We start from the raw sequence: 57,202 nt of genomic DNA, 5'->3' as shown, positions 1-57,202 counted from the left end.
ATGCGGGATCCCAAGAAGGGCCTGTACCTCGCCTACATCTTCAGCGCTGACCTGAAGAACGTGACGCTGACCTTGCAACAGGGGATCACCTGGCTGGAAGAGCGCTTGGGTAGAGGTCGCACCCGAGAGGACCACCTCCGTCATCACGCGGCGCGACTTCGCCGAGCCGTGCGACGGCAAGAATGCCTTGATTGGGTGGACGAGCCGCAGCTCAGGGACAAGGCGGCTCGCCCGAAGGCGTACGAGGCGGCCAGCGTGATCGCGAAGGTGTACGACACCGCCGCGCTTCCGAGCGATGCCATGCTGTTGGGAGACCTCTACGTGGGCGTCGAAGCCCTGAGGAGGGCCGAGGAATTTGACCGCGTGTGGTGGATGAGCAATGACGTGGACGCGATCCCATGGGCCTACGAGCTCAGCGGCCACGCTCCGCGCGCCGCCGTGTCACCGGCTGACTTCGACCCGCTCGCTGACTTCCATCCGAAGGACAGCGGTGAGTACAAGGTGCAGATCAGCGCTCGGCAGCAGATCAAACAGCGAACCCACGAGGATCTCGTCAAGGACTTCGGTCTTCACGTCGTGAAGCGTGGATACGTTCCGGTCACGCTGGGGCAGCACCCCAGGGACTTGGTTCTCAGGCGGGAAGAGGCCGTGGGAGGGCGAGACCCCGAGTGGATTGTCGAAGCGAAGATCGTTCGCAATGGAAACGCGACGATAGCGGTCCGTGAAGCACTTGGGCAGCTCTACGAGTACCGCCACTTCCTCTACCAGCGGCGGCCGAGACCCTTCCTCGTAGGCCTCTTCTCAGAAGAGATCGGCGTGTACGCCCCGTACCTGGAAGAGCAGGGGATCACCTCGGTCTGGCGGGACGAGGGCGGATGGGACGGATCCCCCCAGGCGCGAGACTGGGGGCTGACGACGAAGTAGTGCCGACTCAGGTCGTGCCGCCCCCGTGACACTTCCCGTACGTCTCTCCCGACCCGCACCAGCACTCCACCCCTCGCGCCGGCGGCCAGGCCGTCGCTCGGCCTCGGGCGGCCAGGGTGGTGGCGTACTGGGGGAGGAGGTCCGCGTTCGAGGGGTGGGTGGATTCCGAGGCGGCGAAGGCCTCGTAGGAGGGGACCGTGGCGCGGACGATGCCCAGGTTGGGGGTGCCGGCGGTCGCCAGTTCGCGCAGGGACGCCTCGATGTCCGTCAGGTGTGCCTCGTACGTCGGGTACTCGGTCTCCAGCTCCGGGTACGACGTGAGGAGCTCATCCAGTTCCCGCTGCGGCCAGTGGAGGACCGCGACCGGGAAGGGGCGGGAGAGGGCCGTGCGGTAGGTGCCCAGTTCCGAGCGGAGGCGGGCGATCTCGGCCTGGAGCTCCGCCGGGTCCTCCGAGCCCAGGGACCAGAGGCGCTTCGGGTCGTGGAGCTCGTCCAGCGGGACCGACCCCGTGTGCAGCCGGTCCGCCAGGGCGTCCCAGTCGTCGTGCGGCAGCGCCAGCATGCGGCGGACCCGGTGCCGGGTCGTGATCAGGGAGCGGGTCGCGTGGGGGAGGTCGTCCGGTGAGACCAGCAGGAGTCTCGCCGCTTCCGTCAGGGTCGACTCCGCCTCCTCCAGCTCGTCGTGGGCCTCCAGCGTCTCCGCCGCGATCTCCCACGGCGCCGCGTCCGACGGCCGGGCGCCCCGGAGCCCCTCGATGATCGCCCGGGCCTCGGCCTCGTGCCCGTACTCCCACAGGTTCGCCGCTTTCAGCGCCCTGATCAGGTGCGGGTTCGCCGGCTCGGACGACAGGAGGTCGTCGTAGAGGGCCGTCGCGCCCGGGCGGTCGCCCGCCAGCTCCAGGTGGGCCGCCGCCCGGAGGCAGAGGGGCTCCCGGTCGCCCGGGTACTGCGCGGCGGTGCGCAGCAGGCGCTCGGCTTCGGTGGTGTGGGCTGCAGGCGTGTCGGGGCGCATGCGTCCCACCGTACTGCTGTACCGCCCCGGAGAGTTGGTGCGGCCGTGCTTGTCGTGTCCCGGGCGGGAAAGGGCGTGCCGCCTCCTTCCGCTTCACCTGCGGGGTCTTTCCCCTCGCCCCGCTATCCCTTCCGGGGGAGTGGTCGATCTCTCTTTCCGGGGCCCTGTCTCCTCGCCAGTACGAGCGTCAGCCCCGCCCCCGTCAAGGCCAGCGCCGCCGACGCCGTCAGGGCCGCGTCCGGGCCCGCCGTCGTCAGGGCGAGCGTCAGGGCCACTCCGGCCGAGGAGCCGATGTAGCGGGCGGTGTTGTTGGCGCCCGAGCCCATCGCCGCCCGTTCCGGCGGCACGGAGTCGACCGCGAGACGGGGGAGCGCCGCGTTCAGGAGGCCGCTGCCCGTGCCCGCCACCAGCAGGCCCGGGAGGAGGCGCCACGCGCCCGCGTGGTTCTCCAGGGCCCCCAGGAACGTCAGTACGCCCGCCGCCGACAGGACGAACCCCAGGGTCAGTTGGTGCGCGGCCGAGAGCCGGGTCGCCAGGCGGCGGGTCTGGAGGGCCGCCACGAAGGCCGTTCCCGACCAGAGGAGGAACAGCCAGGCCGTGCCCAGGGGTGACATCCCCGTGCCGGTCTGGAGCAGTGCGGGGACCACGCTGAACAGGCCGATCACCGCCAGGCCCGTGAAGAGCGCCCCCAGCGTCGACGCCAGGAACGCGGGCCGCCGCAGCAGCGCCAGGTCGACCATGGGGTTCCTCCGCCGGGTCTCCACCACCGCGAACAGGGCCGTCAGGGTGGCCGACGCCAGGAGCAGGAGGCCCACCCGGGGGCGCAGCCAGCTGTCCCTGCCCAGGGTGAGCGCCGTGAGCAGGGCCGCCAGGGCCAGGCCGAGGGTCAGTGCCCCCGCCATGTCCGGACGGGGTGTTCCGCCGACGTCCGGGCGGGGTGTTCCGGCCATGTCCGGGCCCGGCGTCCCGGTTCCGCCCCGGGCCGTCGTCGACCCCGGCAGCCACCGCGCTCCCGCCGCCGGGCCCGGCAGCCATCGCGCTCCCGCCCCCGCCGTCACCAGCGCCCCCGCCCCGAGCGCCCCGTACGCCAGCCGCCAGTCCGCCAGGCTCAGCGCGCCCGCGAGGAGGGGGCCCAGGGCGATGCCGCCGCTCACCGACGCGCCCCAGATTCCCGTCGCCCTGATCCGGTCCCGGCCCGCCGGGTACGCGTGGGCGAGTAGGCCCAGGCTGCCCGCGAGGACGGCCGCGCTCGCTGCGCCCTGGGCGATCCGGGCCGCCGTGAAGGTGGCCGTGGAGTCCGCGAGTGCGCCGAGCGCGGTGGTGAGGCCGAGGGCGAGCGTGCCGAGGAGGAAGACCCGGCGCCGCCCGTACGCGTCGGCCAGACCGCCGGCCAGGAGGAGGAGGGCGGCGAGGCCGAGCGGGGTGCCGTTGAGCAGCCAGGCCTGGGCGGAGGGCGGCGTTCCGAAGGCGGCCGCCACGGCGGGCAGGGTCGGCATCGGGGCCGTGTAGTTCATCAGCGCGACGGCGGTCGCGGTCGCCGTCACGGCGAGGACGGCCCCCGGGCGCCCCTCCCGGGACGGGGCGGGGGAGGGGGCCTGGGGCAGGGGCAAGGGTGCTCGGCGTGGCACGGGGCGTCCTCCACCCGTCGACGGCTCGGTCAGTTCAATGAACGAACTCAACCTAGCAGCTCGGTTCGTTCAATGAACCCCCTTCGGTACGATGGATCCCATGGCCCTCGGCAAGGACTACGCCCAGCAGCAGTGCTCCATCGCCCGCGCCCTCGAGGTGGTCGGCGAGCGCTGGACCCTCCTCCTCGTGCGCGACGCCTTCTACGGAGTCCGGCGCTACAGCGACTTCCTCGCCCACCTCGGCGCCCCCCGCGCCGTCCTCGCCGCCCGCCTCCAGGCCCTCGTCGAGATCGGCGTCCTCGAACGGCGGCGCTATCAGGAGTCGCCCCCGCGCGACGAGTACGTCCTCACCGAGCGCGGCCTCGCCCTCTGGCCCGTCCTGTGGTCGCTCGGCTCCTGGGCCCGGACCGAACTCCCCGGCACCCTGCCGATGCGCCACTTCCACCACGCCGACTGCGGCACCGAACTCGGCCCCGGCGGCGCGTGCCCCGCCTGCGGCCTCCCCGTCCCGCCCGCCGACGTCGAGATGCGGCCCGGCGCCGGACTCGACCCGGACCCCGCCGATCCCGTCGGCCGCGCCCTCCTGCGACCCCGGCGCCTCCTCGTACCCCTGGAGACCGCCTGGACCGACCGCCTGGATCGAGGGGCGGGGCCGCGGGAACTTTCCCCTTCCGCCGTGCGTCTTCAAGGCGGAGAGACCGGCGGTACGGAGGAGGTGACGGGATGACGGGCAGGACCCCCGCCCCGCGGCTCCTCGCGCCGCTGCTCTTCCTGCTCGCGCTCGCCGGGCTGCTCCTGTCCGACGGGGTCGGCGGGCTCGCCGGGGCCGGTGTCTCCGCCGCCGTCGCCCTCGCCGCGGCGACCCTCGTCCACGCCCTGTCCGGCGCCCGTACGGCTCCGGCCGTGCCGCCCACCGCCGTCCGCACCGCCATACGCGACCGCGAGCGGCGCACCGCCTTCCTGCCGCAGCGCGACCCCGACGCCGCGGGCCGCCGCAGACCCCGGGCTCCCGGCCGTCCCCTCCCGACGGCCGTGTAGGGAGCTCCCCACCCCCTTTTCCGGGACCCCGCGCGGATCCGTCATGCCGAGAAACACCTCTCCCCGGCACGACGAGACCCCACGGAGGGCTCCTCCATGTCCACTCTCACGTCCCTGTTCGCCGCCCTGGTCGAGCGGCTCGCCGAGCTGCTCCAGCCGCTCTTCGCCACCACCGCCACCGCCGCCGCGATCGTCCTCTTCACCGCGCTCGTACGGCTCGCCGTCCACCCGCTCTCCCGGGCCGCCGCCCGCGGCCAGAAGGCCCGCACCCGCCTCGCCCCGCAGCTCGCCGCGCTCCGGAAGAAGCACGCCAAGAACCCCGAGCGGCTCAAGAAGGCGATCCTCGACCTGCACGCCAAGGAGAAGGTCTCGCCCTTCGCCGACATCATGCCCAGCCTGCTCCAGGCCCCCGCCTTCCTCCTCATGTACCACCTGTTCGCCGGCGACCGGATGGCCGGGCACGCCCTCTTCGCCGCCCCGCTCGGCGACCGCTGGGCCGACGCCCTCTCCCACGGCGGACCGTTCGGCCCGGCCGGGCAGGTCTACCTCGTCCTGTTCGCGATCGTCGCCGCCGTCGCCGCCTTCGGCTACCGCCACGGCAAGCGGCAGCTCGCCGCCCAGCCGCTCGACCTCGGGCAGCCCACCCCCGGCGCCGGCGCGATCACCAAGGTGATGCCGCTGCTCTCCTTCGCCACCCTGATCACGGTCGCCGTCGTCCCGCTCGCCGCCGCCCTCTACGTCGTCACCAGCACCGCCTGGACCGTCGTGGAGCGGGCCTTCCTCTTCCGTACGCCGGAGGAAGGGGCGTCCGGCGGCGCCGTCGCTACTCGCGCGTAAGGGTCCACTGCGTGGGCGGGGTCTTGCAGAGCGGCCCGTTCTCTTGGAGGATCGACCAATCCTCCGATGGCCGCACTCCATCGGCCGGGGCACCCCAGGGCCCTCCCGGGCCCACCTCGACCACAGGGAGAAGACCATGAAGCTGCTGCGTGTCGGCCCGCCCGGAGCCGAGCGTCCCGCCCTCCTCGACCAGGGCGGCACCCTCCGCGACCTCTCCGCCCTCGTCGACGACGTCGACGGCGGCCTGCTCGCCGACGCCGCGGCCCTCGACCGGATCCGCGCCGCCGCCGGTGCCGGGGTGCTGCCCCCGCTCGACGCCACCGGGCTGCGCGTCGGCCCGCCCGTCGGCCGGATCGGCAAGGTCGTGTGCATCGGCCTCAACTACCACGGGCACGCCGCCGAGACCGGCCAGGCCATCCCGGCCGAGCCCGTCGTCTTCCTCAAAGCCGCCGACACCGTCGTCGGCCCGGACGACACCGTGCTCGTACCGCGCGGCTCGGTGAAGACCGACTGGGAGGTGGAGCTGGCCGTCGTCATCGGCCGCACCGCCCGCTACCTGGAGACCGACGAGCAGGCCCTCGCGCACGTCGCCGGGTACGCGGTCGCCCACGACGTCTCCGAGCGCGAGTTCCAGATCGAGCGCGGCGGCACCTGGGACAAGGGCAAGAACTGCGAGACCTTCAACCCGCTCGGGCCCTGGCTCGTCACCGCCGACGAGGTGCCCGACCCGCAGGCGCTCTCCCTCCGCCTCTGGGTCAACGGCGAGCTCAGGCAGGACGGGCACACCTCCGACCAGATCTTCCCGGTCGCGGAAGTCGTCCGGTACGTCAGCCGGTTCATGACCCTGTACCCGGGCGACGTCATCAACACCGGCACGCCCGCCGGCGTCGCCATGGGACAGCCGGACCCCAAGCCGTACCTGCGTCCCGGCGACGTGGTCGAGCTGGAGGTCGAAGGGCTCGGCCGGCAGCGGCAGGAGCTCAAGGGCGCCTGAGGCCGGGGAGGGCGGGCCGCTCCCGGCCCGCCCGCTCTCCCCGGAAGGCTGCTCCCGGCCCGCCCGCTCTCCTCGGACGGCTGCTCCCGGCCCGCCCGCTCTCCTCGGACGGCTGCTCCCGGCCCGCCCGCTCTCTCCGGACGGCTGCTCCCGGCCCGCCCGCCCGCCCTCCCCGAACGGCCGCTCCTGACCCGCCGTCAGGGGACGGGCCTGGGCCCTTCCGTTGTGAAAACGGCGACGTCCCGCGTGGGGCGTCGCCATTTCCATGCGCATTTTGCATATTGCCCGATATGGAACGAATTGTGCACGCGCAGAGGCGGGACCGGCGCCGCCTCGCCCTCATCGCCGCGTCCACCGTCGCGGCCACCGCCCTCGTCGGCACCCTGGCCGTCAGCGGTCACGCCGACCCGCTTCCGGGCGGCCTCGGGCCCTGCCTGCCGGGCAACTGCCCGGCCACGTACCCCGACCTCAACAGCGGCCCCGTCCAGTACCGCGACAACAACATCAACATCTTCGTCGGCGGTGACTTCCTCGTCCGCGAGGCGGCGGCCGAGGCCGAGGGCAAGGTCGTGGTCCTGGGCGGCTTCGACATGAACAAGCGCGTGGGCGCCTCCGCCGTCTACAACGTCGGCATCGTGGGCGGCGGGTCCCGCGTCCCGCCCGACAACGGCACCGACTTCCTCACCGTCGGCGAGGACGTGACCGTCGCCGCCGGGCAGCGCCTGCTCACCGAGGAGGGCACGGTCAGCGGCGTCACGCGGTACGGGGGCGCCCTTTCCGGCACGGTGATCCCGGCCCCGGTGCAGGACGACGACGCGGCCGCCCCGTACCTCTCGCTCCGAGACCAGCTCACCGACGCGAGCCAGTGCTACGCCTACGTCGACGGCGCCCACCGCGCCACGACCGGCACCGCCGTCAACAGCGGCTCGGAGACCCTCTTCACGGGCGACGGCGCCTCGACGCTCCAGGTCTTCGACGTCGACTTCGACATGGAGTCCACGAGCGGCGGGCAGCAGAACATCCGCTTCCAGGGCGTTCCGGCCGGGGCGACGGTCCTCGTCAACGTCTACGGCGCCGACCGCACCGTCGACACGTACATCAACCAACTGCCGGACGGTCTCCGCGAGCGGGTCCTGTGGAACTTCCCGGACGCCACGGCGGTGACGTTCGAGGGGACGGCCCAGTTCGCGGGCAGCGTCCTGATCGGCAACCAGGCCAGCACGGCGACCGTGACCATGCCGGGCACGAACGGCCGCTTCTTCACCACCGGCAACCTGACGCACGCGTCGGAGACGACCGGGGGCGGCGGGCAGGAGATGCACGCCTACCCGTTCAACGGGGACCTGCCGTCCTGCACGGACCCGACGCCCACGCCCACCCCGACCGAGCCGACGCCGACTCCCACGGACCCGACGCCGACTCCCACGGAGCCCACCCCGACCCCCACGGAGCCGACTCCCACACCCACGGAGCCCACCCCTACGCCCACGGACCCGACGCCGACTCCGACCGAGCCGACGCCGACTCCGACCGAGCCCACGCCGACCCCCACGGAGCCGACTCCCACACCCACGGACCCCACTCCCACACCCACGGAGCCCACGCCGACCCCGACGGAACCCACTCCTACGCCTACGGAGCCCACCCCGACCCCGACCGAGCCGACCCCGACCCCGACCGAGCCGACGCCGACCCCGACCGAGCCCACCCCGACTCCCACCGATCACACGGACGGCGGTTCGACGGACGGCGGTGGTGACGGTGGCTACGGTGACGACACCGGCGGTACGGGAGACTCCGGCGGCACCGGTGGGCCCGGCGGTCCCGGTGGACACGGTGACTCCGGCGGGACGGGAGGCCCCGGCGGGCACGGCGACTCCGGTGGTTCCAACGGAGCCGGTGGCCACGGAAACACCGGCGGTCACAGCAGCACCGGCGGCCACGGGAGTTCCGGCGGCACCGGTGGTTACGGCGACTCCGGCGGCGACCACGGCCCCCACGGTTCGAACGGCGAGCTCTCCGAGACCGGTGCCGGCACCGGGAAGATCGTCATGGGCGCCCTGGCGGTCGTCCTCGCCCTCGGCGGCGGCGTCCTCGTGATGATCAGCCGGCGTCGGAGCCGTACGAGCTGAGCAGTCGCTCCAGTGCCTCGACGACCAGGGCGTGATCCTCGGCCTGCGGCAGCCCCGAGACCGTGACCGAGCCGATCACTCCCGCGCCCTCGACCCCGATCGGGAACGACCCGCCATGGGCGGCGTACCGGTCGGGGTCGAGGCGCGAGGACGCCTCGAACGTCGTCCCCTTGGCCCGGAACCGGGCCCCGACCAGGAACGAGCTCTCCCCGTACCGCTCCACGACCCGCCGCTTGCGGTCGATCCAGGCGTCGTTGTCCGCGCTGGACCCCGGCAGCGCGCAGTGGAACAGCTGCTGCGCCCCGCGCCGTACGTCGATCGCCACGGGCGCCCGCCGCTCCCGGGCCAGCGAGACCAGGAGCGTGCCGAGCGTCCAGGCGTCCTCGTACGTGAAGCGGGGCAGGGTCAGCCGGGCCTCCTGGGCCTCCAGTTCCCCGACCTCGGAGCTGCTCACAGCGCCACCGTGATCCCCTCGCGGGCCGACCGCCGCGCCGCCTCCAGGACGTCGAGCGCGTCGGCGGCCTCGTGCGCGGTGACCGGGTTCGGGCCGGTGCCGCGCAGGGCGGCGGCGACGGCCGCGTAGTACGCCGGGTAGTCGCCGGGCAGCGACTCGACCGACGTCCCGCCGCCGGTCAGCGGCGACTCGCCGGCACCGAGCCGGCCCCACAGCTCCTCCGGCTCCGCGCCCCAGACCGCGCCGCCGGCCCCGGGCCGCAGCCCGTCGCGCAGGGCGGCCTCCTGGGGGTCGAGTCCGTGCTTCACGAAGCCCGCGCGCTGCCCGAGCACCCGGAACCGGGGGCCGAGCTGGGCGGTGGTGGCGCTCACGTACAGGTGGGAGCGGACCCCGTTCGCGTGGGTGAGCGCGAGGAAGGTGTCGTCGTCGGCCTCGGCGCCCGGCCGGCGCACGTCCGACTCGGCGTACACCGAGACCACCGGACCGAAGAGGACGAGGGCCTGGTCCACGACGTGGCTGCCCAGGTCGTACAGGAGACCGCCGATCTCCTCCGGCGCCCCCGACTCGCGCCAGCCGCCCTTGGGCTTCGGCCGCCACCGCTCGAAGCGGGACTCGAAGCGCTGGACCCCGCCGAGCGCGTCCTCGTCCAGGAGGCGGCGCAGGGTGCGGAAGTCGCTGTCCCAGCGGCGGTTCTGGAAGACCGAGAGCAGCAGGCCCCGCTCCTCGGCGAGGGCGGCGAGTCCGCGCGCCTCGGCGGCGGTCCCGGCGAGCGGCTTGTCCACGACGACCGGGAGGCCCGCCTCCAGGGCGGCCGTGGCGACCTCGACGTGCGTCTTGTTGGGGGAGGCGACGACGACCAGGTCCAGCTCCTCCGCGCCCGGCGCCCACAGCTCCTCGGGCTTCGCCGCCACCCGTACGCCCGGGTGGGCGGCGCGCGCCTCGGCGGCCCGTTCGGGGTTGCCGGTGGTGACGGCGGCGAGGGCGAGGTCCTCGGAGGCGGCGATCAGGGGGGCGTGGAAGACGGAGCCGGCCAGGCCGTAGCCGACGAGTCCGACGCGGAGGGGGATGCGGGGGGTGTCGGTGCCAGTCATGTTCCTCACTTAAGCAACGCTGTTGCCAAAGTGCAAGCGGCGGCGACAATGGGGGCGTGAGGAAAGACCAGGGCGGAGTGAACGTACCGGCGCTGCGCAGCCACAACACCGCGCTCGTGCTCGACCTGCTGCGCGGGGCGGGGGAGGGCGGGATCAGCCGGCTGGAGCTGGCCGAGGGGACCAGGCTCACCCCGCAGGCCGTCAGCAAGATCACCGCGCGGCTGCGCGCGGACGGCCTCGCGGCGGAGGCGGGCCACCGGGCCTCGACCGGCGGCAAGCCCCGTACGGTCCTGCGCCTGGTGCCCTCCGCCGCGCACGCCGTCGGCGTCCACCTCGACCGGGACGAGCTGACGGTCCTCCTGACCGACCTCGCGGGCACGGCCGTCGCCCTCCGCCGCCGCCCGGTGGACCTGGGCGCGGGGGCGGGGCCGGTCCTGGACGCGGTGACGGAGGAGGTACGGGGGCTGCTGGGGGAGGGTGGCGGGAGCGGGAGCCGGGGCGGAGGCGGCCGGGACGAGGATGGCGAGGGCGGCCAGGGCGGGGGTGGCGAGGGCGGCCAGGGCGAGGGCGGCGGGTACGGAGGCGGGAGCGGTCGGTACGGCGCCGGGGGCCGGGCCGTCCTCGGCGTCGGGGTCGCCATGCCCGGGCCCCTGGACCACCGGGCCGGGGTGCCCGGCCGGGTCACGGGCTTCCCCGAGTGGGCCGGCCATCCGGTCCGCGACGAGCTGGCCCGGCGCCTCGACCTCCCCGTCGTGCTCGACAAGGACACCAACGCCGCCGCCCTCGGCCTCGCCCTGCGGCCCGGCGCGCCCGGCTCCTTCGCCTACGTCCACCTCGGTACGGGCCTCGGCGCCGGCCTCGTCCTCGGCGGCGCGCCGCTGCGGGGGGACAGGACCGGGGCGGGCGAGCTGGGCCACCAGACCGTCCAGCTCGACGGGCCGCCGTGCGGCTGCGGCGGGCGCGGCTGCCTGGAGGTCCTGTGCCTGGCGGCGGTGGCGCGCGGCGAATCCGCCGGGGCCGCGCGGATTCTGGGCGCGGGCGCCGCCAATCTCGTACGGCTCCTCGACATCGACCAGGTCCTCCTGGGCGGCCGGGTGGTGCTCGCCGCGCCGGAGGTCTTCGCGGACGGGGTGCGGGCGGTCCTCGCCGGCCTCGGTCTGACGACCCCGGTGGGCGTCGTCGCGGAACGGGACGCGGTGGCGGAGGGCGCGGCGTGGCTGACCCTGGCGCCGGTCTTCGGGAAGGAGCCGGGGCGTTTTTACGGGGGCGAGCCGGTGGGGACGACCTGATCCGGTGGGCCTGATCGGCCTGATCGGCCTGGTGGGCCTGGTGGGACCGTTCGGCCTGGTGGGCCTGGTGGGCCTGGTGGGACCGTTCGGCCCGGTGGGCCCGTTCGGCCTGGTGGGCCTGGTGGGACCGTTCGGCCCGGTGGGCCCGTTCGGCCTGGTGGGCCTGGTGGGCCTGGTGGGCCTGGTGGGCCCGGTGGGGCCGTTCAAACCGGTGGGCCCGGTGGGCTCGGTGGGCCCGGTGGGACTGTTCGGCCCGGTGGGACTGTTCGGCCTGGTGGGACTGTTCGGCCTGGTGGGACTGTTCGGCCTGGTGGGCCTGGTGGGCCTGGTGGGCCTGGTGGGCCTGGTGGGACCGGTGGGCCCGTTCGGCCCGTTCGGCCCGTTCGAACCGGTCGGCCCGTCCGGTCCGATCATCGGAAAGTAGGCTGATCGGGCGGATTCCTGGCCCTCCCGGAGCAGCCCCCGGTGTCGCCGCCCGCCCCGCCCCCTCCCGCGTGGCAGCGTCGCGGCCGTCCCCCTGCCCGCGAACAGCAAAGGCACCGGCACCATGGCATCCGCACCCCTGCGACTGCGCAGCGTCCGCGCCGTGACCGTGGCGACCGCCGTGGCGGCCCCCTTCGCGCTCGCGGCCCCCTCCCCGGCGACGGAGACGGCAGCCCCCGCTCCGGCGGCGACCGCCCCGGGACCGGGAGCCCCCGCCCCCGAACCCCCCGGCGCCCCGCGTCCCCCCGGCGCGCCCGTCATCCCCGCCCCCGACCCGCCCACCCCCAGCTGTGGCACCCCGGACGACGACGCCTTCCCGCTCGACACCCGCATCCACCCCGGCCCGGCCGGCTACGCGGCGGGCGGCCCCTTCCAGGACTGGCGCCTCGACCTCACGAACACCACCGGCTCGCCCTGCTCCGGCATCCACCCGGTGCTCGTCCTCACCGACCGCGACCGGGTCCTCCGGCCGGAGCAGATCCGCTTCGAGTTCTACGACGCCGGGGCCGCGCGCTGGCACCCCGTGGCCTTCGAAGGGACCTCGGAGGCCGAGAACGTGGGCGTGTTCACCGACTTCGGCGGCTTCGCCGTCCCCGCGGGCGAGACCCTCACCGTTCCCGTACGCCTCGCCTTCCGCGCGGGGACGGCCCCCGGCGAGGTCGTGGTCAACGCGGCGATCGTCCAGCGCCGGGGCACGGACGGGGACTGGATCGGGGACTCCGGCGACCACCGCCTGACCGTCGGGCCCGCCGACCCGGACGCCCCGGTCGAGCCGCCCGGCTCCACCGCCCCGCCCGCGACCACCGCCCCGGCCGACCCCGCCGAACCGTCGAAGACCGCGAGGCCCCCGGAGCCATCGGGGCCGCCGACCTCGCAGAAGCCGCAGAAGCCCGCGGAGCCGTCGAAGTCGCCGGAGCCTTCGGGGCCGGCGGTCCCGGTCGGGCCCGCCGCCACGGCCGGATCGGCGCCTCCCGGAAAGCCGGCCGGCTCCGCCCCGCCCGCCGTGCCCGTACCCTCCGCCCCGCCCCACGTACCCACCCGACCGTCCCCACCGGAGGAGGCGCCCGCCACCTCCGTTCCCGAACTCGCCCACACCGGACGGGCGTCGGAGGCCCGGGCCCGCGCCCTGGCCCCCTTCGCCGTCGCCCTGGTCCTCCTCGGGGCCGCCCTCGTCCGCGCGGGCCGCCGCCACCGGCGGTCCTGAACCGCGCCCCCCCCGCGAAGGCCCGCCACCCCCGCGCCACCCTCCGTACACCTCCCCGTTCACCCCCGTCTGCGACCATCCCCCGGTGAACTACCAGAGCACCCCCGGCGCCCCCGTCCGCTCCGGCGTCCCCGAGCACGGGCGCGTCCCCAAGTACTACGCCGTCAAGGCGAAACTCGCCCTGATGGTCGACGCGTTGGGGGAGGGCGGACCGCTGCCCACCGAGCGCGACCTCGCCGTCCGGTACGGGGTGTCCCGCGAGACCGTCCGGCAGGCGATCCGCGAACTCCTCCTGGAGGGGCGGCTGCGCCGCCGGGGCCGGGGCACGGTCGTCGCGGGCCCCAAACTCGAACAGCCCCTCTCCCTCGCCAGCTACACGGAGGGCGTCCGCCGCCAGGGCCGCCGCCCCGGCCGCGGCCTGATCTCGCTCGACCGCTTCCCCTGCCCCGAGGCGCTCGCCCCCGAGGTCGGCGCCGAACGCGGCGAGCCCGTCTGGCACATGGAGCGGGTGCTGCTCGCCGACGACGAGCGGGTCGGCCTGGAGAGCACGTACGTCTCCGAGGCCCGCGCCCCCCGCCTGGACGCCGACTTCGACCCGGACTCCTCCTTCTACGCCTACCTCCGCGACCGGCTCGGCATCGTGTTCGGGGACGCCGACGAGCGCATCGAGACCGTTCTCGCGACCCCACGGGAGGCCCTGCTCATCGGCACGCCGCCCGCCCTCCCGATGCTGCTGCTCCACCGCGTCTCGCGGGACGCCGACGGGCGCCCGCTGGAGCGGGTCCGCACCCTCTACCGGGGCGACCGCTTCAGCTTCACCACCCACCTGGGCCGCCAGGACTGACGGGAGAGGGCCCCGTCCCAGAAGCCCGTAACATCACGGAACGATAACGGGTCTGGTCCAAGTTTGGCGGCCCGTTCACCGTCCCGTCGTCCACCGGCCCCGCCCGGGCCACCCGCCCCCGCGACCGTCGTCGGCATGAAGGTGATCGTCGTAGGAGCCGGCGTGGTGGGAACCATGCACGCCTGGCACGCAGTGGAACGCGGCCACGAGGTCGTACACGTCGAGCGCGAGGCCGAGGCGCGCGGCGCCTCCCTCCGCAACTTCGGCCAGATCTGGGTGAGCGGCCGCGCCGGCGGGGAGGAGCTGGACACCGCCCTGCGCGCCCGCGAACTCTGGGAGGGCATCGGCGCCCGCGTCCCCGGGCTCGGCTTCCGGGCCATCGGCTCCCTCACCCCCGTGCGCAACGCGCTCGAGCGCGCCGTCGCCGAGGCGGCCCTGGCCCGCCCCGACGCCGCCGCCCGCGGCTACAAGCTGCTCACGGCCGACGAGGCCCGCGCGGTCAACCCGGCCCTGCGCGGGGAGTTCGAGGCCGCGCTCTGGTGCGAGCGGGACGCCGCCGTCGAACCCCGCACCGCCCAACTCGCCCTCCGCGAAGCCCTCCTCGCCACCGGCCGCTACACCTTCCTGCCCGACCGCGAGGTCCGCGAGGTCGTCGGCGAGCACGCCGTCCGCGACGACCGCGGCGAGGTCCACGGCGGCGACGTGGTCGTCCTGTGCACCGGCGCCTGGCTCTCCGGCCTGGTCCGCGAGGTCGCCGGTGAGGTCCCGGTCCGCCGGGTCCGCCTCCAGATGATGCAGACCGACCCGCTCGGCGAACCGCTCACCACCTCCGTCGCGGACGCCGACTCCTTCCGCTACTACCCGGCCTACGCCTCCGGCGCCCTCGACGCGCTCCACGCGGGCCAGGCCCAGGACCCCACCGCCGCCGCCCACCGGATGCAGCTCCTCATGGTCCAGCGGCTCGACGGCGGACTGACCATCGGTGACACCCACGAGTACGAGCACCCCTTCGCCTTCGACACCCTCGAAGACCCCTACGAGCACCTCGCCCGCGTCGTCGAGTCCTTCCTCGGCCGTCCGCTGCCGAGGATCCGGCGCCGCTGGGCCGGGGTGTACGCGCAGTGCGTCGACACCACCCGGGTCGTGCACCGCCAGAAGGTCCGCGACGGCGTGTGGCTGGTGACCGGACCCGGCGGCCGGGGCATGACCTGCTCGCCCGCCATCGCCGAGACGACCGCGAACGAACTGGGCTGGTGAACCCCATGAACACACACAAGAAGAACACGTACGGCCTCGTCGTCCTCGACATGGCCGGCACCACCGTCGCCGACGACGGCCTGGTCGAACAGGCCTTCACCGTCGCCGCCGAACGCCTCGGGGAGGACCCGGCCGCCATGATCGGCCACGTCCGCGCCACCATGGGCGAGTCGAAGATCTCCGTCTTCCGCCACCTCCTCGGCGGCGACGAGCGGCGCGCCCGGCAGGCCAACCTCGCCTTCGAGAAGGCGTACGGGGAACTCGTCGCCGACGGCAGGATCGCCCCGGTCCCCGGCGCCGCCGAGACGATCGCCACCCTCCAGGAGCAGGGCAGGACCGTCGTCCTCACCACCGGATTCGCCCGGGTCACCCAGGACGCCATCCTCGACGCCCTCGGCTGGCGCGACCTCGTCGGCCTCACCCTCTGTCCGGCCGACACCGGCGGCCGGGGCCGCCCGTACCCCGACATGGTCCTCGGCGCGTTCCTGCGCACCGGGGCCGTGGACGACGTGCGCCGGGTCGCGGTCGCCGGCGACACCTCGTACGACATGCTCTCCGGCGTCCGCGCCGGCGCCGGGATCGTGGCGGGCGTCCTGACCGGCGCCCACGACGAGGCCGCGCTGAAGGAGCACGGCGCCACCCGCGTCCTCGCCTCCGTCGCGGAACTCCCGGAGCTGGTACGGGAGTGCGAAGCATGACCAGCGGCATCCGCTTCGACGCCGTCTCCGTCGCCTACGGCTCCACCACCGTCCTCGACTCCCTCGACCTGACCGTGGAACCCGGCGAGGTCATGGCCCTCCTCGGGCCCTCCGGCTCCGGCAAGACGACCGCGCTGCGGGCCGTCGCCGGGTTCGTCCGGCCGGTCTCCGGGCGGGTGTTCATCGGGGACCGGGACGTCACCGACCTGCCGCCGTACCGGCGCGGGATCGGCATGGTCGTCCAGCAGTACGCCCTCTTCCCCCACCTCAGGGTGGACGCCAACGTCGCCTTCGGCCTCAAGGCCCGCAAGGTCCCCAAGGCCGAGATCCCCGGGCGGGTCGCCGAGGCCCTGGAGATGACCGGCATGGCCGACTACGCCCGCCGCCACCCCCGGGAGCTCTCCGGCGGGCAGCAGCAGCGCGTCGCCATCGCCCGCGCCCTCGCCGTACGCCCCGACGTCCTCCTCCTGGACGAGCCGCTGTCGGCGCTCGACGCCCAGCTGCGCTCCGGGATGCTGGCCGAACTGGCCCGGCTCCACCGCGAACTGCCCGACGTGTCGATCCTGTACGTCACCCACGACCAGGTCGAGGCGCTGACCCTGGCCGACCGGATCGCCGTCATGGACCGGGCCAGGCTCCGGGACTGCGGCACCCCGCAGGACCTGTACCGCAGGCCCCGCACCGAGTTCACGGCCTCCTTCGTCGGCAACGCCAACCTGCTGCCGGTGACGGTGGGCACGGACGGGGTGGTCCTGGGCGGGACGGAGCTGAAGGTGGCGACCGGGGGAGCCGCCCCCGGCTCCTCGGCCACCCTCTGCGTCCGCCCCCACCTCGTCGGCCTCGGAGACGGCCCCAACGCGCTGCGGGGCCGGATCACCGAGGTCCAGTGGCGCGGCTCCACCCACCGCCTGTACGTGGAGGTGGCGGGCCACCGGGTGAAGGCGGACGTCCGCGAGCTGCGCGAGACGCCCCCGCTGGGCGCCGGGGTCGCCCTGCACTTCGCGCCCGAGGACGCGGTGCTGCTCACGGCGGGGGTGACCGGTGACTAGCGCCCTGAGCGTCTCCGCCCCGGCCGCCCCCGAGGGACGACGGCCCCGTACCGCCCCCGGGGGACGACGGCCCCGCACCGCCCCCGCCTGGGTCTGGGCCCTGCCCCCCGTCGCCGTCCTCGGCCTCGTCTTCCTCTACCCGCTCGCCCTCGTCGTCCGCGAGTCCCTGGCCCCCGGCGCGTACGCCGACGTCCTCGGCTCCGCGTCCTTCCGCGACGCCCTCGTCACCACCGTGTGGATCGCCGTCGCGGCCACCGCCGGCTGCCTGGTCCTCGGCTTCGCCCTGGCGCTCGTGATCGCCTTCGTGCCCTTCCCCGGCGCGAAGGCGGTGGCGAAGTTCATCGACGTCTTCCTCTCCTTCCCGTCCTTCCTGATCACGCTCGCCCTGCTGTTCCTCTACGGCACGGTCGGCATGGCCAACGGCATCTGGACCGACGTCACCGGCGCCGCCACCGGGCCCTTCCGGTTCCTGACCACCCCGTGGGGCGTGCTCCTCGCGGAGATCACGTACTTCACCCCGTTCGTGATGCGCCCGCTGCTCGCCGCCTTCTCGCAGATGGAGACGGCCCAGCTGGAGGTGGCGTCCTCGCTCGGCGCCCGGCCGCTGCGGATCGTCCGGCAGGTGATCCTGCCCGAGGCGCTGCCCGCGCTCGCAGCCGGCGGCAGCCTGGTCCTCGTCCTGTGCCTCAACGAGTTCGGGATCGTCCTCTTCACCGGCGCCAAGGGCGTCACGACCCTCCCGACGCTCGTCTACGGCAAGGCGATCCTCGAATCCGACTACGCCGCCGCCTGCGTCGTCGCCGTCGTCAACGTCGTGCTCTCCACCGGCCTGTACGCCCTCTACCGGGGGGTGAGCCGCCGTGCTGGTGCATAGCCGTACGGGCAGGTGGACGGCCTGGGCCCTGTTCGCCGTCCTCTTCGTGCCGCTCTTCGCCCTGCCCCTCCTCGTCGTCCTCGCCGCCTCGTTCTCCACGAACTGGTCCGGCGCCTTCCCCTCCGGCCCCACCACCGCCCACTACGCGGCGGCCGTGCGCGGCGAATCCCTCCAGGCCCTGACCACCAGCCTGGTCACGGCCGTCACCGCCAGCCTGATCGCGCTGACCGCCGGCACCTGGGCCGCGCTCGCCTCGGCGGCCCTCGGGAAGCGGGGCCGGCGGATCGTGGACGCGCTCTTCATGCTGCCGGTCGCCGTGCCGTCCGTGGTGGTCGGCCTCGCCGTCCTCGTCGCCTTCTCGCAGCCGCCGGTGCTCCTCAACGGCACCCGCTGGATCGTGGTCCTGGCCCACACCGTGCTCGTCACCGCCTTCGCCCACCAGTCGGTGTCGGCCGCGATCCGGCGCCTGGACCCGATGTACGAGCAGGCGGCGGCCGGTCTGGGCGCCCGCCCCTCGTACGTCCTGCTCCGCGTGAAGCTCCCGCTCCTGCTGCCGTCCCTGAACGCGGCGGCCGGGCTCTGCTTCGCCCTGTCCATGGGGGAGCTGAGCGCCACGATGATGCTCTACCCGCCGGACTGGACGCCGCTGCCGGTGCTCGTCTTCACCGCCACCGACCGCGGCTCCCTCTTCACCGGCTCGGCGCTCGCCGTGGTCCTCATGGCCGCGACGCTGCTCGCCCTGCTCGCCGTCTCCCGCGTCCGCACCAAGGCCTCGTACCGCTGAGCCCGTACGGCTCGAAGCCCCGCACCGCCAAAGTCCCCGCACCGCCAAAACCCCCGTACCGCCAGGAGAGAACAACGTCATGCGTCCCCTGCCCACACACGCCAAGCCGGTCGCCGCCCTCACCGGCGCCCTCGTCCTCGCCGCCTCCCTCACCGCCTGCGGCGGCTCCTCCGCCGCCTCCGACGAGAAGGTCGTCACCGTCTACAGCGCCGACGGCCTCAAGGGCGAGGCGGGCGACGGCTGGTACGACAAGGTGTTCGAGGACTTCGAGAAGCAGACCGGCATCAAGGTCAAGTACGTCGAGGGCGGCTCCGGCGAGATGGTGCAGCGCGCCCTCCGCGAGAAGAGCAACACCCAGGCCGACGTCCTCGTCACCCTGCCGCCCTTCATCCAGCAGGCCGGCTCCAAGGGGCTGCTCCAGGCGTACGCGCCGCAGGGCTCCGACCGGGTCGACGGCGCGGACAAGGCGGCCGACGGCACCTGGACCTCGATCGTCAACAACTACTTCGGCTTCGTCCACAACAAGAAGGAACTGCCCGCCGCGCCCAGGAACTGGGAGGAGCTGCTCGACGCCAAGTACAAGGACCGGCTCCAGTACTCCACCCCCGGCGTCGCGGGCGACGGCACCGCCGTCCTCATCAAGGCCATGCACGACTTCGGCGGCCAGGCCCCGGCCATGGAGTACCTGAAGAAGCTCCAGGCCAACAACGTCGGCCCGTCCTCCTCCACCTCCAAGCTCGCCCCCAAGGTGGACAAGGGCGAACTCCTCGTCGCCAACGGCGACGTCCAGATGAACTTCGCCCAGTCCAAGTCCATGCCGAACCTGGGCATCTGGTTCCCGGCCAAGGGGGGCGGGAAGCCCACCACCTTCGCCCTGCCGTACGCCGCGGGCCTGGTGAACAAGGCCCCCCACGGCGAGAACGGCAGGAAGCTCCTCGACTTCCTGCTGAGCGAGGGCGCCCAGCGCGAGGTCAGCGCCGTCGGCGGCGGCTTCCCGGCCCGCAAGGACGTCAAGCCCACCGACGCCAACGCCCTCGCCCTCGCCGAGCTCCTCGAAGGCGTCGAGGTCTTCGAGCCGGACTGGGCCGACATCGACCGGAACCTGACGGCGTACGTCGACGCGTGGAAGTCCGCCACCGGAAGCTGAGAGTTCACCGTACGGCCCTGGAAACACCTCCGCAGATCGCGGAAGGATAACGGGTACGGACCCAACGCCCCTGAGGAATCAGGGGCGTTGAGGTCGTCCGGCCCCTTCCGCCCCTTCCACGGAGGACTCCGACATGCCGCTCACCGGCATCCCCCGCCGCACCGTGCTCACCGCCGCGGGCGCCACCGCGGCCGCCGCCGTCACCGGCCTCGCCACCGCCCCCAACGCCCTGGCCGCCACGAGCGCCGCCACGGCCGCCGCCCCGACGCTCCCGAACGGCACCAGCAAGGACAAGGTGCTCGTCGTCGGCATGGACGGCCTGCGGTACGACCGGATCGACGCCGCCCAGGCCCCCGCCCTCAAGTCCCTGATGGCGAACGGCACCTTCGGCCGCTCCCTGCTCTACGCGAACCCGATGGCCGCCACCTCCTCCGGCCCCGGCTGGTCCACGATCTCCACCGGCGTCTGGCCCGACAAGCACGGCGTCAAGGACAACACCTTCACCGGCAAGAACTACGGCGCGTACCCCGGCTTCCTCGCCCGCCTCCACCAGGTCCGCCCCGGCCTCTCCCTCTTCGCCGCCGTCGACTGGCCCGAGCTGGACACCCACGGCACCGTCACCCCCGGCGCCGACGCCAAGCTCGTCTACGACAACGACTACGCCGTCAACGACAAGGTGATCACGGACATCACCGAGGACGTCCTGCGGAACCAGAACCCCGACGTCCTCTTCGTCTACTTCGGCGAGACGGACGAGATCGGCCACAACCACGGCGCCGCGCACGCCAAGTACCTCGAAGCCATCGACGTCCAGGACGCCTACCTCGGCCGGCTCCTCGCCGCGATCCGGGCCCGTCCGTCGTACGCCACGGAGCGCTGGACCGTCATCGTCACCACCGACCACGGCCACACCGACGCCGGCGGCCACGGCGGCTCCGCCGTCGAGGAGCGGCGCACCTTCGTCCTCGCCCAGGGCCCCGGCATCGCCGCCGGCGCCCGCCCCATCGACACGCGCCTGGTGGACGTCGCCGCCACCGTCTTCCACCAGCTCGGCATCGTCCCCGACCCGTCCTGGGGCCTGGACGGCAAGCCGATCCAGGAGCGCTCCACCGACCCCTTCGACACCCTGTACGGGTCGCTGACCGGCCGCGTGGACGAGACCGGCATCCCCGCCGGGGTCCTCGGCTTCACCCGCACCCCGCCCAGCGGCTGGTCGGTCATCGACAACGCGATGGGCACCGGCGGCGTGACCGAGTGGCGCGGCTGGTCCTTCGCCACCGACGAGTTCTGGTCCCGCACCCAGCGCGACCAGTCCCGCGAGCTGAACGTGCGGGCCCGGGGCGTCTTCGCCGTCGCCGACTCCGACGAGTGGGCCGACAAGACCTTCTCGGGGACGTACGACTCCACCCTGGTCACGCCCGCACACAGCGTCTCCGGCGCGTCCTCGGTGACCCTCGGCTTCACCACCCTCTACCGCCAGGAGGGCTCCCAGGCGGCCCAGGTCCTGGCGAGCTTCAACGGCGGCACCCCGACCGTCGTCAAAAGCTACACCGCCGACGTCCTCTCCAAGGCCCAGTCCCTCACGGTCCCGGTCCCCTCCGGCGCCTCCACCGTGAGCTTCCGCTTCCGCTACACCGGCAGCAACAACTGGTACTGGACGATCGACGGGGTCAAGATCACCACTTCCTGATTACGCTGGGGGCGTCGCCACAGCGCAGTCGCGGCGCCCCAGCACCCGCACGACATGCACGGCAGGAGTCCCGCACCCATGGCAGAGCGCAAGCCGATCGAATCCTGGCTCACCGACATGGACGGCGTCCTCATCCACGAGGGCGTGCCGATCCCCGGCGCCGACGCGTTCATCAAGAAGCTGCGGGAGACCGGGAAGCCCTTCCTGGTCCTCACCAACAACTCGATCTACACCGCCCGCGACCTGCACGCCCGCCTCGCCCGGATGGGACTCGAAGTCCCCGTCGAGAACATCTGGACCTCCGCCCTCGCCACCGCCAAGTTCCTGGACGACCAGCGCCCCGGCGGCACCGCGTACGTCATCGGCGAGGCCGGCCTCACCACCGCGCTGCACGACATCGGCTACGTCCTCACCGACCACGACCCGGACTACGTGGTGCTCGGCGAGACCCGTACGTACTCCTTCGAGGCGATGACCAAGGCCGTCCGGCTCATCAACGCCGGCGCCCGCTTCATCTGCACCAACCCCGACGAGACCGGCCCGTCCCTGGAGGGCCCGCTGCCCGCCACCGGCTCGGTCGCCGCGCTCATCACCAAGGCCACCGGCAAGGAGCCGTACTTCGCGGGCAAGCCGAACCCGCTGATGATGCGCACCGGGCTCAACGCGATCGGCGCCCACTCCGAGTCCAGCGCCATGATCGGCGACCGGATGGACACCGACATCCTGGCCGGTCTGGAGGCGGGCATGCAGACCTTCCTCGTCCTGACCGGTCTGACGACCACGGCGGAGGTGGACCGCTACCCGTTCCGCCCGTCCAAGATCGTCGACTCGATCGCGGATATCGTCGACCGCGTCTGACCTGCGGGAAGGGACCCGGTCCGCACGCCCGATCGGGCCCCTCCGGATGCGGGAAGCGCCGGAACGGGTGACCCTGGCAGCACCAGGAGGTCACGATGCGTTCAGGTCCCACTGCTCTCCGTGCCGCAGGAGCGGCCTTGGTCCTCGTCCTCGCGCCCGCGGCCGGCGCGCACGCCCACGACGGGGTGAGGGTCACCGTCACCCCGTCCACCGCCTCCCCGGGTGACGACGTGGACGTCCGGGTCGAGGGCTGCAAGGGCACGGTCGGTGTCGCCAGGTCCCGGGCCTTCACCGCCGAGGCGAAGCTCGTCGGCCGGGACGGCGGGAAGCACTCGATGCACGGCGACGCCACCCTCAGGTCCGGCCTCGACGCCGGTACGTACGAGGTCGGCGTCTTCTGCGACGGCCGCGAGCACCACGACGCCGGTGCCGTCCGGGTCGAGCGCCGCGAGCCGACCCACCGGCCCACCCACCACCCGACCCACGAGCGGCCGACCCACCACGCGACCCCGGTCGCCCCGGTCCGCGCGGGCGGGGGCGGCGCCGCCGCCTTCGCCGCGCCCGCCGCCCCCGGCGTCGCCCAGGCCGCCGGCGAGGACGGCCTCGGCACCCCGTACACCGTGCTCGGCCTCGGCATGGCCGCCCTCGCCGCCGTGGCGGTCGCCCTCCGCAGCTCCCGCCGCCGCACCGACGGCTCCTCCGGCACGGGTACGGGCGCGAGCACGGGTACGGAGTGACGGTGCCGTCCGGCCCCGGCCCGGCGGGCACCGGGCGACTCGTCACAGGCACGGCCTGGGCGCTGCTCTTCCTCGGCCTCTGGCTCTGGGGCGGCGGGGCGGTCGAGGGCTCCGCGGGCAGCTCGGGGCCCACCACCGGCGACATCGCCGCCGTCGGCCGCCCGCCCGGCGCGGAGCTGCCCCCGGCCCGGGCGCCCCTCGCGCCTGCCGAGCCCCGGCGGGTCGAGGTCCCCTCGCTCGGCGTCGACGCGCCCGTGGTGGCGCGCGGTCTGGACGGCACGGGCGCCGTCGACCCGCCGCCGTTCGAGACGCCGGGCACGGTGGGCTGGTTCGGCCCCGGCACCCAGCCGGGCGCGGCCGGGGCGGCGCTCTTCGTCGGCCACGTCGACACCGAGACCCGCCCGGCCGTCTTCTACGGCCTGAGCGCGGCCCGCCCCGGCGCGAAGGTCCTCGTCACCCGGGCGGACGGCTCGGTCGCCGAGTTCACGGTCGACGACGTCCAGGTCTTCCCGCGCGAGGACTTCGACGCCACGAAGGTCTACGGCCCCCGTGAACCCGGCCGCGCCGAACTCCGCCTGATCACCTGCGGCGGCACCTTCGACCGCGCGGCGGGCGCGTACACGGCGAACGTGGTGGTGTCGGCGTACCTCACGGGAGGCTGAGCGACCCGAGGAACGACCAAGGCCCCCTCACCGTCGGTGAGGGGGCCTTGACCTTGCGTGCGCCGCCAGGGACTCGAACCCCGGACCCGCTGATTAAGAGTCAGCTGCTCTAACCAACTGAGCTAGCGGCGCCTGCTGACAGAGAGAACTCTACCCGACGCGAAGGCGTGCTCCTGACCAATAACGATCGTCCCCGGCCTGTCGGACGGTCGTATCGGTCCTTCGTTCCGTCAAAATGTGATTTATCGGAACAGTTGTGACATTGAGGCCCCAAACGACGGTCGGAAGACCGTGACGAGTGTGGAGGGGAATCGCATGAGCGTGCCGGTCTTCGAGGAGTTCGAACCAGCGGCCGACTGCGCCTGCCCGGGCTGTGCCCGGCAGCGGCGTGACCTCGCCCTCGGCCTGCCGGTCCGGTCGGGCGGCCACCCGGCGGCCCACGGCGCCCGCCGCGCCCTGGTCCTGATGACGGCGGCGGGGGTGGTCCTGGGCGGCGGCGGGGCCGGCGCCGCGGCTCCCCTCTCCCGCCCGACGGGGGCGCCGACGGACACGAAGCCGTCCGACGCGCCGCCGCCGGGCGGTACGGCGACCGGGGGGACGACGGCCGGGGTGTCGGTGGACGTGACGGTCGACGTGTCGACGGAGGTGTCGACCGGTGTGTCGGCCGAGGTGGCGGTCGGCGTGTCGGGCGACGTGTTCACGGAGACGGACCCGGCGGACCCGGCGGACCCGGAGGGAACGGCCCCGGAAGAAGAAGGGACGACGCCCCCGGACCCCACCCCCGTAACCGCGCCCGAGCCCGCCGTCGGGCCCGACACGCCGCAGGGCGGGCGGGAGCCGCTGCACGGCGCACCGGGCCCCGGCCCGACCACGGGCCAGACCGCGACCGACGCGCTGCGGCCCACGACCCGCGCCGAGATCATCGACCGCGCCAAGCTGTGGGTGGCCGCGCAGGTCCCGTACTCCATGGAGAAGTACTGGACGGACGGGTACCGCCAGGACTGCTCCGGCTACATCTCCATGGCCTGGAACCTGCGCAACAACGAGTGGACCGGCAGCCTCGACCGCTTCGGCGAGAGGATCGACCGCGCCGACCTCCAGCCCGGCGACATCCTGCTCTTCCACAACCCGGCCGCTCCGAACCGGGGCTCGCACGTCACGATCTTCGGCGGCTGGACCGATCCCGCGCACACCTCCTACACCGCGTACGAGCAGACCGAGCCGCGCGCGCGGAAGAAGACGACGCCGATGGCGTACTGGGAGAACTCCGACCGGTACGTGGCCTACCGCTACAAGGGCGTGGCGAGCGGCGACGGCACCGGCGCCGGGGGCGGGGAGACGACCGCGGTGCCGCCGTTCCCCGGCGCGGCGAAGTTCGGACCGGGCAGGAACAACGCGTACGTCACCCGGCTCGGGCAGCTGCTCGTCGCGCGCGGCGGCAAGAAGTTCTACGCCGTGGGGCCCGGCCCGCGGTGGACCGAGGCGGACCGGCGGGCGACCCGGGCGTTCCAGCAGGCGCAGGGGTGGAAGGGCAAGGAGGCGGACGGCCTGCCCGGCCCCGACACGTGGGAACTGCTCGTGACCGGCAAGGGCCGGAGCATCGGCGGTTCGAGTGGTTCGGGCGGTCCGAGCGCGCATGCGGCGCCCTTTCCCGGGCGTGGCTACTTCCGTCCGGGCCGATCCAACGCATATGTGGAGAAGCTGGGCAAGCAACTGGTGAAGCGGGGCTTCGGCAAGCACTACCTGTCGGGGCCCGATCCGCGCTGGACGGAGGCGGACCGCCGCAACGTCGAGGCGTTCCAGCGGGCACAGGGCTGGCGCGGCGGAGCGGCCGACGGCTACCCGGGCCCGGAGACCTGGCGGCGCTTGTTCCGATGACCCCGAGAGCATGAGGTGGACCCCGAATGACGGCACCGACCCCGAACCCCGCGGACTCCGGCGCGGCGGCCTCGCGCGACGCGGCCCGCACGGCGAGACGCCTGACGGACGGCACCCTTCCCCGCACGTCCCCGCCCCCGACGAACCCGCCCCGCACACCACCGCCGGGGGACCGCCCGACCCCGCAGCCGGCCGACCGGACGGCCCCGCCCCAGGCCGCCCCGCCGACCCCGTCCCCGACTGGTCCACCGGCTTCGACCCCGGCTGGTCCACCGGCTTCGACCCCGGCTGGTCCGCCGACCCCGTCTCCGGCTGGTCCGCCGACCCCGTCCCCGGCTGGTCCGCCGACCCCGTCTCCGGCTGGTCCGCCGACCCCGTCCCCGGCTGGTCCACCGGCTTCGTCCCCGGCCGCCCCGCCGACCTCGACCCCGGCCGGTCCGCCGGCTTCGACCACCCTGTCGGACCCGGCACCGGCCGACCGGACGGGCCCGGGGCCGACTGCTCCGGCTCCCTCGACGGTCGACGCTCCGGCGGCCCCGGCGACCGTTACTCCGGCGGGCCGGGCGGTCGACGCTCCGGCGGCTCCGGTGGCCGGTGCTCCGGCGGGCCGGCCGGTCGATGTCCCGGCGACCCCGGTGGCCGGTACCGAGTCGGGCCGCGCGGCCGGCGCTCCGGCGGCCCCGGTGGCCGTCACTCCGGCGGGCCGGGCGCCCGGTGCTCCGGCAGCCCCGGTGACCGACGCTTCGGCGGGCCGGGTGGCCCATGCCGCGGCGGCTCCGACGACCGGCACTCCGGCGGGCCGGGCACCTGATGCTCCGGCGTCCGATGCTCCGGCGGCCCCGGCGGCCGGTGCTTCGCCGGGCCGCGCGGCCGGTGCTCCGGCGGCCCCGGTGGCGGGCGCCCCCTCGGGCCCGAAGGCCGACGCCCCGGCCGCACAGGCTTCGGCGGCCCCGGCTCCGGCCCCGGCCCCGGCCTCGGCTCCGGCTCCGGCTCCGGCCTCGGCCCCGGCCGGGGTCTCCGTCCCTGTGGGCGGTTCGGGTGGTTCCGTTTCCGGTACGGAGCCGGGCACGGGCGCGGGTTCCGCGTCCGGTACGGCTCCGAGCGCGGCGGCGGGCTCCGTTTCCGTCCCGGTGGCCGGGCCCCCGGCCGCCACCGCCGTGCGGACGGCGGTCCGCACCTCCCCGCCGAAGGGGGCCGTGCCGGGCGCACCCGTCGAGAAGCCCGCCCGTACGTCCCCGCCGGGGGAGCCCACCGGGGCCCGCCCCGGGGGCGCGGCGCCGGCGGCGCGCGTCGAGGTGCCGACCCGTACCGCCCCGCAGAAGGCGCCGGCCCCGTCCGCACGGACGAAACCGGCCACCGGGACACAGGCCTCCGCCTCCCCCGCCCCGGCGAAGGCACCCGTGCCCCCCGTGTCCGCACCGCCGGCCCCCGCGGAGGACCGCCCCGCCCCCGGAGGGGACCCCGCCCCCGACTTCGGGCGGATCAGGGGCGCCCGCGTCGCCGCCGTCGCCCTGCCCGTCGCCGGGGTGGTGCGGGTGGCCCGGCGCAGGAACGTGATCGGGACCGAGACCACCGGCTCCATCCCCGTACACCTGCTCTTCCGGGACGAACCGGAGACCGCCGCCGCCCCCGGCGCGAAGGACGACGACGGCGGCCCCGACACCGTCGCCATGGCCGCGCCCGCCGCCCCGGGGAGGACCCGCGGGCCCGGCGTCCCCGGCCCGTCGAAGACCCCGGCCCCGGACCGGGCCGGCGCGGCGGCGAAGGGCAGGGCCCGGCACGCGGCCCCGCCGCCCTCCTCCCGCCCGGCCCCCACCGCCGACCCGGCCCTCGTCGAGCGCCCCGGGGCGGTGCTGCCCGGCTGGGTCGGGGCGGTCGCCGGGGCCCTGGCGCTCGCCTGGTGCGCGGCGATCGTGTGGTGGACGGGAGCGGTGCCCGCCGAGGCGGCGCGGATGCTGCGGCTGCCGGTCCGCCCGTACCACGGCGTCCACCTCGGCCAGTGGGCCCTGCTCGCCCTCGGCGTCGTGGCCGTCCTCTTCGCGTTCGGCGGCCTCGGCCGGGGCCGGGTCGGATACGCCTGGGTCCTGACGCTGTTCGGGGACTACCGCGGCACGGTCCGCCGCACCGGCCTGATCTGGGTCAGTCCGCTGCTGTTGCGCCGCCGGGTGGACGTACGGCTCCGGCACTGGCGCAGCGAGCCGCTGCCGGCCGTGGACGCGCGGGGCACGGCGCTCGACGTGGTCGTCCTGGTGGTCTGGCGGGTCCGGGACACGGTCCGCGCGTCGCTCGGGGTCGACGGCCACGAGGAGTACCTGCGGGAGCAGGTGGAGGCGGCGATGGCCCGGGTGCTCTCACAGCTCCCGGCGGACGCGTTCCACGAGGACGCCCCGACGCTCCGGGACGCGGAGGCGGTCGGCGAGGCCCTGACGCGGATGCTGTCGGCGGAGTGCGCGCCGGTCGGTCTGGACGTCTTCTCGGCGCAGCCGACGCGGATCGAGTACGCCCCCGAGGTCGCGACGGCGATGCGGCGCAGCCGGATCGCGGCGCTCGACGCGAAGCACCGGGACGCCGTCCTGACGTCGGTCGTGGACGCGGTGGACGACGTGGTCCACCGGCTGACCAGTCGTGGTCTGGTGGAGCTCGACGACTACGAGCGCAAGGCGCTGGTCAAGGACCTGACGGTGGCGTTCTACACGGGAAGGGCGTCTTCCGCCGAGGGTGCCTGAGGGGATGGACAGCGACAAGTTCCGTCCATACCTTGGTACTTGGTCCAGACCAAAACGCGTCATCGTCGTACGGCGAGGAGACGCGGAACGAAGCACGAGAAAACACCCGCACCACCCGCACCACCTGCACGCGTGCAGCACGGCCCGACAGAACCCCCCCCACGTTCTCTGGAGCGACAGCATGCGCAAGAAATCCATAGGCGCGACGGCGGTGGCGCTCGGCGTCGCCGGCGTCACCCTCCTCGGCACCGGCAGCGCCGGCAGCCACGGCTACACCGACTCGCCGATCAGCCGCCAGAAGCTCTGTGCCAACGGCACCGTGACCAACTGCGGCAACATCCAGTGGGAGCCGCAGTCGGTCGAGGGGCCCAAGGGCTTCCCGGCCGGCGGGCCCGCCGACGGGAAGATCTGCGCCGGCGGCAACGGTCCGTTCGCCCAGCTCGACGACCCGCGCGGCGGCACCTGGCCGGCGACGAGCGTCACGGCGGGACAGAGCTACACCTTCCGCTGGCAGTTCACGGCCCGCCACCGCACCACCGACTTCAAGTACTACATCACCAAGAACGGGTGGAACCCGAGCCAGCCCCTCACCCGGGCCGCCCTCGACCCCCAGCCGTTCCTGACCGTCCCCTACAACAGCCAGCAGCCGCCGGCGACCCTCTCGCACTCCGGGAACCTTCCGGCGGGCAAGTCGGGCCGCCACCTCATCCTGGCGGTGTGGACGGTCGCGGACACCGCGAACGCCTTCTACGCCTGCTCGGACGTGAAGTTGGGGCTTCTTCCGTCGGTGCGCCGCCAGGGACTCGAACCCCGGACCCGCTGATTAAGAGTCAGCTGCTCTAACCAACTGAGCTAGCGGCGCCTGCTGACAGAGAAAATACTACCTGGTCCTCCGGGGTGCTCGTGACCGCCCGCCCCGGCGGCCCCCCCGGGCCCCGCCGGGCACCCCGGGAGCGGGGTCAGAGGGCCAGCGAGAGGACCACCGGGGCGGCCCTGCGGTTGAGGGTGTCGGCCGCCGCGCGCAGCCGGTGGGCGTGCTCGATCGGCAGGGAGAGCGCCAGGCAGCCCACGGACGCGCCCGCCGTCAGCGGCACGGCCGCGCAGACCGTGCCCACCGCGTACTCCTGGAGGTCGAGCACGGGGACGGTGGCCGGCTGGCTGTCGAGCTTGGAGAAGAGGATCCGCTCGCTGGTGATGGTCCGGGAGGTCAGCCGGGCGATCTTGTGGCGGGAGAGGTGGTCGCGCCGACCGTTCTGGTCGAGCTGGGTGAGCAGGCACTTGCCGACGGCGCTGGCGTGCGCCGCCGAGCGGAAGTCCACCCACTCGTTGACCTTGGGCGTGCGCGGGCCGTCGGCGAACTGGGTGATCTTGACCTCGCCGTCGATGTACCGGCTGATGTAGACGGCCGCGCCGACGGAGTCGCGCAGCTCGGTCAGGGTCTCCTGGAGCTTGGCCTCCAGGGCCTCGCGGCGGGTCAGGCCGGAGCCGAGGAGGACCAGGGAGTCCCCGACGACGTAGGCGCCGTCGGCGACCTGCTCGACGTAGCCCTCGCGGCGGAGCATCAGGAGCAGTGAGGAGAGGTGGGCGACGGGGAGACCGGTCTCGCGGGCGATCTGGGCGTCGGTCACTCCGCCGCCGTGCCGTGAGACCGTCTCCAGGACGCGCAGGGCGTACTGGACCGAGTGGAACGGCGCGGTGGGCTCGGGCTTCAGCGCCACGGTTTCCCCCTACCAGGTTGTGACCGCAAGCTTTCGTACCACGATAACCGCCAAGGACCCTCCACGGGGCGGCTGTTGGCGAGAATGATGCGGAGGATCCGGACCCTCATCTGGGACGCGCCACTCTGGCATATGCCGATGTCACGCGTGGTCCGCAGACCCTCAGGTCAGGGGCGTGTGCCCCCGTGTTCGCGCGTCCGTTCGGACCGGTGCGGGCGGAAGATTTTCTGCGCGGAAGCGGACGCGTCCGACCCCCTCCCGGTGGCCGATAACGCACCGGAGGGGGGTGGCGGGAACCCGTCGCCGCTCCGAGGGCGCGCGAAAGGGGGGCGCGCGACGGGCGTGCGGAAGGCGTGCCGCAGGCGCGTGATGGGTGTGCGGGGGAGCGCGTGAAGGGGCGCGCGGAATAAACGGAGACCCCCTCCTGTTCTCGCCCTCAGTATTCGCACGTGTGCCGAGGAGGGTCCCGACGGTGACCGACACCATTCGAGGAGAGGCGCGGGGAACCGCGTCCGTACCGCTGTCCGTACTGGACCTGGTGACCGTCGGCAGCGGGCGGACCGCGTCCCAGGCCCTCGCCACCAGCGTCGAGCTGTCCCGGCTCGCCGAGCGGCGCGGCTTCCACCGGCACTGGGTGGCCGAGCACCATTCCATGCCCGGCGTCGCCTCCTCCTCCCCGGCGGTCATCCTCGCCCACCTCGCCGCCCACACCCGGCGCATCCGGCTCGGCTCGGGCGGCGTCATGCTGCCCAACCACGCCCCGCTCGTCGTCGCCGAGCAGTTCGGCACCCTGGAGGCCCTGGCCCCGGGCCGGGTCGACCTCGGCCTCGGGCGCGCCCCCGGCACCGACGGCGCCACGGCCGCCGCCCTGCGCCGCACCGAGGGCCTGAACGAGGGCGCATTGGGGTCTCCCCTGCTCGAGCGAAGTCGAGAGCTTGGGGAAGGCTTCCCCGAGCGGCTCGCGGAGCTGACCCGGTTCCTGGACGACGACTTCCCGGACGGGCACCCGTACGCCCGCATCCACGCCGTGCCCGGTCCGGTGCAGGGCCCGAAGGGGCGCCCGCCGATCTGGCTGCTCGGCTCCTCCGGCTTCAGCGCCCGGCTGGCCGGCGTGCTCGGGCTGCCCTTCGCCTTCGCCCACCACTTCTCGGCCCGGAACACGATCCCGGCGCTCGACCTCTACCGGGACTCCTTCCGCCCCTCGGAGGTGCTCGACGCCCCGTACGCCCTGATCGGCGTCTCGGCGCTGGCCGCCGACGAGGCGGCCCAGGCCTACCGCCAGGTCCTCTCCGGGGCCCTCGCCATGCTGCGGCTGCGCACCGGGCGGCCCGGTCTGGTGCCGACGCCGGAGGAGGCGGAGGCGTACTCCTTCAGCCCCGCCGAGCGGGAGTTCGTGGACGGTTGGCTCGCGAACGTGGTGTACGGCACCCCGGACGAGGTCCGCACGGGCCTGGACGACCTGCGCAAGCGCACGGGCGCCGACGAACTGATGCTCACGGCCAACGCGCACGGCGGGGAGGCGCGGCTGCGGAGCTACGAACTCGTCGCGGACGCGTACGACCTGCCGGAGCTCGCCGAGTAGTCCGCGCTTCCGTTCCGGGCCGGAGGCCGCCGGGTGGAACCCGGATTTCCTGGGCCGGCTGGTTCACGGTCGTACGACCCCCGGGGCCTTCCCTAAAGGAACCTTAAACCGCTCGTCACCGATGGTGGCGAGCGGTTCCGTTTTGTGCTGCACGCCTCTGACAAGGGCTTTCTCTCGCCAATTGGTCTAGTCCTCAATCTGGTTCAGACCATTGACTCACCGTTCACGCGGCGGATATCACTGCTCCAGCTCCTGTACGGCACCACCCAGTACCCCCTCCGGAGGCCGCACGTGCACCCCCGCAAGTCATTGATCGCCGCGCTCCTGAGTTCGGCCCTCGCCGCCGGCGCGCTCGCCGCGACCGCCGGACTCGGTTCCGCCCAGGCGGCCCCCACGCCGACCACCACCGCCACGGGCGACGTGCGCATCGCGTACTACGACCAGTGGAGCGTCTACGGCAACGCGTTCTACCCCAAGCACCTCGACACCCGGGGCATCGCGAGCCAGCTGGACGTCATCAACTACTCGTTCGGCAACATCCACCCCACCAACCTCACCTGTTTCATGGCCAACAAGGCCGCGGGTGACGACAACAACCCCAACGCGGGTGACGGTGCGGGCGACTCGTACGCCGACTACCAGAAGTCCTTCAGCGCGGCGGACAGCGTCGACGGCGTCGCCGACAAGTGGGACCAGCCGATCGTGGGCGTCTTCAACCAGTTCAAGGAGCTGAAGGCGAAGTACCCCCACCTGAAGATCAACATCTCGCTGGGCGGCTGGACCTACTCCAAGTACTTCCACGACGCGGCCAAGACGGACGCGAGCCGCAAGAAGCTCGTCTCCTCCTGCATCGACCAGTACCTCAAGGGCGACCTGCCGGTCGAGGGCGGCTTCGGCGGACCGGGCACGGCGGCCGGCATCTTCGACGGCATCGACATCGACTGGGAGTACCCGGGCTCCTCCGGCGGCCACCTGGGCAACCACTACGGCCCCGAGGACAAGCAGAACTTCACCCTCCTGCTCGCCGAGTTCCGCAAGCAGCTCGACGCCTACGGCGCGGCCAACGGCGGCAAGAAGTACCTCCTGACCGCGGCCCTCCCGGCCGGCCAGGACAAGATCAAGTACATCGAGACGGACAAGATCGGCGCGTACCTCGACTACGCGAACATCATGACGTACGACATGCACGGCGCCTGGGACGGCGACGGGCCGACGTACCACCAGTCCCCGCTGTACCCCTCCCCGAACGACCCGACCGACCCGATCGCGCCGGGCACCGAGAAGTACAGCATCGACACGGCCATCGACTCCTGGATCGACGGCAACCCGGCCTACGGCATCGCGGGCGGCTTCCCCGCGAACAAGCTGACCCTGGGCTACGAGTTCTACTACCGCGGCTGGAAGGGCGTCCCGGCCGGGACCACCAACGGCCTCGCGCAGCCCGCCACCGGCGGCTCCGGCGCCCGCCCGCTCAGCCAGCAGGCCGGCATCGCGCACTACAAGGAGCTCGGCGGCATCGTCGACAACGCGTCGAGCACCTTCTGGGACGACCAGTCGAAGTCCTCGTACTTCTACAAGAACGGCGAGTTCTTCACCGGCCTGAACCATAAGTCCATCCAGGCCCGCGTGGACTACGGCAAGCAGCGCGGCCTGGCCGGCGCGATGATGTACTCCCTGCTCGGCCTGGACGAGAACGCCACCCTGCTGAAGCAGATCAACACCGCGCTCGGCGGCACCACCACCCCGCCCACCACCCCGCCGACGACGCCTCCCACGACGCCGCCGACCACCCCGCCGACCACGGAGCCCCCGGCCGGCTGCGGCTCGCTCCCGGCGTACGTCGCCGGCACGGTCTACAACACCGGCAACCAGGTCTCCCACAACGGCCGCAAGTACAAGGCCAAGTGGTGGACCCAGAACGAGGCCCCCGGCACCACCGGCGAGTGGGGCGTCTGGCAGGACCTCGGCGCCTGCTGAGCGCCCGTCCCCCGCTGAGCCCCCCATGACCGCTGCCCCCGCCCGGAATGTCCCTCCGGCCGGGGGCAGTTCCATGCGCGGGGACGGCCCCGCCCGGGACGGCCGCCCGGGCGGGGCCGTCGCGCGTACGGCTCCGGGGCGCGCCGCTCAGGCCGGCAGCGGCTCCGCGCCGATCAGCTCCGCGATCCGCTCCGGGGCCACCGCCCGCGAGTACAGCCAGCCCTGCCCCGTGTCGCAGCCGATCCGCCGCAGCCGGCTGGCCTGCCCGGCGGTCTCCACGCACTCGGCGGTGACCGTGAGCCCCAGCCGGTGCGCGAGCTGCACGAGCGCCTCGACGATCAGCTCGTCGGCCGCGTTGGCGTGCTCCTCGTCCTGGAAGCCGCGCACGAACGAGCCGTCCAGCTTGAGCACGGAGACCGGGAGCCGGCTCAGATAGGCGAGGTTCGAGTAGCCGGTGCCGAAGTCGTCGATCGCGATCCGCACCCCCATGTCGCTCAGCGCCTGGAGCGCCTGGAGCGGCCGGCCCGCCGAGCCCATCACCGCCGACTCGGTCAGCTCCAGCTGGAGCAGGTGCGGGGCGAGCCCGGTCTCCGCGAGGATGCCGGCCACGTCCGCGACCAGGTCGGAGTCCCAGACCTGCCGGACGGCCACGTTGACGCTCACGAAGAGCGGGCGCTCGCGCGGGTGGTCCTTCTGCCACTGCCGGGCCTGACGGCAGGCGGTGCGCAGGATCCAGCGGCCCAGCTCCACGATGGAGCCGTCCTCCTCGGCGATCCCGATGAACCGATTCGGCGGGAGCGGGCCGAACTGCGGGTGGTGCCAGCGCACCAGCGCCTCCACCCCGCGCACGGCCCCGTCGGCCAGGTCCACGAGCGGCTGGTACTCCAGGGCGAACTCCCCGCCCTCCACGGCCGGCCGCAGGGTGGAGGAGAGGGCCTGCCGGGTCATCCGGTGGGCGTTGCGCTCGGGGTCGAAGAGGGTCCAGCGGGCCTTGCCGTCCGCCTTCGCCCAGTACAGCGTGGTGTCGGCGGCCTGCATCAGGGCGGTCGCCGTCGTCCCCCGGCCGGAGCGCTCGACCACGCCGATGGAGGCGGAGACCGAGAGCCGCTGCCCGGCCAGGTCGAAGGGCTCCTGGAGCGCGTCGAGCACCGAGCGCGCCAGGTCCGCCAGTTGCTCGGTGCCGGTGGAGTCCTCGACCAGGATCGCGAACTCGTCCCCGCCGAGCCGCGCCACCAGGTGGCCGCCGCCGCGGGTGTGGCCGTCGCCGGCCGCGCATTCGGTCAACCGCCTGGCGACGGCGGCCAGGAGCCGGTCCCCGACCCGATGGCCGAGGGTGTCGTTGATCGCCTTGAAGCCGTCGAGGTCGAGGTAGCAGAGGCCGATCCGCCCCGTTCCGCCATAGCCGTACGACTCGTACGACTCGTGTGACTCGTGCGGCTCCCGGGGTGCGGCGGCCTCCTCCAGGGCGGCCGCGAGGCGCTCGAAGAAGAGGGTCCGGTTGGGCAGCCGGGTCACCGGGTCGTGCATCTGGAGGTGGCGCAGGCGCGCCTGGAGCTCGCGCCGGTCGCTGATGTCCGCGATCGACAGCAGGACCCGCCGCCCGTCGGGCACGGGGGAGACGGTGACCTCGGCCCACAGCGAGCGCCCGTCGCCGTGCTTGAGGCGGCGGGTGCAGCGGAATCGGGAGCGGCGGCCGCGCAGCACCTCGCGGTACGCGTGCCAGGTGCGCCCGTCGGAGGCGAGGTCGACCAGGTCGGCGGCGGACTGCTCGCGCAGCGCCCCGGCCTCGGTGCCGAGGAGGGCGCCCAGGGAGTCGTTGGCCGCGACGACCACGCCGTCCCGGTCGACGAGGGCCATGGCGAGCCGGGCGGCCCGGAAGGCGGCGCGGTAGTCGCGGAGCTCGGCGTCCCGACGGTCGGCGCCTCCGCGCCCGACGTCCTCGCGCCCGACGTCCTCGTGCCCGGCGTCACGCTCCGTGAGGGCGGGCGCGGCCGTGTGTGTCTCCGCCGGCTCTGGGTGCACCGGTCCTTCGGGGGTTCCGCTCACCGCTCGCTCCCGTAGTGCAGTCGGGCCGGTCGCATCGGGACGGGACGGTCGGCCGAGGAAGAGTGAGCCGATCATAGGGCCAGGCCGGGCGGCCGTTCCAGCTCCGGGGTGCTCCCGGAGGCCGTCCGGCGCTGTGAGGATCCCCACCGGACCACCCTGCCCGATCGTTTCTGCCCGGCTCTGACACGGGTCGATGAAGGGGTGACCGATTGTGACTTTCCGTGAACCTTTTCTCGTCCGTGTCGCGTCGACGCGGCACCGCGCACTCACCCGACCGGGGCAATGGAAAAGTGCGAAATTAAGCAAATCATCACAAGGTGGGTGAGGTGTCCCGCATTCGTGATCCGGAGGTCCACGTGAGGGGTCAGCAGCCACCCGGAGGAGCGGAGCGGCGCCCGCGGCTGCGCGCCGGCGCGGCCGCCTTCACCTCGCTCGCCGCCCTGGCCGCCACCGGGCTCGTCGCGGGCCCCGCCGTCGGCGTGCCCGCCGCGAACCCCTGCGCCCTGCCCCGCACCCAGGCCCACCACTCGCTCGGGCTCGACACCTGGAACGGCTCGTACCCCCGCCCGGACCGGGACCTCGACGCGGTCATGGTCTTCCTGTCCTTCCCGGACTCCGAGCCGCTCACCACCCCGGCCGAACTCGCCGCCGACCACTTCCCCGGCACCAGCGAGTTCTTCGCGCGCGCCTCCTACGGGCGCTTCACCCTGACCCCGCACGCCCGCACGACGTGGACCCCGATGCCCCGCGAGTCGGGCGCGTACGACATACGGCGGGACTGGGCCGCCGGGAAGCGGGCCGAGTACCTGCGCGACGCGGTCGCCGCCGTCGACGCGGACGTGGACTTCTCGCAGTACGACATCGTCTACCTGGTCGCGGACCCGGACGCGCCGGGCGTGGACTCCGACGCGACCAAGGTCGTCAACCTGGACCGCCCGCTGGAGGTCGACGGCACCGAGATCCGGCGGGTCGTCACGGTCTTCGAGAGGCACCCGCCCGACCGCAACGTCCTGGCCCACGAGACCGGCCACGTCTTCGACCTGCCGGACCTCTACCACCGGCCGGAGGACGGCAAGGGCGACTGGGACACCCACGTGGGCGACTGGGACGTCATGGGCAGCCAGTTCGGACTCTCCCCGGACCTCTTCGGCTGGCACAAGTGGAAGCTCGGCTGGCTCTCCCGCGCACAGGTGACCTGCGTCCAGGGCGCGGAGCCCCGGGTGGTCGGCCTGGAGCCGACCGACGCCCCGGCCGGGGACGGCGGCGCGCTCGGCACCCGGCTCGCGGTCGTCCGCACCGGCCCCGACAGCGTCCTCGTGGTCGAGGCCAGGACCGACGCCGGGAACAACACCGAGACCTGCACCGAGGGCGTGCTCGTCTACCGGGTGCGGGGCACCACGGCCTCCGGGGACGGCCCGGTCGAGGTCGTGGACGCGCACCCGCGCACCGAGGCCTGCTGGGAGCGCTCGGTCTACCCGCCGCTCGCGGACGCCCCGCTGGAGGAGGGCGAGACCCTCACCGTGCCCGGGGGGGCTTCTTCCGTCGGTGCGCCGCCAGGGACTCGAACCCCGGACCCGCTGATTAAGAGTCAGCTGCTCTAACCAACTGAGCTAGCGGCGCCTGCTGACGTCGTAGACATTAGCACCCGGATCGGCGGGAGGAAAAATCGATACCCGCACGTCGGCGGCGGAGGTCGCCCGGACGGCCCGCACGCAGGCCCAGAGCACGACCTCGGGGCCGGGCAGCCACGGATGGAGGGTGTCGGGGGCGACCAGCCAGCGGGGCCCGGCGGAGCCGGAGGGCACGAGCGGCGGCACGGTCACCGCGTCGCCGAGTCCGTGGCAGAGCGGCCGGGGCACCTCCTCGCTCCACTCCTCCCAGTCGAGCAGGGCGGGCAGCCGCTGGGCCGTGCCGGGCGCGGCGAACAGCATCATCCGGCCCCGGTGGACCGCGACGGGCCCCGACCCCGGGCCCTCCGTCCACAGCTGGTCCAGCATCCGGCGCCCGAAGACCGGGTCCACGTTGACGACGTCGAAGACCGTCCCGCAGGGCAGCGCGGCGGGCGAGGTCGGCCGGGACTCCCAGCGGGCGAGCGCGGTCCCCCGTCCACCGGCGGCCGAAGCCAGCCAGGAGGCCCCGTCGGCGGTCACCCGGGCCGTCTGGTGCCGCCCCTCGTCGCCCTCCCGGAGGAACCGGAAGATGTCGTGCGGGGTCTCTTCGCGCAGCCACGTCGTCATGCGTCCAGGTGTACCGGGAGTGACGGAACGGTTTCCGAGGGTTCTCGAAATCCCGGACAGCAGGGGTGCCGGGGGAGTATCGTGCGCCCTCGGCATATGCCAGGGGTGGTTTTTCGGTCAGCACGCGCGCCTCCGGCCATGTGCGCCCCCGCCTCGCGCCCCCACGCCCCAGAACGACGGCTACGCGCCCCGCGCCCTCGCGAGCCCCGGTGCCGCCCCGCTCGCTCTGCGGCTCACTCCTCCGCCGACTCGCCCGCCCGGCGCCGTCCAGCTCGCCCGGCGGTGGCTCAGTCCTCCGTCGGCCGCCCGTCCGCCCGGATGAGGTCGCGGCCGAACTCGATCATCTTGCGGGCGTAGTCCTCGGTCCACCGGGCCCGTTCGGCGACGTCCGCCACCTCCAGCCGGTCGAACCGGCGCGGATCGGCCAGCTGCGCCGCCGCGATCGCCTGGAACTCGGTCGCCCGGTCCGCCGCGGCCCGGAACGCGAGCGTCAGCTCGGTCGCCCGGGACAGCAGCTCCCGGGGGTCCTCCAGGGACTCCAGGTCGAAGAAGTGCTCCGGATCGGCGGACGCCTCGGCAGGCTCGAAGATCAGCGGCGCCGGCCGAAGCCGCCGCTGCCCGCCCCGCTCCGCGGATTCCGCCATCGTCGTTCTCCTCTTCGCGCAGGTCTCGTACGGGTCTCGCACAGGCGCGCCCCCGCGCGGGCACCGCCGCGCACGGACACGGCCCGGAGTCCCGGGCCGTCCTCCATTGTCCCGCGCCCCGCAAGGGCGCGAACTCCGGGCCGCGCGCCCCCGCGCCCCGTGTCAGCCGTCGAGGCCGCGCAGCAGCCGCAGCCCGCCGAAGAACTCCTGGTCGCGGTCCACCCCGCGGGCGTCGCGCGCGGTCTCCGTCAGGCGGAGGCAGCGGTCCTCGGGCGGCGCGACGACCGCCCGACCGGAGCCGGAGCCGGGGCCGCGGTCCTCGGGCGGTGCGACGACCGCCCGACCGGAGCCGGGGCCCCGGTCCGCGCCCGGCGGATCACGGCGTCCAGACCACCCGGTGCTCCTCCAGGTGGGAGAGGACCGCGTGGTTCGCCTCCCAGCCGTCCGGGAACGACACCGCCGCCCCCAGCTGGACCGGATCCGTCGACGGGTGCTCGTCCAGGAGCTCCGCCACGCCCGCGCGGCACACCACCACGCACGCGTGCCGGTGCCGGGAGGCCAGGACGCACAGGCGGCCCGTCTCCAGGTGGAAGGCGGTCGCGTCCGGCCGGCCGGACAGCGGGTGCAGGACCACCGTCACGTCGTACTCGCGCCCCTGGAGCCGGTTCGCGGTGTCCACCGTCACCCCGGACACTCCCAGCTCCGCGAGCGCCGCCCGGACCGCCGCCGCCTGGTCGCGGTGGGCGGTGCCGACCGCGATCCGGTCCGGCGTCAGGGGCACGGGGGCCTCCGCGCGCTCCGAGACCGCCGCCCCGCCCCGGTCCAGGAGCCGCCGCACCACCAGGGCGATCGCGCCCACAGCCTCCGGGTCGGTGCGCGGGGTGTGCCGGGCCGGGAGCTCCAGCAGGCCCCAGCCCGACTCGGCCGCCTCGTCCAGGACCCGGTCCGGGCCCGAGCCGTCCGACGGCACCCCGAAGGACAGCTTCCGGTCCCCGTGCCCGGTGCCGCTGCGGAACGGCGTGTACGGGTAGAACGCGTCCGACACCAGCGGCGCCGCCGACGCGGGCAGCCGCCAGGAGACCGGAAGCCGGTGCTGCGGCAGCTCCGGGTTGTGCGCGAGCAGGGTCGAGACCGCGCTCGCCGACGGGTCGTACGCCAGCCCCGCCCACTGCTCCGCGCCCACCACCGAGAACGGGTCCAGCTGCCCCGGGTCGCCCACGAACAGCGCCCGCTCGAAGAGCCCCGCCACCGCGAGCAGCGCGTCCGACCGCATCTGGTACGCCTCGTCCACGATCGCGTGCGTCCACGGCTCGACGTTCTTCACGTGCCCCCACTTGGCGGCCGTCGAGAGCACCACCGGAAGCCCGGCCAGATCGCCCGCCTTCGCCGACTTCCGTACGTTCTCCAGGTCGTCCAGCGCCTTGTCGTACGGGTCGGAGTCGCTGGAGTGCAGCCGGCCCACCTCCAGGTCCGGCTCCTTCTCGGCGAGCCGCAGCACCAGATCGTCCACCTGCGCGTTCGTCTGCGCGACCACCATCAGGGGCCGCCCGGCCGCGGCCAGTTCGAGGGCGGCCCGCACGACGAGCGTCGACTTGCCCGCGCCCGGCGGGGAGTCCACGACCACGCCCCGCGAGGTGCCGTGCAGGGTGTCCGCCAGGATGGCGGCCGTCGCACGGCCGGCCTCGGCGGAGGGGTCGAACACGGTCACGGCACGTCCTCGGGCATCACGGGATCGAACACGGTCACAGGGGCGAGCACGGTCACAGGGGCGAACACGCTCACAGCACGTCCTCCGGGGTCACGGGGTCCGGCAGTTCCACGGCGTCCGCCCGGGGCGGGCCGCCGTGCGTCCAGGGCGTCTCCTCCGGGTCCGGCAGCTTCGGCCCGCCCCGCTGGTCGTGCTCGAAGAGCGTCCAGGCGATCCGCTCGCCCTTCTCCGGCACCGACCCCTCCGCCGGCTCCCTGGACCGGCCCATCCGGTCCAGGACCCGCAGCACCAGCGAGCCGTCCTCCTCGTACCGCACGAACTCCGCCGTCTGCGGCTTTCCTTCGAGCGAGCGGTACACCCTCACCCGCTCGGCCAGGTGCGGCCGGTCGTCCGTGCGGACCGTGAGCAGCGGCCGGGGCGCGGGCCGCTTCGACTCCGTCCACGCCATGGTCACCTCCACCACCTCCGCCGCGAACGCCTCGCCCGCGAGCCGCCGCCCCGCCAGGACCAGCGGGTCGTCCAGGGCCTCCTGCGCCTCCAGCTGGCCCTGCGCCTGCTCGCGGGCCGCGAGCTTCTGCGCCGCCGTCACCGCGTCGTCCCGGCGCGGCTGCGGCGGCTCGCCGGCCGCGACCCGGTCCCGGTGGGCGGTGAAGGACCAGCGGTCCCGGGTCCAGCGGTCCTCGACCCTGGCCCCCTCCGGCAGCTCCCGCAGCAGCCCGATCGCCCGCCACACCGCGTCCCACGTCGGCTTCAGCTGCGAGACGACGAGCCGGCGCACCTCCCGCTCGGCCGCGAGGAGTTCGCCGAGGGCCCGCTCGGCCGCCTCGGGGTCCTCGGCCGCGCCCGACGCCTGCCGGGCCCGGTCGTACCGCTCGATCGCGGGCGCGAGCAGCCGGTTGTCGAAGGCCGGGTCCGTGGCGGGCCCGGCCGGCGGGCAGAAGAGCTGCCCCCGCTCGTCCCGGCCCGCCTCGGCCCGCAGCGCCCCCTCCCGGCCCGGCACCCCGTCCGCCGGGTCGATCCAGGCGAGCAGCGCGCCCAGGTGCTGGTCCTCCAGGGAGGACTGGCCGGTCGCCCAGTGCCGGTTGAGCAGGTCCGTCGCCGCGAGCAGCAGCGAGGAGCCGGGCACCCGGGCCCGCTCCCCGAAGTGCGTCAGCCAGCGCCCGAGCAGCGGCACGCGCGGCGGCGCGGGGAACGGCGTCTCCGGGTCCTGCTCGGCCGTCCGCCGGAACCGCGTGGACCGCCCGAGGAGCCGTACGTACTCGATGCCCGCCCGGCTCGGCACGATCAACTGCGGCGCGTCCGCGCACAGTTCGACCTCGACCCGCACCTTCTTGCCGGTCTCGGCGTCCGTCTCGTTCCTTTCCACCAGCTCGACGACGTCCGTGAACGCGTCGACGTACGGCAGGACCTCCTCGGCCAGGTCCGCGAGGAACGTGAACCGCAGGTCCCGGTCGCGGGGCTGGGGCACCACCAGGAGCCGGGGCTCCTCGGGGTCGGTGCCGACGAGCGCGCCCAGCGGGGCGCCCGCCTCGCCGGCGGTGGTCAACGGCACCAGGACCAGCGGCCGTTCGGACACGCGCCGGTGCCGCACGGTGGCGAGCGGCTGCGCCCGCCCCGACTCGACGGCCTCCATCCGGGCCAGTGTGGAGATCAGCGACATGCGAGGCCCTCCCGGGGCGCGGTGCGGGAGAGGGGCGTCAGCAGGGGCATTCGACGTCCTCCCGGGGAGTGCGGGCGGGCGCCGAGGCCAGCGCCTCCTCGCGCAGCGCCCGTGCCCGCCGCAGGGCCGCCACCGCCGGGTCGTCCGGGTCGCCCGCCTCGCCGCGCGCCGCCGCCAGGACCGCGCCGACCGTCGTCAGGCCGCCCAGCTCACCCCGTACCGAACGGCCCAGGGTCTCCACCGCGCCCGCCTCCCGCGAGCGCGCCCGGCAGTGGAAGGCCAGCTCGCAGGCGGCCAGGCACTCCGGCGCGTACTGGTGGGGCACGGACTCCACCGACGCCGTCAGCTCCTCCGGAGAGCGCTCCGCCACGTCGAAGCTGACGCCCTCCGGCAGGGCGGCCGCGATCTCGTCGATCCGGGTGAGCCGGTCCAGCTGGCGCCGCGTCACCGACCGCTGCTTGCGCACGTCCACGACCGAGGCCGTCGGCACGTTCGAGAAGTCCTTCGGGCAGACCAGGAGCACCGAGTGCGCCACCCGCGCCCCCTCCGTCACCGCCGCCACCCGCTCCAGGGCCAGCACGTACACGGCGGCCTGACGGGCCGCCGCGCCGACCTTCGCCGCGTCGGCCGAACCGTCGATCGTCGGGAAGGACTTGATCTCGACCACCGTCCACCCGCCGTCCGGCCGCACCACCACCGCGTCCGGCTCCAGGTAGACCGGCGACCCCGCCACCTCCAGGGCGAGCAGCGGGTGGTCGAGCAGCGTCCACCCGCCGGCCCCGGTCGCCTCGCGCAGCGCGAGCGCCGTACGGGCCACCCGGCCCTCGGGCCCGGCCGCCGACAGGTCGGGCACGGACACCCCGGCGGGCTCCTCCACCCCGAGCAGCCGCAGCAGTTCGCGGCCGCCGTCCGCCTTCACCTTCGCCTCGAAGGAGTTGCCCCGCACGATCGCGAACTGCGACTGCCCGAACGGGGCCGGGGAGCCGAGCTTCGCGGCGAGGGCGGACTTGTCGACCCCCGCGCCGTCGAGCAGGGCGCGCCGCCGGCAGCCGGGGTTGGCGGCGAGCGCCGCGAGCGCCCGCGCGTCCAGCGGACGCGGTGGGACCCCCGGTCCGCGCAGCTCAGCGAGCAGGTGTCGACGTGTCGTCTGCGGCGGTCGCGACGGACCGCTGTCCGGGGATGTGCTCACCCGCGAAAGTCTCGCATCCCCCACTGACAACCGGAGGGGCTTCCCCCGTTCCTCTGCCTGCTCCCGCCCTCGCGCGCAGTCGGTCCACCACCCGCAGCGCGTGCGGCGCGAGCAGGAACCCGGCCCCCATCACGGCCGCCCCCGCGACCGCGTCGAGCAGGTAGTGGTTGGCCGTGCCCATCACCACCACCGTCGTGAGCAGCGGATACGCGACCCCGAGCGCCTTCGGGAGCGGAGTCCGCCCGTACCGCCACAGCATCACCCCGCACCACAGCGCCCACCCCACGTGCAGACTGGGCATCGCCGCGTACTGGTTGGTCATCCCGCCGAGCCCGCGCGGCGCGCTGGCCTCGCCGCCCCACCAGCCGTACGCGCTGAAGTGCGCCATCGTGTCGGTGAATCCGTGCGCCGCGTCGAGCAGCCGGGGCGGGCAGGTCGGAAGGAGCGTGAAGCCGACGAGCCCGAGCAGGGTGGCGGCCATCAGCCACGCGCGGGCCGCCCGGTAGTGCGCGGGCCGCCGCCGGAACAGCCACACCAGGACCGCCGGGGTGACCAGGTAGTGCAGCGAGGCGTACGCGAAGTCCGCCGGGATCCCGAGCGCGGGGACGTCCGTGAACAGCCGGTTCAGGGGGCGCTCGGCGTCGATCCCCAGCAGCCCCTCCAGGCGCAGGATCGCGAGCCCGTGGTCGACGGCCTCGGCCTCGTCGCCCCGCACGAGCAGCCGCCCCCCGGTGTAGGCCGCGTACACGACCCCGATCAGCGACAGCTCGGCCCACCAGCGTGGCTTGCGCATCGACAAGGTCCCCCTCCCGTCAGGCTTGCTCCCGTCGGGCGTACGGCCCGGGGGAGGGGACGCCGGGCGGCGCCCGGGGGTTGCCCGCGTGTCGCCCCGGATTCGGGTGGGTGATGATGGAAGGAGCACGTCCGCACCGCGAACCTCTGGAGAGCCTTCCCATGGCACCGCGCATCCTGCTCGCCCGGCACGGCCAGACCGAGTGGTCGCTCCTCGGCCGGCACACCGGCAGGACCGACATACCCCTGCTCGAAGAGGGGCGGCGCGGCGCGAAGCTGCTCGGCGAGCGCCTGCACCGCGACCCCTGGCGGGGCCTGCCCGGCACGGAGGTGCGCACCAGCCCCCTGGTCCGGGCGAGCGAGACCTGCGCCCTCGCCGGCTTCGGCGACCGGGCCGAGCCCTGGGACGCCCTGATGGAGTGGGACTACGGGGCGTACGAAGGGCTCACGCCGCCCCAGATCAAGGAGCGGCAGGCCGACTGGTTCATCTGGCGCGACGGCGTCCCGGACGGCGAGACCCTGGCCCAGTTGTCGGACCGCGCCGACGAGGTCGTGGAGTGGGCCCGCTCCGCCGACCGGGACGTCCTGGTCTTCGCCCACGGGCACATCCTGCGCTCCATCGGCGCCCGCTGGCTCGGCGAGGACGTGTCCTTCGCCGCCCGCATCCGCCTCGACCCGACCAGCCTCTCGGTCCTGGGCTGGGCGTACGGCGACCCGGCGATCGAGCGCTGGAACGACACCGGGCACCTGGAGCAGTAGCCCCTCGGTTCAGCGGAGGACCGCCAGCGCCCGGCCCGTCTCCGCGAGGAGTGCGCGGATGCGGGCCGAGGCGATGCCGTCGAGGGAGTCCACCACCCGCCGCGCCTCCGCCGCCGCCTCGTCCGGACGGCCCGCGTGCGCCAGGTCCCTGGCGAGCTGGGCGCGGTAGAGCGCGAGGTTCCGGGCGAAGTGCGGGTTCTGCAGGACCGTGGCCCGGTGGGCGTGGCGGACGGCCCGGCCCCGGTCGCCGAGCACCGACCAGCACTGGGCCTCCTGCGCCTCCCGCTCCGGCTCCCCGAAGAAGGACATCCACTCGGGGTCGTCGTCGGCCGGGCCCCGGTCGAAGAAGGCGTGGGCGCGGCCGAGGGCCTGTTCGCAGGCGGACCGGTCGCCGAGCGCCGCCCACCCGCACGCCTCCCGCAGCGAGAGCAGGGAGAGCAGCCGGGCCGAGCCCAGGGGCTCCGCGGCCCGCCGCCCGGCCTGCGCCGCCCGGACCGCCTCCCGGTACCGGCCGGTGTCCCGGGCCAGGAACGAGGTGTTGCAGAAGGCGTGCGCCTCCAGGGCCGCGTTCCCGGAGTTTCCGGCCACGCGCGCGGTGGCCAGGGCCTCGGCGTAGTGCGAGCGCGCGTCCTCGTGCCGGCCCGAGTCGTGCGCCAGCCAGCCGACGGAGAGGGAGAGTTCGCCCGCGCCCGCGTGCAGCCGGTCCTCGGTGGAGCGGCGGGCCGCCGTCCCGGCGTCGAGCAGCGCGTACGCGGTACGGAGCGGCTGGGCGGCCGCCTTGTAGAGCCCGTCGGCGCCGTGCCGGTCGTCGAGCAGCCGGATCCGCCGCACGGCGTCCTCGACGGCCCGCACCTCGGTCTCGCCGATCCGGTGGGTCCCGCGGGGGCTGGGGATCGCGACGGCGGGGCCGCCGAGTCCCAGCGAGGCGGCCGCCAGGGTGGCGGAGCCGCTCGTCATGAATGCGCGACGCAGCACGTCGCTCTCCTCATCGTTCCGGGTCGTGGAGGCGGCGGGGGACGAGGCCCCGGCCGGGACGGTCTGCCGCCGGCCGCGCACCGTCTCCCGCGCGGAGAAGCCCAGGTCGGAGAGGCCGAGTCCGGGGAACATGTGCAGGAAGACCCGCTCGTACGCGTAGTTGGGGCAGCGGATCTCGCCCGCCTCCACGCGCCCGATGTAGCGGGCGTCGCACGCGACCTGTTCGCCGATCTCCCGCGCCGCCCGGCGGACGGCCGCGGCGAACTCCGCCGGCGACTGCTGTCCGCGGAGCCTGCGGAAGGCGAGGTTGGGAACTGCCCGTGACATCGCCATGGCCGAGCCCTCTCCTGGTGCTGCCGGGTGGTCCGGCGGCAGAAACGTACCCGCTGTGACCGAATGACTACGCGGAGTTTGGCTACAAATCGGATATCTCGCCTGCGATCTGCCATGAACTGCCATCCTTTGCGGCGGGAAACCGCCGTAGCCGTTGACGCGCGCGGGCGTTGAACCGTAAGGAGAGACGGAACGTGTCTCCTCATGGAGCGAGGAGGGTTCCCATGTCGGAGATCGGTTCACAGTCGGCCGCCCGGCCCGCGCCCGCCCCGGGCGCCGACGCGGAGTCCGCCGCCGGAGCCTGGGACCTGGTCACCGTGCCCGTCCGCCAGGGCCTGGAGGCCGTCGACATCCTGCGCCGCACCGGCGCCCCCGCCGTCGGCCCGGTGGTCCACGACGGCACCTGCGACACCCTGGGCTTCCTGGTGCCGCCCGGCACCGCCGCCGCCTGGGACGTCCCGGGCAGCGCGTGTACGCGCACCTCGGGGCGGGGCCTGCGCCTCCCCGAGCTGCCGGAGCTGCCCGAGCTGCCGGAATCCGCCGGCGGCGCCCCCCGCCCGGCCGGCTGGCTGCTCCCCCCCGGCGACACCGACCCGGTCACCGACCCCGCCGTCCTGCGCCGGGCGCTCGGCGAGGCGGCCCGGCTCATCGAGGCGGCCGACGGCTGCCGCTGAGCCCCTGACACGCGGGTCGCGGTCCGATCGTCCGATAATGGACCGATGGCCAGGAACAAGCAGCGCGACCGGGCGGCAGCGGCCCCCGTCTCCGAGACCGTCGACGGCGGCCTCGCCGAACTCGTCCCCGACCGGGAGCGCCCGCGCGCCTGGACGCTGCTCCTCGACGGCGCCCCGCAGTCGCACGTCGACCTGGACGACCCGACGCACCTCTCCTTCGAGTACCAGCGGCGCCTCGGCCACGTCGCGGACCTCGCCGCCCCGCCGAACCGCCCGCTCCAGGCCGTGCACCTCGGCGGCGGCGCCCTCACCCTCGCCCGGTACGTCGCCGCGACCCGGCCCCGCTCCACCCAGCAGGTCGTGGAGCTGGACGAGGCCCTGGTGCGGTTCGTCCGCCGGGAACTGCCGCTCGACCCGGGCGCCCGGATACGGGTCCGCTCCACCGACGCCCGTGCCGGCCTCGCCAAGGTCCAGGACGGCTGGGCGGACCTGATCGTCGCGGACGTGTTCGGCGGAGCCCGTACCCCCGCCCATCTGACCAGCACCGAGTTCCTCGCCGAGGTGCGGCGGGCGCTGCGGCCCGGCGGCCTCTACGCGGCGAACCTGGCCGACGGCCCGCCGCTGGCCCATCTGCGCGGCCAGATCGCCACGGCCGCCGCCGTCTTCCCCGAACTGGCCCTGGCCGCCGACCCGACCGTGCTGCGCGGCCGCCGCTTCGGCAACGCGGTCCTGGTCGCCTCCGACCGGGAGCTCCCGGTCGCCGAGCTGACCCGCAGGGTCGCCACCGACCCGCACCCGGGCCGGGTCGAACACGGGCGCGCCCTCGCCGACTTCGCCGGGGGAGCGGCCCCGGTCACCGACGCGAGCGCCAAGCCGTCACCGGCCCCGCCCGCGTCCGTCTTCCGCTGAGCCGCCTCCGGCCGGGGCGTCAGACCGCCCGGTCCTCGATCTCCACGCGGGGCGCGGTGTCGTGCCACACGCAGAAGACCGACAGCTCGCGGCCGTCCCGGGTGAAGGTCACCCGGATCCAGGTCGTCTGCTTCCACACCTGCATCTGCCAGCCCGAGGCGGGCGTCGCGGAGACCAGTTCGGCCGAGGCCTCCCCGAGGTCGAAGGCGACCCGGCCGCCGTCCACGGCATAGCTCTTCACGTTCGAACCGGAACCGGAACCCGAGCCGGAGCCCGGCCCCGGGCCTCCGCCCGCGTCCGGGCCGGAGTCCGTCCGCGGCGGCGGGGCCGCCGGGGTCTCCGCCGTCCGGCTCGGGCGCCGCGACGGAGTGCCGGAGGGCGTTCCGGACGGGGTGGCCGAGGGCGTCGGGCCGGTGCTCGGCCCGGTCGCCGGCGCGGTGGACGCGGACGGCCCGCCGGGCCCGGGGTGGCGGGTCGAGGAGGTCAGCGGACCGGTGTCGGGGTCGTGCGTCCCGTCCGCGGCCCAGAGCGGCACGGGCAGCGCGCGCGGCGGGTCGTACACGGTTCCGGACAGCACCGTGTGCACTCCCCACCAGGACAGGGTGACCGCCGCGCCGGTGGCGAGTGACCAGGCCAGGGCGTGAACCAGTCCTCTTCGCACCGGCCCATACTGCACCACCCCCGGCTGTTCCGGATCAGGGGGTGAACATTGTCGGATGATCGGCCCGTATGGCGTACGGTGCCGCCCATGGCAAGTGTGCTCGTGGTCGAGGACGACCAGTTCGTGCGCTCCGCCCTCATCCGGCAGCTCTCCGAGGCGTCCCACACGGTACGGAGCGTCGGCACGGCACTTGAGGCGTTGCGCGAGGTCGCCCATTTCCGTTTCGACGTGGTCATCCTCGACCTCGGACTGCCCGATCTGGACGGGTCCGAGGCGCTCAAGATGCTGCGCGGCATCACCGACGTGCCGGTGATCATCGCGACCGCCCGCGACGACGAGGCCGAGATCGTACGGCTCCTCCACGCCGGGGCCGACGACTACCTCGTGAAGCCCTTCTCGGTCGACCACCTCTCGGCCCGGATGGCCGCCGTCCTGCGCCGCGCCCGGTCCGGCGCCGGCGAGGCCCCGCCCTCCCGGGTCATCCGGGTCGGCGGGCTCACCGTCGACCCGCTGCGCCGCCAGGCGGAGCTGGACGGCACGCCCCTGGACCTGACCCGGCGCGAGTTCGACCTGCTCGCCTTCCTCGCCGGGCGGCCCGGCGTGGTCGTCCCGCGCAAGGAGCTGCTCGCCGAGGTGTGGCAGCAGTCCTACGGCGACGACCAGACCATCGACGTCCACCTGTCGTGGCTGCGGCGCAAGCTGGGCGAGACGGCCGCCCGGCCCCGCTACCTGCACACCCTGCGCGGGGTGGGCGTGAAGCTGGAACCGCCCGGGGAGCCCCGGCCGTGAGATGGGCGCTCGTCAAGGTGTGCCTGGCCGTCACCGCCATGGTCGTGGTCGCCTTCGCCGTCCCCCTCGGGCTCGTCGTCAAGGAGATGGCCCGCGACCGGGCCATCTCCAACGCCGAGCGGCGGGCCGCCGGGCTCGCCCCCGTCCTCGCCATCACCACCGACCGCGACGAGCTCGGCAAGGCCGTCGCCACCACCGAGGACGGGGCCGCCGGCCGGCTCGCCGTCCACGTCCCCGCCGAGGTGCCGGGCGGCGCGCCCCTGAAGACCGGGACCAGCCGGGCGGGGGAGGAGGCCCTGACGGCCACCCGGGAGCTCGGCCGCGCCTCCCTCACCGAGGTGCCCGGCGGCTTCGCGCTGCTCCAGCCCACCGCGCTCAGCAGCGGCCGGGTCGCGGTCGTCGAACTCTTCGTCCCCGAGGGCGACGTGTCCAACGGCGTCGGCACCGCCTGGCTGGTCCTCGCCGGGGTCGGCGCCGCCCTGATCGTCGGCTCCGTCGCCGTCGCCGACCGCCTGGGCGTCCGCATGGTCCAGCCCGCCCAGCGGCTCGCGGGCGCCGCCCACGACCTGGGCGAGGGGCGGCTCGGCGCCCGGGTCCCCGAGGAGGGGCCGCCGGAACTCAAGTCCGCCGCCGTCGCCTTCAACTCGATGGCCGACCAGGTCGTCCAGCTCCTCGCCAACGAACGGGAGCTGGCCGCCGACCTCTCCCACCGGCTGCGCACCCCGCTGACCGTCCTGCGCCTCAACGCGGCCTCGCTCGGCTCGGGGCCGGCCGCCGAGCAGACCCGCGCGGCCGTCGAACAGCTGGAGCGCGAGGTCGACATCATCATCCGCACGGCCCGGGAGGCGAAGCCGCAGACCCAGGCGAACGGCCCCGGCGCGGGCTGCGACGCCGCCGAAGTGGTGCGCGAACGCATGGACTTCTGGTCGGCGCTCGCCGAGGACGAGGGGCGCCGGGTGCGGGTCGCGGGCGTCGAGCGCCCGGTCCGCATCCCGGTCGCCCGGCCCGAACTCGTCGCCGCGCTCGACGCCCTCCTCGGCAACGTCTTCCGGCACACCCCGGAGGGCACGGCCTTCTCCATCGACGTCCACAACGGCGAGGACGCCGTCATCGTCCTGGTCTCCGACGCGGGCCCCGGCATCGCCGACCCGGCCGCCGCCCTGGCCCGGGGCAACAGCGGCACCCGGGACGGCTCCACGGGCCTCGGCCTCGACATCGTCCGGCGCGTGGCGGAGGGCACCGGCGGCGACGTCCGCATCGGCCGCTCGGTCCTCGGCGGTACGGAGGTGCGCGTCTGGATCGGCCTCGGCGGCCGCGCCGGAGCGGGCGGCCCGACCGGCCCGCACGGCCGCCGGGGCCACCGCCCGGCCCGCCGCAGACGCGGGGGCACGGGGACGCGACGGGCGAAGGAGGCCTGACCTCCCGGCGGTTGTCCCTCCTCGGGGAGCGCACCCCGGGACCCGGGAAGCGCACCCCTCCGGGGAGCCCGGCAGAACCTTTCCTGGTTCCGATGGGCACCTTAAGCGGACCCTAAGGATCCCCGGCCCCGTCCCCGATCCCCCGCTTTGTCCGTTCCCCGCTCGCTAGCGTGCTGCCGCACCCCCACTTCCGCACGCAGAGGCAGGCACGCCATGGGCACCCGTTCGCACCGGCGCAGGGCGAGTACGAGGACCAAGGTCGTCGGAGCGGTCGTCACGGCGGCCGTCGTCGGCGGCGCCGCCTTCGCCTTCACCGGCACCGCCCAGGCCGCCTCCGTCGGCGCCGCCTACACCCGGACCAGCTCCTGGACCGGCGGCTACACCGGCCAGTACGTCGTCACCAACGAGACCTCCGCCGCCCAGTCCGACTGGACCCTGGAGTTCGACCTGCCGACCGGCACCACCATCGGCTCCCTCTGGAACGGCGAGCACACCGTCTCCGGCCGGCACGTCACGGTGAAGCCCGCGAGCTGGAACCGGCAGCTGGCCCCCGGCCAGTCCGTCACCGTCGGCTTCGTCACCTCCGCCGCCGGAGAGGCGGGCGACCCCGCGAACTGCCTGATCAACAAGGCGTCCTGTTCGGCCGGCGGCCCCGCCCCCACCCCCAGCGGCCGCCCCACCGACCGGCCCACGGCCACCGCCACCCCCACGGCGACGGCCAAGCCGACTCCGACCCCGACCGCGTCCGCCACCACGGCCCCCGCGCCGACGCGGACCCCGGCCCCGACGCCCACCCCCACGACCTCCACGCCGGCCCCCGCGACCGGCGCGAAGTTCGCCCCGTACGTCGACACCTCGCTCCACCCGGCGTACGACCTGCTCGCGACCGCCGACGCCACCGGCGTGAAGGAGTTCAACCTCGCCTTCATCACCTCCGGCGGCGCCTGCGCCCCGCTGTGGGGCGGGGTCACCGACCTGGCGAACGACAAGGTCGCCGCCCAGATCGGCGCCCTGCGCGCCAAGGGCGGTGACGTCCGCGTCTCCTTCGGCGGCGCCGCAGGCCACGAGCTGGCCCTGAACTGCTCCTCCGCCCCGGCGCTCGCCGCCGCGTACGGCGAGGTCGTCGACCGGTACGGGCTGACCAAGGTCGACTTCGACGTCGAGGGCGCGGCCCTGCCGGACACCGCCGCCAACACCCGCCGCTCGCAGGCGATCGCGCAGCTCCAGAAGGCCCACCCGGGCCTGGACGTCTCCTTCACCCTGCCGGTCATGCCCGAGGGCCTGACCCAGCCGGGCGTGGACCTGCTGGCCGACGCCAAGCGGAACGGGGTCCGCGTCGACGCCGTCAACATCATGGCGATGGACTACGGCCCGGCGTACAGCGCCGACATGGGTACGTACGCGATCCAGGCCGCGACCGCGACGCAGGCCCAGATCAAGGGCGTCCTCGGGCTCTCCGACGCGGCCGCCTGGAAGGCCGTCGCCGTCACCCCGATGATCGGCGTCAACGACGTCACCACCGAGGTCTTCACGGTGGACGACGCCACCCAGCTCGTCGACTTCGCGAAGTCCAAGGGCCTCGGTTGGCTCTCGATGTGGTCCTCGACCCGCGACAAGCAGTGCCCGGACGGCGCCGTGAACCGCGCCGACGCCACCTGCTCCTCGATCCTCCAGCAGCCGCTGGCCTTCACGAAGGCGTTCGCCGCCTACCGGTAGGCCCTCACGGACCACTGTGCCCCCCCACACCGCGCGCCCCGGTCGGCCCCCCTACCTCCGACCGGGGCGCGCCCCTCCTGCCTCTCGTCAGGCCCCCGAGGCCTGCCACTCCTCCGCGTACGCGTCGAAGATCGCCCGCAGGTGGTGGCCGATCTTCAGGTAGTCCAGGTCGTCCAGGTTGGCGAGCGACACCCGCACGGACCACTCCGGGCCGTCGAAGCCGCCGCCGTTGAGCAGGACCACGCCCGTCTGCTGGGCCAGCCGGAACAGCGGGTCCACCGGCTCGTAGTTCTTCTCCAGGAAGTCCGCGAACGGCTTGCCGTGCACCCGCTCGGCCTCCGCGAGCAGGTCCAGCTCGATGTAGTAGGCGGCCCGCTGCGGATCCTCCGAGATCTTCATGCGGGCGCCCTCCAGGAGCAGGTCGAGCCGACGGCCGACGATCCCGCGGATCCGCTCCTTGTACGCCCGCCCCTCCTCCAGCATGTCGAAGAGGGAGAAGAGCACCATCATCACCTGCTGCGGCAGCGAGAGCCCGGCCGTGTGGTTGAGCGCCACCTGGCGCGAGTCCGCCACCATCCGGTCGATGAACCGCATCTTCTCCGGTTCGAGCGTCAGCGTCCCGTACCGCTTGTTCAGCCGCTCCTTCTCCTCCTCCGGCAGCTCCGCCAGCATCGCGTCGATCACGTTGTCGTCGTTCAGGCCGATGACGCCGAGCCGCCAGCCCGTGGCGCCGTAGTGCTTGGAGTACGAGTACACGAGCAGCGTGTTGCGCGGCAGGTCGGCGGCGATCGAGCGGAAGCCGGGCACGAACGTCCCGTAGACGTCGTCCGTGACGATCAGCAGGTTCGGGTTCTTCGAGGCGACGATCTCCTTGATCTGGTCGGCGACCCGCCGGCTCAGCGCGAGGGACGGCGGATTGGACGGGTTCACCAGGCAGACCAGCTTGACGGAGGGGTCCTCCAGCTTGGCGACCTCCTCGGCCGGGTAGCGCCACTGGCGCACCCCGGTCTCGGTGAAGAGGCTCGCCTCGACCGTCACCACGTCGAAGTCGTAGGTGTCCAGCTCGGGGATCTCGATGTACGGGGTGAAGACCGGGACCATCAGGGCGATCCGGTCGCCCTTCTTCAGGATCCCGTTCTTCATCAGGGAGTCGAAGATGTAGCACATGGCGGCCGTGCCGCCCTCGGTCGCGAACAGCGAGGTGTTCCCGGCCGGCGGCTTCCCGTCGAACATCTCGTCGTCGAGGTAGCCGCGCACGATCCGCTCGGCGTGCGGCAGCATCCGGTCCGGCACCGGGTAGTTGTCGCCGACCGAACTGTCCGTCAGCTCGTGCAGGAACGAGTCCCGGTCGAAGCCGAAGCGCTCCACCGCGTACGCCACGCTCTTCTCCAGGAGCTCGATCCCCGGCAGGTCCGGGTGCTGCCGCACGAAGGCGTCGAAGCGCTCGCCGGACCCCTTCACCTCGGGCATGCCGCCCAGGTCGTCGGCGGTCCACACGCGGCGGGACTCCGCCAGGGAGAAGTAGCCGAGGGCGTGGAAGGCCTCGCGGGGCCCGGTGGCCACCCAGTTCGGGTTGCCGCGGCCCGCGTTGAGCATCTGCACCTGCGACTTGTCCTTCTGCCCGGGCTGGTCCTCCTGGGCCTGCTTGGCGAGCGAGATGAAGGTGTCCTTGAGCTCGAACGGCGAGAGCTGCGCGAAGGACCTGATCTCCTCGCGGGTGAACGTGGGCTTGGGCACGGCATGTCCTTCCGTACGGGAGGGTTCGCGTCAGTGGTGGAGGATGACGATCACGGCGCCCCAGACGGTCAGCAGGACGTTGCCCACCGCGTAGGGGATCGTGTAGCCGAGGGTCGGGATCTGCGACCGGGACTGTTCGTTGATCGCGCCGATCGCCGCGGTCGTCGTCTGGCCGCCGGCCAGGACGCCCATCAGGATCGGAAAGCGGATCTTCTGGACGTAGTGGCCGACGAGGAAGCCGACGAGCAGCGGGATCACGGTCGCCACCGCGCCCCAGAGCAGCAGCCCCCAGCCGGCCGAGGCCAGGCCGCCGGTGAAGCTCGGCCCGGCGTTGATGCCGACGACCGCGACGAACAGGCACAGGCCCAGGGTGTCCATGAACCACTGCGCGCCGGGCGGGACGTTGCCGTACGTCGGGTACTTGCCGCGGATCCAGCCGAAGACCAGGCCCATGATCAGCGCGCCGCCGGAGGTGGAGAGCGAGATCGGCACGCCGGACACGGTCAGGGCCGGGATGCCGACGCAGCCGCCGAGGAAGATGCCGAGGCCCACCCAGAGCATGTCGGTGGCGAAGGAGGTCGGCACGGGCTTGCCGATCGCCTTCCCCGCCGGGTCCACGAGCCGCTTCGGCCCGGTCAGGACCAGGGTGTCGCCGCGCTCCAGGGTGGTCGAGAGGCGGTACGGGTACTCGGCGCCCGCCCGGTAGACTTTGTCGACGTACACGCCCACCATGAAGGGCTCGCGGCGCAGGTCGGCGATGCTCCTGCCGAGCTGCGCCTTCTCCGAGGCGACCACGTGCAGGGTCTCCGTCCGGTACCCGAGCAGTTCGACGTCGTCCGCCTCCGGCCCGACGTGGGTCAGCGGGTCGAAGTCGACGAGCGAGCCGCGCAGCGCGCTGATCGCCACCGTGTCGCCCTCGCGGAGCACCGTCCGCTGGTCGTGGTCGAGGATCTTCCCGTCCCGCCGCACCCGGGTGAGGTAGACGCGGCGGCCGAGCGCCTTCTGCTGCTGCTCGAAGTCGTCGATGGTGCGGCCGGCGAGGTCGGGGCGCTCGACGCGGTACGCGCGGAGCACGACCTCGTAGTAGCCCTCGGACAGGTCGGGGTCGTCGCCGGGCGCGTCCAGCTCCTCGGCGAGCCGCGCCGACTCGGCGGCCAGGTCCCGCTTGTACAGCCTGGGCAGGACGTTGGCGAGGAGCAGCGCGCAGAGGATCGTGCCGAGCGGGTACGTGACGGCGTAGCCGATCGCGACCAGGTTCTCCTCGGTCTTCGTCTGCGCGGCGGAGAGCCCCGGCAGGTTGCCGATGGCGTCCTGGGCGACGCCGATGACGGCGGACTGGGTGAGCGCGCCGCCGAGGAGCCCGGCGGAGAGGCCGGGGCCGTACCCGAGCATCGCGGCGAAGCCCCAGGAGACGAGGAGGCCCGTCACGCAGACGACGACGGCGTTGACGACCTGCGGCAGGCCGTCCTTCTTCAGGCCCCGGAAGAACTGCGGGCCGACCTTGTAGCCGAGGGCGAAGAGGAACATGGTGAAGAAGAGGTTCTTCACCGTGGCGTCGATCGTCACCTCGAACTGCGCGCCGAGCAGCAGCCCGGCCACCAGGCAGCCGGTGACGGCGCCGAGCGCGAGGGTCCGGTAGCGGAGCCTCCCGAAGAGGAAGCCGAGCGCGACGGTGAGGAAGACGAGGAGTTCGGGGTGGGGCTGGAAGACGTTCCGGTTCAGGAAGTCGATCATCGCGCCGCCTCACGCCCCCAGGATGCCGACGAGCAGCGGGCCGGTCAGGGGGAGCAGGAAGTTGGAGAGGGTGTACGTGATCGTGTAGCCGAGCATCGGGACCGAGCTCTGGGCCACCTGGGTGATCGAGGTGATGGCCGGGGTCGAGCACTGCTGGCCCGCGATGGCGCCGATGAGCAGCGGCTTCTCGATCTTCAGCAGCTTGCGGCCGACGACGAGGGAGATCGTCGCGGGCACCAGGACCATCGCGATCCCCGCGAACGGCAGCAGCGCCCCGTACTCCTTGAGCAGCGGCCAGGCCTGCGGGCCCGACACCAGGCCCGTGCAGGCGATGAAGATCGCCAGGCCCATGTCCTTGAGGGTGGCGGCGGCCTGCGGCGGGAAGGCGCCGAAGGTCTGGGTGCGGGACCGGAACCAGCCGAAGAGCAGCCCGGAGATCAGACAGCCGCCGCCGGTGCCGAGCGACAGGGGGACGTCGCCGAACTCGACCACGACCTGGCCGAGCAGCGAGCCGCAGACGATGCCGAGGCCCAGGTAGATGAAGTCCGTGGCGTCGTTCCTCACGGTCGCGCCGATCCGGGACGCCAGCTTGCCCAGGCCCGAGCGGGCGCCGACCAGGGTGAGCACGTCACCGCGGTCGACGACGGTCTCCGGCGTGGCGGGCAGGTGCTGGTCGTTGCGCAGCACGTCCGTGACGTACACCCCGCCGGAGGAGAACTCCGGGTGCTCCTTGGAGAGGGTGTCGAGGGACTTGCCGGAGACGCCCTTGTCGGTCAGGGAGACCTGGGTGGTGGCGAGCGGGGTGTCCAGGCCGGGGACGGCCGGCGTCTCGGGGCCGATGACCCGGCCCGCCTCGATGATGTTGGCCCGCCGGCCGACGGCGAGCACCAGGTCGGAGAGGGTGAGCACGAAGCCGGGCGGGGGAGGGGTGAGCACCTTGCTGCCGCGTTTCACCGCCTCGACGGTGACCCGGCCGCCGAGCGAGCGCTCCAGGTCGGCGACCCCGGTCCCGTCCGCGTGCGTGACCAGGAACGTCCGGCCGACCAGGCCCGGGAGTGCCTCGCGCTCGTCGGACTCCAGGCCGCCGCCCTCGCCGCGCATCCGCTCCCAGAGCTCGCGCGAGGCGTCGCGGAGGTTGATCCGCATCAGCATCGGCATGATCTGGCTGGTGTAGATGACGATGGTGACGAGGCCGAACAGGTAGCAGACGGTGTACGCGGTGGCCACGTGGCCCTGGTACTGGGTGATCTGCTCCTGGGTCAGGTCGCTCAGCTTGGCGATGGACTCGGTGGCCGTGCCGACGACCGCCGACTCGGTGGCCGCGCCGGCGAGGATGCCCGCGGCGGTGCCGACGTCGAGGTCGAAGGCCTCCGCGATGCCGAGGGCGATGCCGACGACGCAGACGACCTCGATGAGGCAGAGGGCGAAGAAGCGCAGGCTCTTCCGGTTGAGGTTGGCGAAGAACTGCGGCCCCGCCATGTAGCCGAGCGAGAAGATGAAGAGCGCGAAGAAGATCGTCTTCACGTCGTCGGAGACGGTGGCCTTCGTCCAGGCGCCGAGGAGCAGCGAGACGATCAGGGTGCCGCAGATGCCGCCGAGGGTGATGGGGCCGACGCGCAGCTTGCCGACGAGGTAGCCGGCCGCGAGGGAGAGG

General features: G+C 74.1%; 47 protein-coding genes, 3 tRNA genes and 3 pseudogenes (2 of these 53 cut by a window edge). 33 read left to right on the top strand and 20 right to left on the bottom strand.

Annotation, left to right across the window (positions count from 1 at the left end):
- A protein-coding gene (locus tag OO47_RS23945) for an MrcB family domain-containing protein (protein WP_030210153.1) crosses the window boundary here: on the top strand, positions 1-924 show its 3' portion. Its footprint begins 207 nt before the window's first position; 924 of the gene's 1,131 nt are visible here — the last part of the coding sequence; its start codon lies beyond the left edge, outside the window; its stop codon occupies positions 922-924.
- Between the two features lie 7 nt (positions 925-931).
- Here the strand turns inward: OO47_RS23945 and OO47_RS23940 are convergent, their stop codons facing one another.
- Both OO47_RS23940 and OO47_RS23935 read right to left on the bottom strand, forming a co-directional pair.
- On the bottom strand, positions 932-1,936 hold the full coding sequence (locus tag OO47_RS23940) for an SEC-C domain-containing protein (RefSeq protein ID WP_030210155.1): 1,005 nt from the start codon (positions 1,934-1,936) through the stop codon (positions 932-934).
- A 122-nt stretch (positions 1,937-2,058) separates the two neighbouring features.
- Positions 2,059-3,546 carry an MFS transporter gene (locus tag OO47_RS23935; RefSeq protein WP_051715660.1) on the bottom strand — a complete coding sequence of 496 codons (1,488 nt, stop codon included), beginning with the start codon at positions 3,544-3,546 and terminating at the stop codon, positions 2,059-2,061.
- A 118-nt stretch (positions 3,547-3,664) separates the two neighbouring features.
- Between OO47_RS23935 and OO47_RS23930 the strand changes: the two are divergent.
- The 5 genes and pseudogenes from OO47_RS23930 to OO47_RS23910 all read left to right on the top strand — a co-directional run.
- Positions 3,665-4,183: pseudogene (locus OO47_RS23930) on the top strand (winged helix-turn-helix transcriptional regulator); the annotation flags it as partial.
- Positions 4,184-4,287: 104 nt separating this feature from the next.
- On the top strand, positions 4,288-4,602 hold the full coding sequence (locus tag OO47_RS23925) for a DUF6412 domain-containing protein (protein WP_030210164.1): 315 nt from the start codon (positions 4,288-4,290) through the stop codon (positions 4,600-4,602).
- 96 nt (positions 4,603-4,698) lie between these two features.
- Positions 4,699-5,439, top strand: coding sequence for a YidC/Oxa1 family membrane protein insertase (locus OO47_RS23920; protein WP_030210166.1), 741 nt, complete (start codon positions 4,699-4,701; stop codon positions 5,437-5,439).
- A gap of 136 nt (positions 5,440-5,575) precedes the next feature.
- Complete coding sequence (locus tag OO47_RS23915) at positions 5,576-6,433, top strand: fumarylacetoacetate hydrolase family protein (RefSeq protein ID WP_030210168.1); 858 nt, start codon at positions 5,576-5,578, stop codon at positions 6,431-6,433.
- A gap of 290 nt (positions 6,434-6,723) precedes the next feature.
- A complete protein-coding gene (locus OO47_RS23910) occupies positions 6,724-8,565 on the top strand; it encodes a choice-of-anchor A family protein (protein WP_199812330.1) in 1,842 nt (613 codons plus the stop codon).
- Here the strand turns inward: OO47_RS23910 and OO47_RS23905 are convergent.
- Positions 8,537-9,019, bottom strand: a complete 483-nt coding sequence (locus OO47_RS23905; RefSeq protein WP_030210174.1) for a heme-degrading domain-containing protein — start codon at positions 9,017-9,019, stop codon at positions 8,537-8,539. The genes OO47_RS23910 and OO47_RS23905 overlap by 29 nt on opposite strands.
- Positions 9,016-10,110 (bottom strand): Gfo/Idh/MocA family oxidoreductase, encoded by a 1,095-nt coding sequence (locus OO47_RS23900; protein ID WP_030210178.1) that lies wholly within the window; start codon positions 10,108-10,110, stop codon positions 9,016-9,018. The genes OO47_RS23905 and OO47_RS23900 overlap by 4 nt, the downstream gene beginning before the upstream one ends.
- A gap of 56 nt (positions 10,111-10,166) precedes the next feature.
- Here OO47_RS23900 and OO47_RS23895 point away from each other — a divergent pair, with 56 nt between their 5' ends.
- The 14 genes from OO47_RS23895 (at position 10,167) to OO47_RS23830 (ending at position 23,686) form a co-directional block, all read left to right on the top strand.
- Entirely contained in the window at positions 10,167-11,399 is a 1,233-nt protein-coding gene (locus OO47_RS23895; protein WP_078489857.1) for an ROK family protein, read from the top strand.
- Between the two features lie 4 nt (positions 11,400-11,403).
- A complete protein-coding gene (locus tag OO47_RS37380) occupies positions 11,404-11,823 on the top strand; it encodes a hypothetical protein (RefSeq protein WP_051715664.1) in 420 nt (139 codons plus the stop codon).
- Positions 11,824-11,946: 123 nt separating this feature from the next.
- Positions 11,947-13,086, top strand: coding sequence for a hypothetical protein (locus OO47_RS37375; RefSeq protein WP_030210186.1), 1,140 nt, complete (start codon positions 11,947-11,949; stop codon positions 13,084-13,086).
- An 85-nt stretch (positions 13,087-13,171) separates the two neighbouring features.
- Positions 13,172-13,930 carry a GntR family transcriptional regulator gene (locus OO47_RS23880; RefSeq protein WP_030210187.1) on the top strand — a complete coding sequence of 253 codons (759 nt, stop codon included), beginning with the start codon at positions 13,172-13,174 and terminating at the stop codon, positions 13,928-13,930.
- A 135-nt stretch (positions 13,931-14,065) separates the two neighbouring features.
- Positions 14,066-15,187 carry a TIGR03364 family FAD-dependent oxidoreductase gene (locus OO47_RS23875; RefSeq protein WP_030210190.1) on the top strand — a complete coding sequence of 374 codons (1,122 nt, stop codon included), beginning with the start codon at positions 14,066-14,068 and terminating at the stop codon, positions 15,185-15,187.
- A 5-nt stretch (positions 15,188-15,192) separates the two neighbouring features.
- Positions 15,193-15,885, top strand: a complete 693-nt coding sequence (locus tag OO47_RS23870) for a phosphonatase-like hydrolase (RefSeq protein ID WP_030210192.1) — start codon at positions 15,193-15,195, stop codon at positions 15,883-15,885.
- Entirely contained in the window at positions 15,882-16,934 is a 1,053-nt protein-coding gene (locus OO47_RS23865; RefSeq protein ID WP_030210193.1) for an ABC transporter ATP-binding protein, read from the top strand. The genes OO47_RS23870 and OO47_RS23865 overlap by 4 nt, the downstream gene beginning before the upstream one ends.
- On the top strand, positions 16,927-17,808 hold the full coding sequence (locus tag OO47_RS23860; RefSeq protein ID WP_030210195.1) for a 2-aminoethylphosphonate ABC transporter permease subunit: 882 nt from the start codon (positions 16,927-16,929) through the stop codon (positions 17,806-17,808). Before OO47_RS23865 ends, OO47_RS23860 begins: the two co-directional genes overlap by 8 nt.
- A complete protein-coding gene (locus tag OO47_RS23855; protein WP_030210197.1) occupies positions 17,795-18,592 on the top strand; it encodes an ABC transporter permease in 798 nt (265 codons plus the stop codon). The genes OO47_RS23860 and OO47_RS23855 overlap by 14 nt, the downstream gene beginning before the upstream one ends.
- 79 nt (positions 18,593-18,671) lie before the next feature.
- The gene (locus OO47_RS23850; RefSeq protein WP_030210199.1) at positions 18,672-19,739 is read left to right on the top strand and encodes a 2-aminoethylphosphonate ABC transporter substrate-binding protein; all 1,068 of its coding nucleotides are present in this window, start codon (positions 18,672-18,674) and stop codon (positions 19,737-19,739) included.
- A gap of 133 nt (positions 19,740-19,872) precedes the next feature.
- Complete coding sequence (locus tag OO47_RS23845; protein ID WP_030210202.1) at positions 19,873-21,429, top strand: alkaline phosphatase family protein; 1,557 nt, start codon at positions 19,873-19,875, stop codon at positions 21,427-21,429.
- 78 nt (positions 21,430-21,507) lie between these two features.
- Complete coding sequence (locus tag OO47_RS23840; RefSeq protein ID WP_030210204.1) at positions 21,508-22,287, top strand: HAD-IIA family hydrolase; 780 nt, start codon at positions 21,508-21,510, stop codon at positions 22,285-22,287.
- Positions 22,288-22,424: 137 nt separating this feature from the next.
- A complete protein-coding gene (locus tag OO47_RS23835; RefSeq protein ID WP_234323277.1) occupies positions 22,425-23,024 on the top strand; it encodes a hypothetical protein in 600 nt (199 codons plus the stop codon).
- A complete protein-coding gene (locus tag OO47_RS23830; RefSeq protein ID WP_106969455.1) occupies positions 23,021-23,686 on the top strand; it encodes a class F sortase in 666 nt (221 codons plus the stop codon). Before OO47_RS23835 ends, OO47_RS23830 begins: the two co-directional genes overlap by 4 nt.
- Positions 23,687-23,744: 58 nt before the next feature.
- Here OO47_RS23830 and OO47_RS23825 read toward each other — a convergent pair.
- A tRNA-Lys gene (locus OO47_RS23825) sits at positions 23,745-23,818 on the bottom strand.
- A gap of 183 nt (positions 23,819-24,001) precedes the next feature.
- On the opposite strand from OO47_RS23825, the gene OO47_RS23820 reads away from it, so the two are divergent.
- The 4 genes and pseudogenes from OO47_RS23820 (at position 24,002) to OO47_RS34085 (ending at position 29,113) form a co-directional block, all read left to right on the top strand.
- The gene (locus OO47_RS23820) at positions 24,002-25,564 is read left to right on the top strand and encodes a peptidoglycan-binding protein (protein WP_030210211.1); all 1,563 of its coding nucleotides are present in this window, start codon (positions 24,002-24,004) and stop codon (positions 25,562-25,564) included.
- Between the two features lie 10 nt (positions 25,565-25,574).
- Positions 25,575-26,375 carry a hypothetical protein gene (locus OO47_RS38040; protein ID WP_051715665.1) on the top strand — a complete coding sequence of 267 codons (801 nt, stop codon included), beginning with the start codon at positions 25,575-25,577 and terminating at the stop codon, positions 26,373-26,375.
- Positions 26,376-26,874: 499 nt separating this feature from the next.
- Positions 26,875-28,290, top strand: a pseudogene (locus OO47_RS36385) (SPFH domain-containing protein); the annotation flags it as partial.
- A 181-nt stretch (positions 28,291-28,471) separates the two neighbouring features.
- Entirely contained in the window at positions 28,472-29,113 is a 642-nt protein-coding gene (locus OO47_RS34085) for a lytic polysaccharide monooxygenase auxiliary activity family 9 protein (RefSeq protein ID WP_051736407.1), read from the top strand.
- Here OO47_RS34085 and OO47_RS23805 read toward each other — a convergent pair.
- Together OO47_RS23805 and OO47_RS23800 are read right to left on the bottom strand one after the other, a co-directional pair.
- Positions 29,079-29,152, bottom strand: a tRNA-Lys gene (locus OO47_RS23805). The two genes, OO47_RS34085 and OO47_RS23805, sit on opposite strands and share 35 nt — an antisense overlap.
- 97 nt (positions 29,153-29,249) lie before the next feature.
- Positions 29,250-30,008, bottom strand: coding sequence for an IclR family transcriptional regulator (locus OO47_RS23800; RefSeq protein ID WP_030210220.1), 759 nt, complete (start codon positions 30,006-30,008; stop codon positions 29,250-29,252).
- A gap of 472 nt (positions 30,009-30,480) precedes the next feature.
- On the opposite strand from OO47_RS23800, the gene OO47_RS23795 reads away from it, so the two are divergent.
- Together OO47_RS23795 and OO47_RS23790 are read left to right on the top strand one after the other, a co-directional pair.
- Positions 30,481-31,590: an LLM class flavin-dependent oxidoreductase gene (locus tag OO47_RS23795; RefSeq protein ID WP_030210222.1), complete on the top strand. Its 1,110-nt coding sequence runs from the start codon at positions 30,481-30,483 to the stop codon at positions 31,588-31,590.
- A gap of 291 nt (positions 31,591-31,881) precedes the next feature.
- A complete protein-coding gene (locus OO47_RS23790) occupies positions 31,882-33,567 on the top strand; it encodes a glycosyl hydrolase family 18 protein (protein ID WP_030210239.1) in 1,686 nt (561 codons plus the stop codon).
- A 147-nt stretch (positions 33,568-33,714) separates the two neighbouring features.
- Here the strand turns inward: OO47_RS23790 and OO47_RS23785 are convergent, their stop codons facing one another.
- Positions 33,715-35,613 (bottom strand): putative bifunctional diguanylate cyclase/phosphodiesterase, encoded by a 1,899-nt coding sequence (locus tag OO47_RS23785; protein ID WP_030210242.1) that lies wholly within the window; start codon positions 35,611-35,613, stop codon positions 33,715-33,717.
- 356 nt (positions 35,614-35,969) lie between these two features.
- Here OO47_RS23785 and OO47_RS34080 point away from each other — a divergent pair.
- Positions 35,970-37,184 (top strand): annotated as a pseudogene (locus tag OO47_RS34080) (M6 family metalloprotease domain-containing protein); the annotation flags it as partial.
- On the opposite strand, the gene OO47_RS23770 reads toward OO47_RS34080, so the two are convergent.
- The 7 genes from OO47_RS23770 to OO47_RS23745 all read right to left on the bottom strand — a co-directional run bounded on the left by OO47_RS23770 (position 37,160) and on the right by OO47_RS23745 (position 43,844).
- A tRNA-Lys gene (locus OO47_RS23770) sits at positions 37,160-37,233 on the bottom strand. The pseudogene OO47_RS34080 and the gene OO47_RS23770 overlap by 25 nt on opposite strands.
- Entirely contained in the window at positions 37,224-37,850 is a 627-nt protein-coding gene (locus OO47_RS34465; RefSeq protein ID WP_063831927.1) for a hypothetical protein, read from the bottom strand. The genes OO47_RS23770 and OO47_RS34465 overlap by 10 nt, the downstream gene beginning before the upstream one ends.
- A gap of 287 nt (positions 37,851-38,137) precedes the next feature.
- A complete protein-coding gene (locus OO47_RS23765) occupies positions 38,138-38,494 on the bottom strand; it encodes a hypothetical protein (RefSeq protein ID WP_030210249.1) in 357 nt (118 codons plus the stop codon).
- Positions 38,495-38,870: 376 nt separating this feature from the next.
- Complete coding sequence (locus OO47_RS23760; protein ID WP_030210252.1) at positions 38,871-40,202, bottom strand: AAA domain-containing protein; 1,332 nt, start codon at positions 40,200-40,202, stop codon at positions 38,871-38,873.
- A 70-nt stretch (positions 40,203-40,272) separates the two neighbouring features.
- Entirely contained in the window at positions 40,273-41,862 is a 1,590-nt protein-coding gene (locus tag OO47_RS23755; protein ID WP_030210254.1) for a hypothetical protein, read from the bottom strand.
- Between the two features lie 37 nt (positions 41,863-41,899).
- Entirely contained in the window at positions 41,900-43,051 is a 1,152-nt protein-coding gene (locus OO47_RS23750; protein ID WP_030210257.1) for a hypothetical protein, read from the bottom strand.
- Complete coding sequence (locus OO47_RS23745; RefSeq protein ID WP_030210259.1) at positions 42,984-43,844, bottom strand: phosphatase PAP2 family protein; 861 nt, start codon at positions 43,842-43,844, stop codon at positions 42,984-42,986. The genes OO47_RS23750 and OO47_RS23745 overlap by 68 nt, the downstream gene beginning before the upstream one ends.
- A gap of 161 nt (positions 43,845-44,005) precedes the next feature.
- On the opposite strand from OO47_RS23745, the gene OO47_RS23740 reads away from it, so the two are divergent.
- Positions 44,006-44,602 carry a histidine phosphatase family protein gene (locus tag OO47_RS23740; protein WP_030210262.1) on the top strand — a complete coding sequence of 199 codons (597 nt, stop codon included), beginning with the start codon at positions 44,006-44,008 and terminating at the stop codon, positions 44,600-44,602.
- 9 nt (positions 44,603-44,611) lie between these two features.
- Here the strand turns inward: OO47_RS23740 and OO47_RS23735 are convergent, their stop codons facing one another.
- On the bottom strand, positions 44,612-45,910 hold the full coding sequence (locus tag OO47_RS23735) for a hypothetical protein (RefSeq protein WP_030210265.1): 1,299 nt from the start codon (positions 45,908-45,910) through the stop codon (positions 44,612-44,614).
- 224 nt (positions 45,911-46,134) lie between these two features.
- Between OO47_RS23735 and OO47_RS23730 the strand changes: the two genes are divergently transcribed.
- A complete protein-coding gene (locus OO47_RS23730) occupies positions 46,135-46,584 on the top strand; it encodes a hypothetical protein (protein WP_030210267.1) in 450 nt (149 codons plus the stop codon).
- A 45-nt stretch (positions 46,585-46,629) separates the two neighbouring features.
- Positions 46,630-47,493 carry a spermidine synthase gene (locus tag OO47_RS23725; protein ID WP_030210269.1) on the top strand — a complete coding sequence of 288 codons (864 nt, stop codon included), beginning with the start codon at positions 46,630-46,632 and terminating at the stop codon, positions 47,491-47,493.
- Positions 47,494-47,512: 19 nt separating this feature from the next.
- Here OO47_RS23725 and OO47_RS23720 read toward each other — a convergent pair whose 3' ends face one another.
- A complete protein-coding gene (locus tag OO47_RS23720) occupies positions 47,513-48,154 on the bottom strand; it encodes a hypothetical protein (RefSeq protein WP_030210272.1) in 642 nt (213 codons plus the stop codon).
- An 87-nt stretch (positions 48,155-48,241) separates the two neighbouring features.
- Here OO47_RS23720 and OO47_RS23715 point away from each other — a divergent pair, with 87 nt between their 5' ends.
- The 3 genes from OO47_RS23715 (at position 48,242) to OO47_RS23705 (ending at position 52,077) form a co-directional block, all read left to right on the top strand.
- Entirely contained in the window at positions 48,242-48,943 is a 702-nt protein-coding gene (locus OO47_RS23715; protein WP_030210276.1) for a response regulator transcription factor, read from the top strand.
- Complete coding sequence (locus OO47_RS23710) at positions 48,940-50,361, top strand: sensor histidine kinase (RefSeq protein ID WP_030210279.1); 1,422 nt, start codon at positions 48,940-48,942, stop codon at positions 50,359-50,361. The genes OO47_RS23715 and OO47_RS23710 overlap by 4 nt, the downstream gene beginning before the upstream one ends.
- A gap of 213 nt (positions 50,362-50,574) precedes the next feature.
- Positions 50,575-52,077, top strand: coding sequence for a glycoside hydrolase family 18 protein (locus OO47_RS23705; protein ID WP_030210281.1), 1,503 nt, complete (start codon positions 50,575-50,577; stop codon positions 52,075-52,077).
- Between the two features lie 87 nt (positions 52,078-52,164).
- On the opposite strand, the gene OO47_RS23700 is transcribed toward OO47_RS23705, so the two are convergent.
- The 3 genes in view from OO47_RS23700 to aspT (OO47_RS23690) are tightly spaced (at most 30 nt apart) and all read right to left on the bottom strand, a layout consistent with a single transcriptional unit that may run on beyond the window.
- The gene (locus OO47_RS23700; RefSeq protein ID WP_030210283.1) at positions 52,165-53,814 is read right to left on the bottom strand and encodes a bifunctional aspartate transaminase/aspartate 4-decarboxylase; all 1,650 of its coding nucleotides are present in this window, start codon (positions 53,812-53,814) and stop codon (positions 52,165-52,167) included.
- Positions 53,815-53,844: 30 nt separating this feature from the next.
- A complete protein-coding gene (aspT, locus tag OO47_RS23695; protein WP_030210286.1) occupies positions 53,845-55,548 on the bottom strand; it encodes an aspartate-alanine antiporter in 1,704 nt (567 codons plus the stop codon).
- A gap of 9 nt (positions 55,549-55,557) precedes the next feature.
- Positions 55,558-57,202 carry the 3' portion of an aspartate-alanine antiporter gene (aspT, locus tag OO47_RS23690; RefSeq protein ID WP_030210288.1) on the bottom strand. Its footprint extends 38 nt past the window's final position, so 1,645 of the gene's 1,683 nt are visible here — the last part of the coding sequence; the start codon falls outside the window, past its right edge — the gene reads right to left on this strand; the stop codon is at positions 55,558-55,560.

This window comes from Streptomyces bikiniensis (assembly GCF_000716625.1).
GTDB lineage: Bacteria > Actinomycetota > Actinomycetes > Streptomycetales > Streptomycetaceae > Streptomyces > Streptomyces bikiniensis.
The sequence above is the reverse complement of the archived record's forward strand: the minus strand, read 5'-3'. Positions and strand labels throughout refer to the sequence as shown.

What these genes read in the sequence shown, in the direction of transcription:
- OO47_RS23910 (WP_199812330.1), top strand. Translation starts at nt 6,724, where the DNA reads ATGGAACGAATTGTGCACGCGCAGAGGCGGGACCGGCGCCGCCTCGCC.
- OO47_RS23715 (WP_030210276.1), top strand. Translation starts at nt 48,242, where the DNA reads ATGGCAAGTGTGCTCGTGGTCGAGGACGACCAGTTCGTGCGCTCCGCC.
- OO47_RS23900 (WP_030210178.1), bottom strand. Translation starts at nt 10,110, where the DNA reads ATGACTGGCACCGACACCCCCCGCATCCCCCTCCGCGTCGGACTCGTC.
- OO47_RS23875 (WP_030210190.1), top strand. Translation starts at nt 14,066, where the DNA reads ATGAAGGTGATCGTCGTAGGAGCCGGCGTGGTGGGAACCATGCACGCC.
- OO47_RS34085 (WP_051736407.1), top strand. Translation starts at nt 28,472, where the DNA reads ATGCGCAAGAAATCCATAGGCGCGACGGCGGTGGCGCTCGGCGTCGCC.
- OO47_RS23940 (WP_030210155.1), bottom strand. Translation starts at nt 1,936, where the DNA reads ATGCGCCCCGACACGCCTGCAGCCCACACCACCGAAGCCGAGCGCCTG.
- OO47_RS23925 (WP_030210164.1), top strand. Translation starts at nt 4,288, where the DNA reads ATGACGGGCAGGACCCCCGCCCCGCGGCTCCTCGCGCCGCTGCTCTTC.
- OO47_RS23840 (WP_030210204.1), top strand. Translation starts at nt 21,508, where the DNA reads ATGGCAGAGCGCAAGCCGATCGAATCCTGGCTCACCGACATGGACGGC.
- OO47_RS23915 (WP_030210168.1), top strand. Translation starts at nt 5,576, where the DNA reads ATGAAGCTGCTGCGTGTCGGCCCGCCCGGAGCCGAGCGTCCCGCCCTC.
- OO47_RS23755 (WP_030210254.1), bottom strand. Translation starts at nt 41,862, where the DNA reads ATGTCGCTGATCTCCACACTGGCCCGGATGGAGGCCGTCGAGTCGGGG.
- OO47_RS23705 (WP_030210281.1), top strand. Translation starts at nt 50,575, where the DNA reads ATGGGCACCCGTTCGCACCGGCGCAGGGCGAGTACGAGGACCAAGGTC.
- OO47_RS34465 (WP_063831927.1), bottom strand. Translation starts at nt 37,850, where the DNA reads ATGACGACGTGGCTGCGCGAAGAGACCCCGCACGACATCTTCCGGTTC.
- OO47_RS23865 (WP_030210193.1), top strand. Translation starts at nt 15,882, where the DNA reads ATGACCAGCGGCATCCGCTTCGACGCCGTCTCCGTCGCCTACGGCTCC.
- OO47_RS23845 (WP_030210202.1), top strand. Translation starts at nt 19,873, where the DNA reads ATGCCGCTCACCGGCATCCCCCGCCGCACCGTGCTCACCGCCGCGGGC.
- OO47_RS23820 (WP_030210211.1), top strand. Translation starts at nt 24,002, where the DNA reads ATGAGCGTGCCGGTCTTCGAGGAGTTCGAACCAGCGGCCGACTGCGCC.
- OO47_RS23740 (WP_030210262.1), top strand. Translation starts at nt 44,006, where the DNA reads ATGGCACCGCGCATCCTGCTCGCCCGGCACGGCCAGACCGAGTGGTCG.
- OO47_RS23735 (WP_030210265.1), bottom strand. Translation starts at nt 45,910, where the DNA reads ATGGCGATGTCACGGGCAGTTCCCAACCTCGCCTTCCGCAGGCTCCGC.
- OO47_RS23730 (WP_030210267.1), top strand. Translation starts at nt 46,135, where the DNA reads ATGTCGGAGATCGGTTCACAGTCGGCCGCCCGGCCCGCGCCCGCCCCG.
- OO47_RS23920 (WP_030210166.1), top strand. Translation starts at nt 4,699, where the DNA reads ATGTCCACTCTCACGTCCCTGTTCGCCGCCCTGGTCGAGCGGCTCGCC.
- OO47_RS23725 (WP_030210269.1), top strand. Translation starts at nt 46,630, where the DNA reads ATGGCCAGGAACAAGCAGCGCGACCGGGCGGCAGCGGCCCCCGTCTCC.
- OO47_RS23765 (WP_030210249.1), bottom strand. Translation starts at nt 38,494, where the DNA reads ATGGCGGAATCCGCGGAGCGGGGCGGGCAGCGGCGGCTTCGGCCGGCG.
- OO47_RS23870 (WP_030210192.1), top strand. Translation starts at nt 15,193, where the DNA reads ATGAACACACACAAGAAGAACACGTACGGCCTCGTCGTCCTCGACATG.
- OO47_RS37375 (WP_030210186.1), top strand. Translation starts at nt 11,947, where the DNA reads ATGGCATCCGCACCCCTGCGACTGCGCAGCGTCCGCGCCGTGACCGTG.
- aspT (WP_030210286.1), bottom strand. Translation starts at nt 55,548, where the DNA reads ATGATCGACTTCCTGAACCGGAACGTCTTCCAGCCCCACCCCGAACTC.
- OO47_RS38040 (WP_051715665.1), top strand. Translation starts at nt 25,575, where the DNA reads ATGAGGTGGACCCCGAATGACGGCACCGACCCCGAACCCCGCGGACTC.
- OO47_RS23850 (WP_030210199.1), top strand. Translation starts at nt 18,672, where the DNA reads ATGCGTCCCCTGCCCACACACGCCAAGCCGGTCGCCGCCCTCACCGGC.
- OO47_RS23745 (WP_030210259.1), bottom strand. Translation starts at nt 43,844, where the DNA reads ATGCGCAAGCCACGCTGGTGGGCCGAGCTGTCGCTGATCGGGGTCGTG.